The organism is Streptomyces sp. NPDC093261, from assembly GCF_044753645.1.
GTDB lineage: Bacteria > Actinomycetota > Actinomycetes > Streptomycetales > Streptomycetaceae > Streptomyces.
Window position 1 is genome coordinate 135,242 of the sequence record NZ_JBIVNO010000008.1, and the last position, 55,959, is coordinate 191,200.

Sequence of the window (55,959 nt, forward strand, 5' to 3'; positions counted from 1 at the left end):
GCGGCGGGTGCGGACGAGGAACAGCGTCACGGCCAGGAGCAGTGCGCCGGCCGTGACGATGCCCAGTCCGAGGAGCGCGCGCGTTCCGGAGCCGGTGCCTGACGCGGCCGCGTCCGCGAGTGCAGCGGTCGGAGCCGAAGCGGTCGGGCGTGGTCCGGCCCAGAGGTGCGGGAATGTCATGCTCAGCCCTCCCTCCCGGGTGCGGCGCCGGATACGGGCACGGGCCGCGCCGGTGCGCCGGTCCCGGCGGATATGCGGTCGTCACCCGTCGGACATGGTGTCCGGCGGGGCGGGAAGGCGGCGGTGCCGCTGGTGTTCACGTGGTCCTCCGGTCGTTCGATCCCGGCCCCAGCGTGGCGGAGGCATACGAGCGGGAGGTTCGGCGATTGTTCGGGCGGTGTAAGGATCGGCTCCGGTGAGGCTTCGGGCCGGTGGCGCTGGTTAGCATCGAGCGTCCCGCGGCCCCGGGGCGGCCTCCGGGTCCGGGGTGCGAGGAGAGATCGGCCCCGGGTCCGGGGTGCGAGGAGAGATCGACCCCCGTGTCCCGGGTGCGAGGAGAGAGGAACATGCCGCAGAACAGGGGCCTCGTCCTGGTCGTCGAGGACGAGCCGCACATCGCCGACCTCCAGCGGCGCTATCTGGCCCGGGAGGGCTTCGGCGTGCATGTCGAGGCCGACGGCGACGGGGCGCTCACCGCCGTACGCCGGATGCGTCCGGTGGCGATCGTGCTGGACATCGCCCTGCCCGGCATGGACGGCATGGAGGTCTGCAGGCGGCTGCGCGAGGACGGCGACTGGACCCCCGTGGTGTTCGTGACCGCCCGGGACGAGGTCACCGACCGCATCCTCGGGCTGGAACTGGGCGCCGACGACTACCTCACAAAACCGTTCTCCCCGCATGAACTCGTCGCCCGGGTCAAGAGCCTGCTGCGGCGTGCCGCGGGCCCGCAGCGCGACGCCGTGCGCCGGGTGGGCCGTCTCTCGCTGGACACCGGCCGCCGCACCCTGCACGTGGAGGACCGCCCGGTGGAGCTGACGACCACCGAGTTCAATCTGCTCGCCGTCCTGATGCGCCACCCCGGGCAGGTGTTCTCCCGTGACCAGTTGCTCGCGCAGGTATGGGGATACGCCGGCTACCGGGACACCCGTGTGGTCGACGTCTACGTCTCCCAGCTCCGCGCCAAGCTCGGCGACGCCAGCCCGATCCGCACCGTCCGCGGGGTGGGGTACGGCGTCGCGGACACCGGCCGGTGACCCCGGCACGCCGCCGCGCCGCCCTGGCCGGGAGCGTCGTTCTGCTGACCACCGCCGTGGCGGCTCTCGCCGTGCTGGTGACCGCTCTCTTCGCCTGGCGGACGATTCGTACCACCGCCGAGTCCCAGGAACGCGACCAGCTCTCCCGCCAGGCGGAGGTCATGGCCCGCACCCCCGCGCTGGCCTCCCTGATGCTGGACCGGCAGCAGCTCATCGCGGGCTCGAACGGCACCGAACTCGCCCTTGTCGCCACGACCGGCGCCGTGCAGGGCCGGGCGGCGCCCGTGGTCGGCGCCGCCCGGCGCACGGCGCTGCTCGCGGGACGGGACGTCTCCGCTACCGGGTTCCTCGACGGGCGGGAGGTGCTGGTGGAGGGAGTGCCCACGCGCACGGGCGGTGGACTGGTGCTGACCCGGCCGATGAGTTCCGTGGACGACGCCGCCGACCGGATGCGCGGTGCCCTGGTGCTGCCGCTGGGCCTTGGGCTCTCCGGTGCAGCCCTGGCGGGGGCCCTGCTGGCCCGGCGCCTGGCCCGGCCGCTCGTGTCGGCCGCCCGAACCGCCCATCGGCTGTCCGAGGGCGAGCGTGGACTGCAGGTGCCGGCGGAAGGCCCCGCCGAGGTGGCCGAACTGGCCACCGCCCTGAACTCCCTGGACGCGGCGCTCGCCCGCAGCGAGCAACGGCAGCGGGACTTCCTGATGTCCGTCTCGCACGAGATCCGCACCCCGCTGACCACGGTACGGGGCTATGCCGAGGCCTTGGCCGACGAGGTGATCAGCGGTGACGAGGTACCCGAGGCGGGCCGGATCCTGCGGGGCGAGATCGAGCGGCTGGAGCGGTTCGTGGGCGATCTGCTCGCCCTGGCCCGGCTGGAGGCGGACGACTTCCGGCTGGACACCGGCGAGGTCGATCTGGACGCCCTCGTGGCACAGGCCGCGACCGTCTGGTCGGCCCGCTGCACCGGACACGGCGTCGCCTTCCGCGCCGAACGTCCCGGGCACCCGGTGCGGGTCACCACGGACGGCTTCCGGGTACGTCAGCTCCTCGACGGCCTCCTGGGGAACGCGCTACGGGTCACCCCGGCCGGCCGGCCCCTGGTGCTGGCCCTGTGTCCGGACGGCACCGGGGCGCGGATGGAGGTCCGCGACGGCGGTCCCGGCCTCACCGACGAGGATGTGGCGGTCGCCTTCGAACGCGGCGCCCTCACGGCGCGCTACCGGGGCGTCCGCGCGGTCGGCAGCGGTCTGGGCCTGGCCCTCGCGCACCGCCTGGCCACGCTCCTCGGCGGCACCATCGGCGCCCGGGGCCGTGGCCCCGAAGGCGGCGCCTGCTTCACCGTGGAACTGCCGGCCCACCCGGCCACGGCCCGGGGTGAATCCGGCTCCGGCGCTCCCCGCGCGCCCCGAACACCGCACTGATGCCGCCTTCGGCTGCGCCTTCCCGCGCCTGACGTCGACCGCCGCGCTCAACCACCGCCCGCGCAAGGCGGGTTGAGTGGTGCCTCGCGGCGCGCGCCGTGCCCCGGCTCAGTCGGCCGGTGGTTGCATGGGCACGAGATCACTCCGAATTCCGCGGGACCGCTGTCAGTACTGGGCGAGGATCCACTCGACGGTGCGCGCCGCCTGGTCGAGGGGAAGGCGGCTGTGCCGCACACGGGCCAGCAGCAGCGCCCCCTCCAGGTGCGCGAGCACGGCACCGGCCGCCGCCTCAGCCGCTGCGGGCGTACGCCCCTCGGCGGCCAGCAGGGCGGCGAGGGCCTGCTGCCACCGCTCGTACGCCTCCGCGCAGACGCGCCGCAGCTCCTCGTGGCCCGCCGCGGTTTCCAGGGCGACCGCGGCCAGCGGACACCCCTTCGCGTAGCCGGAGAGCTCCATCCGGTCGGCCAGGGCGGTAAGCGTCGCCCGCACGGCGGCCAGGGCGTCGGGGTGCTCCTTGCCCGCCGAGGTGATCAGCTCGCCGATCTCCTGGCCCGCCTCGGCCAGGGCCGCCGCGACCAGTTGGTCCTTGCCGGCCGGAAAGTGGAAGTACAGCGAGCCACGCGGAGCGCCGCTCTCGGCCAGCACCTGATTGAGTCCCGTACCGAAGTAGCCCCGCGCCTCGATCGGGACGCGCGTGGCCGCGACCAGCCGGGCCCGGGTTCCCTCCCCTTTGGCTCCCATGGCTCCCATAACAGGCCGATCTCCATATTTCCGCCCCGGCGATTCTTCTGATCGGCCCGGCGAGGCACCTCACCCGTCCCGGTGCATCGCCCGCGCGTCGTTGCTCCCGCGTGCCGTCCGTGCGCGACCGTGGGCGGATGCGCCGCACGCTCCTCTCCTTGGCCGTCGCGCTGCTCGCCGCCGGGTGCGTGACCGTTCGGCCCGATTCCGGGGGCCGGCAGGCCGCGCTCGCCGATGCCCATGCGCCCGCGCCGCACGCCCCGCGTGCCTCGGCGCCACGGCCTCCCCGCGGCATGGCGGGGCTCGTACGCACCGGTTCCGTGTCGCGTCAGTGGCCGGGCCACCCCGCGCCCGCCGGGCTCCACTCCTCCTCCCAGGCACGCCGTCCCGTCCCCGCAGTGCGCCCGGCCGTGGCCACTCCTCACCGTCCCGGCGCGCCCGAGGGGCGGCGGCCGTCGGACGGGCGGGCCGGACGGCGTCCCGCCGCGCCGGCGGCGCGGCCGGTGTCCCGGAGCGCGCCGGGGCACGGCGGGTCCGCCCGGCCCGCCGCCCACGGGCTCACCGTCCCCGCCCAGCAGGACCCCGACACGTTCGCCGTCTGCGGCCTGGTCCAGGACATGGGCCTGGACCAGGCTGTGACCGCCGTCTGCTGAGACCCGTTCGGCCGCCTGCCGGCGACCGCCGAGGCGTCCGGCCGCCACCACGTTCCGCATGGGCTGCCCACCCGCCGTGTTCCGGGTTGGGCAGGGCACACGGCTGAGAGGCAGCATGGAAGTACGGGAGGTCGGTCCTGGGCATGGAGCGACGCCGGGCCGTGACCCCCGGGCACGCCGGCAGGCGGAGGGAGATGTGGGATGACAGCCGAATCCTTCCAGGCCGGCGACGACCGAACGGACCCCGACCAGCCCCGGGCCGTCAGCCTGCTGGATGTCCTCAGCGTCGCCGCGGTGGTGCTGGACACCAGCGGGCGGATCGTGTTCTGGAGCCCCCAGGCCGAAGATCTGTTCGGCTACTCGGCACGGGAGGCCCTCGGCGAGTTCGCGGGGCGGCTGCTGGTCCGCCCCGAGCACCTGCAGACCGTTCTCGGTCTGTTCACCGAGGTGATGGAGACGGGCCGCAGCTGGTCCGGCGCCTTCCCCATCCTGCACAGGGACGGCAGCACCCGCCTGATGGAGTTCCGCAACATGCGGCTCCTCAACGATGTCGGCGACGTCTACGCGCTGGGCATAGCGGCCGACCACGGCACGCTGCAGCGCGTCGAGACCGATCTGGCCCTGTGCGAACAGCTGATCGACCAGTCCCCCATCGGGCTGGCCCTGATGGACCCCGACCTGCGCTACCTCCTGGTCAACCGGGCGCTGGAGCGCATCGACGGCATACCCGCCGCGGAGCACATCGGCCGCCATCTGCGGGAGACCGCGCTGCCGTTCCCCGACATCGACACCATCGAGTCCGCCCTGCACCAGGTGCTGACCACCGGGGCCCCGATCCTCGACCAGTACGCCGTCGGCCGCACCCCGGCCGATCCCGACAACGACCACGCCTGGTCCCTGTCCTTCTACCGGCTGGAGGACACCGGCGGCCGGACCCTCGGCGCGGCCACCTCGGTCGTCGACGTCACCGAGCGGCACCGCGCGGCCACCGCGGCCGACCGTGCCCGGCGTCGTCTGGCCCTCATCGCGGACGCCTCCGCCCGCGTCGGCACCACCCTGGAGGTGGAGCAGACCGCCCGCGAACTGGCCGAGGTCGCGACCCCGGATCTCGCCGACGTGGTCGCCGTGGACGTCCTGGACTCCGCCCTGGCCTGCCGCCGTGCGGGGCGGTCGGAAGGCGGCCCCGAACTCTTCCGCGCCCTGGCTCTCAAGGCGTCCCATCCCACCGTGGCCCTCCATGCGGCCGACCCGCCCGGTGATCTCGCCGCCTACGACGGGGACCGGCTGGTCACCCTGTGCGTGCACACCGGCCGGCCGGTCCTGGTGCGTCACGTCGCCGCCCAGGATCTGCGCCGCATCGCCCGCGATCCCGAGGCCACCTCGCTCCTCGCCCGCGCGGGCGTGCACTCCTATCTGGCGGTGCCCCTGATCGCCCGCGGCGAGGTGCTCGGGGCCCTCGACCTCAAACGCACCCGCAATCCGCTCCCCTTCGACCAGGACGACGTCGTCCTCGCCTCCGAGCTGGCCGGTCGCGCCGCCGTGGCCATGGACAACGCCCGCTGGTACCAGAGCGTCCGCAACACCGCCCTCACCCTCCAGCGCAGCCTGCTGCCCGAGCACCCGCCCTACCACCCCGGCCTGGAACTCGCCTACCGCTACCAGCCCGCCCAGGCCACCAGCGAAGTGGGCGGGGACTGGTACGACGTCATCCCCCTGCAGGACGACAAGACCGCGCTCGTCGTCGGCGACGTCATGGGAAACGGCATCGACGCCGCCGCGACCATGGGCCGGCTGCGCACCGCCACCTGCGCCTACGCGGACCTCGACCTGGCCCCCGGCACCGTTCTCCAGCATCTCGACAAGATCACCTGCGATCTGGAGCACTACATCGTCACCTGTGTCTACGCGGTGTACGACCCCCACACCAAGCAGTGCCATCTGGCCAACGCGGGCCATATGCCGCCCGCGCTGGCCCGCCCGGGCCGGGAACCCGCGCTGCTGGAGCTGCCCTCCGGCGCACCGCTCGGCGTGGGCGGCGTGCCGTTCGACACCACGACCGTCGAGCTGCTCCCGGGCGACCTGCTGATCCTGTACACGGACGGTCTCGTGGAGACCCGCCACCACGCCATCGACGACCGGCTCAAGGCGCTTCTGGCCCTCCTCGACAGGCCGGACCGGCCCCTGGAGGAGACCTGCGACCTCCTGCTGCACGGGCTGCGCCACCCCGACGACCACGACGACGTCGCCCTGCTCGCGGTCCGCACCGGGTAGGACCGTTCTCGTACGTCAGCGGCAAAGGGCGGCGAGATCGGTACCGGGCAGATGGATCCAGCCCTCCCGAAGGGCCGCCTCGCGTTCCTCCGTGGAACGCGGCCACCGGGTGTCTCCTCTGCCGACGGCGCGCGCGACAAGGGCGCAGACGAAGGCGTCGAGATGGTCGTGGCTGTCGGCACAGAGCGCGCGAACCGGCTCGGGCAGGGGCGCTCCCAGGCCCGACTCGAGCGAGCGGACGATGTGCTCGCGGGCGGAACGCGCCTCGGGTGCGCCGCTCTTGTAGCTCCGGGCCGGGCGGATCCCCCACCGCCGAAGCGCCGCGGCGGGATAGACCTCGGCGACCGGTCCCGAGCCGTCCCGGGGGATGGCGGCGCCGTCGGCCGCGAGGCGGGCCAGCAGATGGGCCGCCCGGAGCGCCACGACGCCGAGAAGATCGGTGGACACCGGCAGCGGAGGCCGCATCGCGGTCGCCTTCCAGCTCAGGTCGTCCGTCAGCCGGAACCGCAGCGCGTCCAGACCCGGTCTGCCGTCCGTCCGCACCGCGAACCACGTCGGCGCGGGCAGCCGCTCGCCGCGGTGATGGGCCACCACGGTGGCCACGAACTGCGACGGCCGGCCCAGCGGGCAGTCCAGGCCCGTCTTGTCCGCCGTCCGGACCAGCTCCAGCAGGTCCTCGTCGCCGTGCGGCACGACGAACTCCGCCGCCGGGCCGCCCTCGTCCTGCCAGACCACCCTGCACACCGCGGTCCGCCGTGCCCTGGCGGCCAGGTCGATGCCGACCGTCACCACACGCCCTCGCGTCATGCGCACATCCTTCTGCACCGGCACTTGTCGGGCACCCGGGCGAGCCGAGCCGGACGGGGACCGTTCACATCGGCTGCACTTCGGGGGCGAGCGGGAGTTCGGCCCAGATGGTCTTGCCGGAGCGGTGGTGGCGGCTGCCCCAGCGCCGGGAGAGCTGGGCGACGATGAGCAGACCCCGGCCGCCCTCGTCGGACAGGCGGGCGCGCCGCAGATGGGGCGCCGTGCTGCTGGCGTCGCCGACCTCGCAGATCAGGGCCGTGTCACGGATGAGCCGTAGATGCACCGGTGGGGAGCCGTAGCGGATCGCGTTGGTGACCAGCTCGCTGACCACGAGTTCGGCGACGAAGGCCGCGTGCTCGAGCTGCCAGGTGGCCAGGCGCTCGCAGGCGAGTTCGCGGGCCAGTGCGACGACGGAGGGCTCGGACGGCAGTTCCCAGGTGGCCACGCGGTCGGCGCTCAGGGCCCTGGTCCGGGTCAGCAGGAGCACGACGTCGTCGGTGCGGGCCTCGGGCAGCAGGCTGCCCAGCGCCCGGTCGCAGATCTCCTCCAGCGGCCGACCGGGGTCCGTGAGGGCCGCGCACAGCAGATCACAGGCCTCGTCCACGTCGCGTGCCGGGGACTCGATCAGCCCGTCGGTGTAGAAGCCGAGGACGCTGCCTTCCGGGACGGCGAACTCCGCGGCCTCGAACGGCAGGCCGCCGAGGCCCAGCAGCGGCCCGGCCGGCAGGTCCAGGAAGCGGACATCGCCGTCCGGGGTCGCGAGGACGGGCAGCGGATGGCCGGCTCTGGCCATGGAACAGCGCCGGGAGACGGGGTCGTACACCGCGTACAGGCAGGAGGCGCCGACCTCGCCCGAGCTCGGGACGGCCCGGTCGGCCGAGTCGGCGGCCTCGTTGCGGTCCATGAGCAGCACGAGGTCGTCGAGGTGGGTGAGCAGTTCGTCGGGAGCCAGGTCCACATCGGCCAGTGTGCGGACCGCCGTGCACAGCCGGCCCATGGTCGCCGAGGCCGTGATGCCGTGGCCGACCACGTCCCCCACCACGAGGGCCACCCTGGCGCCGGACAGGGGGATGACATCGAACCAGTCGCCGCCGATGCCCGCTCCGGCGTGGGCGGGCAGATACCGGGAGGCGGTCTCGACGGCGGGGTGGTGCAGCGCGGGGTGCGGAAGGATTGTCTGTTGCAGGGCGAGCGCGGTGGCGCGTTCCTGGCTGTAGCGGCGGGCGTTGTCGACGTGGACGGCCGCACGGGCGCTCAGCTCTTCGGCGAGCCGCAGATCGTCCTCCTCGAAGGGTGCGGGGGTGCGGTGGCGGAAGAACAGCGCCAGCCCGAGCGTGATCCCGCGGGCCCGCAACGGTACGGCCATGAAGGAGTGGATCCCGTACTCGCGGATCTTGCGGGCGCGCGCGGGTGAGCTCTCCGCCCACCATTGCGTGATGTCCTCGGCGCGGTGCAGGGCGCCCCGGCCCGTGGCGAGTGCGCGTCCGGGCGGGGAGTCCTCGGGATAGGTGTAGGTGCCTCCGATCGGGACCACCGACTCCGGGCAGCGCGGGAGGACCGAGCGCTGGGCGGTTCTGCGGAAGACCAGGAGGCTGTGCGGTCCGGTGACCGTCTCCTCGCCTTTGAGGACGCTGTCGAGCAGATCCACGAGCACGAAGTCGGCGAAGTGGTCCGTGCCGACCGCCGCCAACTCGTCGGCGGTGCGGCTGAGGTCGAGGGTGGTGCCGATCCGCAGCGCCGCCTCGTTGAGTACGGCCAGTCGCTTACGGCCGCGGTACTGCTCGGTGGTGTCCACGGCCGCCGCGGACATGCCGCAGACCTGGCCGCCCGGCCCGCGCACGGGATACAGCGACAGCAGCCAGACCCGCGAACCGGTGGTGTCGGAGCCGGGCGAGTGCGCCTCGCATGTCACTGTCTTCCCTGTGCGCAGGACCTCCGTCATGGCCTCGCCGATGCCCTGCAGCCCCAGCAGTGTGTTGCCGCACCGGGACTCCCCGATGGGCCAGCCGAGCAGTTCGTGGTCCTGCCTGCCCGACTCCTGCCGCATGGCGGTGTTGATCTCCAGCCGCACTCCCCTGCGGTCGTACAGGGCCATGGGCAGTGGCAGCTGGTCCAGCGCCCACTGCTTGAGCAGCGCGGTGTCCGGTTCGCCGGCGCTCCCGGGTGGGAATCCGGACGGCTCGACACCCTCGGCGGTGAGGAACCAGTACGTCTTCCCGGCCGCGTCCCGCAGCGGGTGGGCGCGGAGCGTCCACGCCAGCGGGTGGCCGTCCCGGTGCCGGAGAGTGAGGCGCGCGTTCCAGGACTCCCGCCGGGCGTGGCTGCGCCGGACGGCCGCCGGCGGGGGCTCGGCGAGCAGCTCCGCCGCGGCTCGGCCGACCAGTTCCTCCGGCTCGTAGCCGAGGAGCCGGCAGATACCCGGGCTCAGCGCGGTCACGATGCCCCGCGGATCGACCATGACCCCAGCGGCCGGAGTGGGCTCCCGCCCCGTGGAACGGTGCCTGTCCGGTATCGCGGAGCCCATCTCCATGTCGTCGCCCTCGTTCTGTCGTCCGGGCGCCACCGGCAGTCGTCGATGAGCCCATACGCAGCACTGCGTCCAGGCTGCTCCCGTGGTGGGCCTTTCTCAAGCGCTGATCACGCCGGGGCGGGGCGCGGGGCCGCGCGGCCCGGCGTGCTGGGGGCTGTGAGGGCATGGCGTCCGTCTCCCGGGCCCGTGACACGGCCGCTCACCTCGTCGAGCAGCGCCTGGGGTGCGGGGTGGGCCTGGAGGCCGGGGAGAAGCAGCAGCCAGAGGTCGGTCAGGCGGTCCTCGATCAGGACCCGGTCGTCGAGGGCGTCGGAGAGGGTGTGCAGTCCGAAGAAGGCGGCGACCAGGGTGGGGGCGTCGCGGCTGGGCTCCACGCGCCGGGCGAGATCCCCTTCCGTTCGAGCCTGCGCCAGCATGCGCTCGACCGTGGCGATCCAGTCCACGAAGGGCGGGGGCATCTCGACGGCGATGGATCTGCGCTCGGCCCAGAGCCGGGCGCCCGCGCGGACGAGGACATCGTCACGGAAGGCGCGGGCGACCGCGAAGCTCAGGCGTACCAGCTTCCGGAGGGTGGGTTCGGGGGCGGCCTCATGGTGGGCCACCAGGGCCGGCCAGGTGGCGAAATGTGCTTCCACCACGGCCAGGGCGAGCTGTTCCTTGTTGGTGTAGTGGAAATAGATCGCCCCGCTGGTGCGGCCGGACCGTTCGCTGATGTCATTGATACTGGTCGCCGCGTATCCCCGTTCGAAGAACAGGTGAGCCGCCGCCTGCAAGACGGCTCGGCGGGTTTCTTCTGCCCGATCCTGCACGTGTGTTCCCTGTCTGTCGGTGGAGCGCGAGAGGAATGTAGCCCTCCCGTCGCCCGGATACGAGGTCGCGCATGCGGAACCCACAATTGTCTTATTAGCTGTATTACATGGACTCTCGGCGGCCGATAGGGGGCGCGTGGACATCGGTGGACGGGTGCACCCGGGGTGCCTCGGGGGCCTGTTGCCCCTCGTTGAGTTGGTCCAGAACCGTGGAACGGGAATTCGTGCACCGGATCTCGGTGGCCGAGGTCCTGCTCACGGATGTCCGACGCTGTGGACCTCTCGGCTTCTGCGCGGCGGCCGCCTGGACGCGCTCGCATCCCACATTCCCCCGTGGGCGCGACGAGCGGTACAGCCCCTGGATGGTCGTGGAGACGCTGCGCCAACTCGGCATCTACATTCCGCTGCGCCACTTCGATGTGCCGCCCACGGCCCGCTTCCTGATCCACGACGTGGCCTACGAACTCGACCCGGCGGCGGAGCCCCGGGCGCCCCACGGCGCCAGCGAGATCACCTGCCTGGCATCCGTCGGTGATGTGCGGACCGACCGCAGCGGGACGACGGTGACCGGCCTGAGGATGCGGGTCGCCTTCCTCGCCGGGGACCGGGCGTTCGCGCAGGCGGCGGGCGGCGCACGGTTCCTCGACGCCGCACGGTACGCGGCCCTGAGGTCCGGCGCCGCAGGGTCCGGCGTCCCCGGAGCCGAGCCTGCGGACCGGCGGCCCCGGCCCGAACCGGCCCTGCTGGGGCTCGAGTCGGCGTCGGACGTCGTGCTCTCCCTGGAGGGCGACGACATCCTGCTGGATCCCGCCGACCCGCGCCACCCCTTCCTCTTCGACCACGGCACGGACCATGTGCCCGGGATGGCCCTGCTGGAGGCGGCACGGCAGGCTGTCGCACTGCGCAGCGGGGGCCGGCTGGTGCGGCCGGTCTCCTGCCGTATGACGGCGCTGCGGTTCACCGAACACCGGCCGCCGGCCGTCATTCACTGCTCCGAGTACGGCCGTTCGGTTCTCTTCCATTGCCGTCAGGGCGGCGAGCAGACCGTCACGGGAATGCTGCGCTATTGCTGAGATGTCACCCACACGTGCGTATTGCGTCGGCAAATCTCCCCAACGTGTCAAACAGAGCGTAGCGTTCATTATGTTTCTGGTTCCGGAAGCGCCCGGGACCACGGCGGTGTGCGGTGTTCGACCACCGCATGAGGTGAACGGGCCACCGTCGCACTGCACTTCACTCTTCTCCGCAGTGAATCGACACCACAGGCGCACCGGAACCCCCACTGGCGGATCGCGCCGCCCTTCGGCAGTTCCGTCCTGCACCAGAACGGCAAGCACGCACATGACAACCCATCGCATCTTCGACTGGACGCCCCAGGCCGTCGTCTTCGACTGCGACGGCACCCTGGTGGACTCCGAACGCCACTGGCAACAGGCCCGCGACCTCGTGCTGCGCGAGAACGGCGCCAAGCCGGACCCCGAGTTCACGGAACGCAGCAAGGGCCTGCACTACACCGAGTGCGGCACCCTCATGGCACGCCTCATCGGTAAACCGGACGACAGCGAGGAGATGACCCGGCAACTCCTGGCCGCCTTCCGGGCACTTGTGGCGCAGTGCCCCGCGGCCGTGCGCGGAGCACCGGCCCTGGTGACGAGCCTGAGCCGGTTCGCTCCCCTGGCCGTCGCCAGCAACTGCCCCGCCGACGTCGTGGAGTTCTGCCTCCAGTCCGTGGGCCTGAGACAGCACTTCCGGCACATCGTCGTGCCGGGGCCGGGAGTTGTGCCCAAGCCGTCTCCCGACACCTATGTCGAGGCCGTACGGCGCCTGGGTGCGGAGTGCGGCGGCGCCCTGGCCGTCGAGGACTCGCTCAACGGCCTGAAGGCGGCCGCCGGTGCGGGTCTGCGGGTGATCGGGGTCGGCCGGGACCCCCGCCCCGAGGCCCTCGCCCTGGCCGATCTGTGGGTGGACACACTGGAGGACCCGAGGCTGGTGGCCTGGGCGAAGAGCCGGCCCACGGCCCGTCTGGAGGAGACCGGCACCCCGGGGGCCGCCCCGGGGCGGCCCAGGATTCCCCGGCAGGGCGGCCGGGCCTCGTCCGAGACCAGGACCACCCTCTGAGGGCGCCGGGCCCCGCCACCGGCCCTCCGGGGCGACCGATGCGGGCGGCGCTCCGGCGCCCGGCCCGGCAGGAACGGCCGCCGCGCTGGGCTGCCGCGCGCGGACCGGTGTGCGCTATCGGCGGTGTGCGGCCCTGACCGGCGGGCGGTCCGGCTCAGTTTGGTGCCGGGCCGGACGCGCCGGCGGTCAGCGGCTCGTGCACCGGCAGGTGGTAGACGCGAAAGGCCCGCCCGATGACCGGCTGGGCCACGTTCCGGACCTTGACGCCACCGCTGGTCATGCCGTGTTCCGTACCGGCATGGGCATGCCCGTGCACCGCGAGGTCCGCGCCGGCCGTGTCGATCGCCTCGGCCAGCAGATAGCTGCCCAGGAAGGGGTAGATCTCCAGCGGCTCCCCGGCCAGCGTCTCCGGCACGGGGGAATAGTGGGTGAGGGCGATGCGTACATCACAGCCCTGCTCGTCCAGCTCCTCCAGGGCCAGCCGCAGGGCGTCGGCACACCGCCGTGAGCAGCGTACGAACTCCTTCATCAGGGGCTCACCGAACTCGCCCGCGCTACGGCCGACGAAACCGCCCCCGAACCCCTTGGTCCCGGCCACGCCGACCCGGGTGTCCCCGACGCTCAGAACGGTTCCGCTCCCTTCGAGGACCCGGGCGCCCGAGTCCTCCAGGATGGCCGTGACCTCGCCCGGCCGCTCGTCGTGGTGATCATGGTTGCCCAGCACCGCCACGACCGGGACCGCCAGACCCCGGACCTCCCCTGCCACCACCCGGGCCTCCTCCGCGGTGCCGTGGCGGGTGAGGTCCCCGGCCAGCAGCAGCACGTCGGCGCGCCCGGCGAGGGACTCGAAGGCCGGACGGAGCGCGCCCCTGGTCTCCGGCGCCATATGGATGTCTCCGACCGCCGCCACCCGGATCATGCGAGCTCCTCCGCCTGGCCCGGCGCGGAACTCTCCGCCACCACGAGGTCGCAGTGGACCGGGATTCCCACCAGTTCCTCCCGCACCATGACCAGGATCTCCTCGCGGCACTGCGCGGAGGCGACCGTGCCGGTCACCTGTACCGCCTCACCGCGCACTTCGGCCCGTACGCCCAGCTCACCGGGGTGACCGGCGGCGAGACGCTCGAGAAGATGAGCGAGGCGGTACTCCGTGCCGGTCGCCGGAGCACCGGAGTGCGCCCGCCCTGCGTCGTGGTTGCTCATGGCGCCTCCTTCTGCGGGGCGATGACGTTCAGGCGTTCGAGGAGAAAGAAGAAGGCGGCGGGCATGGGCTCGTCCCCGCAGTGCCGCCGCACCTGCTGCCAGTCGACCTTCTCGCGCAGCGCGCGGGCGACGGGAAGGACCGCACCGAAGTCGCAGTGGTGCTCGGAGAAGGCTGCGATCAGGCTCCACAGCAGATCCGTGGCCGACAGCACGGGCATCCGCACCGAGGCGACGGGGAGTTCCCGCGCCCGGCCGAGCATGTCCGTGGAGACCGGGCGGTGCGCCAGCTCGAAGATGACGTCGATGTCCTGGTTGAAGCACTTGGCCTTCAGCAGCCAGTCCTCCGGCGGCCTGTACACAGCCAGTCCGGCGCCGCGCAGCGTGGCCGCCACCGCCTCGGCGTCCTCCGGTCGCACACAGAAGTCCGCGTCGTGCTGAAGGTGCTCGCTGCCCCCGTGGGCGTAGACGGCCACGCTCCCGGCCAGCGCGAACATGTGCCCCTCCCGTTTCAGCAGGGCACCCACGCGCTTGGTCGCCTCCAGGATCGCCTGGCTGTGATCGGGGGGCAGGCTCTGCTCCGGGTTCTGCGGGTGACTCCCCGGCTGCCGCTCGGCCGGTCTCCCCGCCAGACGGAGTTCGGGCTTCCCGGACGGCCGGGCCGGCGTCACCTCGTCCCCGTTCTGCGTCATGGCCACTCCATGTGCCGCACCGGACAGCCCCCTGACCTGGGCTGTCCGGTCCCGGACGATTTCGGTCCCCCCTGAGTACCCGATACGTCCTCTTCGACACGACACATTCCGACCGGGGCACACGCCGGCGACCGGTGCTCGACCGGTGCGGTCAGACGGTGGCGAAAGAACCGGTCAGGCCAGACGGTGGCAAAGGAACCGATGACGCCGAGCGGTGGCGAAAGAACCGGTCGGGTCAGACGGTGGCGAAAGGCCCGATGACGCCGAGCGGTGGCGAAAGAACCGGTGACGCCCGGCGGTGGCGAAAGAACCGCTGGTGTCGCACGGCGGCGGAGGACTCGTCCGTCTCACCCGCCTGGGGACCGCCCCTGCCGGGCGCCCCGGCGCAGAGGAGTCGGGGCCCGAAGGTGACCGGCAGGTCAGCGAACGGAGGCGTGCCCGGTGGCGGGGGCGGTGAACTGCGCGAGCTGGTCCATGATCCAGGTGTCGTACGTCGTCATCCCGCGCGCGACCGAGTGGTCGTACATGTCCAGCTGGTCCGCGATCCAGGGGTCGACGCGGCCGTTCACCGTGACCGTCACATGCTCGGCGGCGTCAGTGTGGCCGTCCTGGACGACGGCGACCCGGGCGGGGATGTGCCCGGCCGCCTGGGGCGCGGCCGCTGCGGCGGGACCGCCGGCGGCGAAGAGAACGCCGCCGACGAACGCGGCGGAGGCCGCCACGATGGAGACGCGCCGCACGAGCTTGTTCATGGTCTTCCTCCTTGCACCAACCGGTGTTTCACGACTGCGAACTCCGGTGCGTTCGCCGTTGTTCCGGCGTGGTTCACGCTACGCCGCCAAGATTAGTTGAACAATGAACTATTCGAGTGAGGCGCATCACCCGTCCGGCGTCACCGGGCAGCGATCCCCCGCCGCCGAGCGTGCGGCACGGGCGCCTGTCAGGCTGGGAGACATACCGGTCGTCCGGCATGCGTCGGCCGACGCGGCAACGGGCGGACGGCACGGGCCACCGGGCGAATGGAGGGTTGCGATGACCACTCCAGAGAAGGCGCCGGGCAACGGTGATGTACAGGCGACACCGCGGGCGAGGGTCCTCCTGGACACCGATGGTGTGATCATCGAGTGGAGCGAGGAGGCCGAGGCCCTGCTGGGTTACGGCCCCGAGGAGATGGTGGGCCAACCGCTGTGGGGGCTCCTCGCGCGTCCCGGCCCGGCCGCCGAACCGAACGCGCCGGCGGACGTCGACGGCCCGGTGCTTCTGCGTGACCGCTTGGGCCGCACGGTCGCGACCGAGTGGCGGATGTACCCGCGCCTGACCGCGGAGGGGCCGGCGACCTGGGCCGTCTTCCTCTCGCGGGCGGAGGGGACAAGCTGTGGCGACTTCGACCGGGCAGTGCTCGACGCGTTGATGACCGAGTCGCCGGTCGGACTGCACCTTCTCGACACCGACTTGAGGGTGGTGCGCTTCAACACCGCGTCACCCGGCATGCGCGGCGTCCGCGCAGAGGAGGTCATCGGGCTGCCCGGCACCGCCGTCGCGCCCGGAGTGGTGACCGACACCGTCGAGTACGTCCTGAGGCGGGTGCTGCACACCGGACAGCCGGCCATCGACTTCGTCCAGCCTGGATATCCCCCGGGCGACCGCTCCCGCGAGCACATGTTCTCCCTGTCGGCCTTCCGGCTGCATGACCGCGCCGGAAAGGCCCTCGGACTGGCCACGCTGATCATCGACGTCACGGAACGCCACCGGTCCCGAGCGCGCCTCGAACTGCTGAACGACGCCAGCATGCGCATCGGCACCACGCTGGACATCTGCCGTACCGCGGACGAGCTGGCCCAGGTCACCGTCGGCCGGGTGGCCGACGGCGTCGCCGTGGACGTGCTCGACTGCGTCTTCCGGGGCGAGGCGCCCGAACCGGGCCCCATCGCAGGGGAGATCACCTTCCGGCGCGCGGGGTTCCGGTCGTCCGAGGCGGCCGCCCTCCAGCCCGCCTACGAGGTCGGCGAGACAGCCTCGTACGGCTTCCCCACACCGCTCACGCAGACCCTGGCCGATCTTCGCCCCCGCCTGATACCGCGGATCGACGAAGACGGCGAGTGGCTCGCGCATGATCCGGTCAGGCGGGACCGCATCCGCGCCGGCCGCGTGCGCTCGCTGATCGTGGTACCGCTCGCCGCGCGCGGGGTCGTGCTGGGCGTGGCGAGCCTCTACCGGTCCGAGACCTCCGACCCCTTCGACCAGGATGACCTGACCGTCGCCGCCGAACTCGCCGCGCAGACGGCCCTGTGCGTGGACAATGCCCGCCGCTACACGCGCGAGCGCAACGCGGCCCTCACCCTCCAGAACAGCCTGCTCCCCAGGCAACTGCCCGCCCAGAGCGCCGTCGACGTGGCGTTCAGCTATCTGCCGGGACACGCCGGCGGAACCTGGTACGACGTCATCCCGCTGTCCGGTGCGCGGGTGGCGCTGGTGGTCGGGGCCGTGGCGGGGGAGGGCCTGCGCGCCGTCGCCACCATGGGCCGGCTGCGCGCCGCGACCCAGAGTCTGGCGGCCCTGGACCTGACACCCGATGAGATACTGGCCCACCTCGACGATCTGATGCTCCGTCTGGCCGAGGAGGGCCGGCCCGAGGCCGCCAACGATCCCGGCGACGAGCGGTACGACACCGCCGGCTGCGCCTGCGTGATCTACGACCCCGCCAGCCGCCGGGTCGACGTGGCCTGCGCCGGGCATCCGCCTCCGGTTCTCGTCCATCCCGACGGACATGTGCCACCGGTCGACGCGCCCCCCGGGCCCCCGCTCGGCACCGGCAGCCCCGCGTTCGACACCTGGGAGTCGCAGCTCCCCGAAGGGACGTTGATCGCGCTCTACAGCAATGGGCTCGTCGGCGGGCCGTCGGCCGACGGAGTCACGCGGTTGAAGGGTCTCCTCGGCCAGTCGCACGCGAGCGTGCAGGAGGCATGTGACGCGGTGATCTACTCGGAGCTGGCCGGCCGGCCCGGCGAGGACGTCGTGCTGGTCCTCGCGCGCACCCGTGTCCTCAGCGAGGACCGGATCGCCTCCTGGACCTTCCCCAGCGATCCCGCGATCGTGGCGACCGCCCGCACCCTGGTCGACCGCCAGCTCGCCTCCTGGGGGCTGGGCTCCCTCTCGTTCACGACCGAACTGGTGATCAGTGAGCTGGTCACCAACGCCATCCGGTACGCGCGGGGCACCATCCAGGTACGGCTGATCCGGGACCGCACGCTGATCTGCGAGGTCACCGACGGCAGCAGCGCCGCCCCGCATCTGCGACATTCGCGCGCCACCGACGAGGGCGGTCGTGGACTCCTGCTCGTCGCCCAGCTCGCGCACCGCTGGGGCACCCGCCGTACCGACCGGGGCAAGACCATCTGGGCCGAGCAGACGCTGGAATCCGAACCGGACGACCGGCCGCCCACCGCCTCGGCCCCCTGACCCCGGGTGCGCCTACGCCTCGTCCCGGGAGCCCGGCGCCTGGGACGTGTCCTCATCACCGAACTCCTCGTCGTCGAACGCCAGGTCGCCGAGGGCCCCGGCGGGGACTGCACCGTGCCCGCCGGCGGACGGCAGTGCCTGCTCGGCCCAGATCACCTTGCCCTGCGGCGTGTACCGGGTGCCCCAGCGCTCGGTCATCTGCGAGACCAGGAACAGGCCCCGGCCTCCCTCGTCGGTGGTCGCGGCATACCGCAGATGCGGTGAGGTGCTGCTGCCGTCGGCCACCTCGCAGATCAGCGTGCGGTCGTAGATCAGTCGTACGTGGATCGGCTCGGAGCCGTGACGGATCGCGTTGGTGATCAACTCGCTCAGGACGAGTTCCATGATGAAGGCGAGCTCCGACAGGCCCCACTCGTCGAGCTTGCGGGACACGGCCTCGCGCATCCGCGCGACGGCGGCCGGGTCGAGCGGCACGTCCCAGTCGGCGACCCGGTCGGGCGGCAGCGGCTGGGTGCGGGCGATGAGCAGCGCCACGTCGTCCTTGGGCCGATCGGGCAGCAGTTCGTCCAGGACGGCCTGGCAGCTTTCCTCCGGCGGCCGGCCGGGGTGGCCGGCCAGTGCCTCGCGCAGCAGTTCCATGCCCACGTCCAGGTCCCGGGTGCGGTCCTCGATGAGACCGTCGGTGTAGAGGACGAGCTGGGTGCCCTCCGCCACATCCAGCTCGGCCGTCTGGAACGGCATGCCACCGAGGCCGAGCGGCGGGCCGGCCGGCAGTTCGGCGAAGGTGACGCTGCCGTCGGGGTGGACCAGCGCGGGCGCCAGATGGCCCGCGCGCGCCATCACACAGCGGCGCGTCACGGGATCGTAGATCGCGTACAGGCAGGTGGCGCCCACCACGCCCGCGGCGCTCTCCGTGCCCGCCTCGTCCTGGTCGATGCGCCCGACCAGATCGTCGAGGTGACTGAGCAGTTCGTCGGGCGGCAGGTCGAGGGTGGAGAAGTTGTGCACCGCGGTGCGCAGCCGGCCCATCGTGGCGGCCGCATGCAGGCCATGGCCGACCACATCGCCCACGGCCAGTGCCACCCGGCTGCCCGACAGGGGGATCACGTCGAACCAGTCGCCGCTCACCCCGGACTGGGCGGGAAGGTAGCGGTAACCGACGTCGAGGGCGGTCTGCTCGGGCAGGGCCCGTGGCAGCAGGCTGCGCTGGAGCGTGACCGCGAGGGCGTGCTCGCGGGTGTAGCGGCGGGCGTTGTCGATGGTGACCGCGGCACGGGCCACCAGCTCCTCCGCCAGCGACAGCTCCTCGTCGTCGAACGCGTCGTGCTGCTTGGAACGCCAGAAGTTGGCCATGCCGAGCACGACGCCGCGGGCGGCGATCGGGGCGGCGATGAGGGAGTGTATGCCGTAGTCCAGGATGTCCTTGGTCCGTTTGGGGTCCTGCGCATGCCAGCCGCGGGCGGTGGCCAGATCCGTCACCAGCACCGAGCGGCCGGTGCCATAGCCCCGTGCCTGGGGTGTGGAGGGCAGGAAGTCGATCAGCCGGCCCTTCTCGTACAGCGGATGGTCGTCGCGTATGCCGGCCACGGCGACCCGCCGCATGTCCGTCGCCGTGCCGGCCGGCTCCTCGCCGTGCAGGACGGCGTCGGCGAGATCCACGGTGACGAAGTCGGCGAAGCGGGGAACGGCGACCCGGGCCAGCTCGTCGGCGGTGCGGACCACGTCCAGGGTGGTGCCGACACGCAGCCCGGCGTCGTACAGCAGCTTCAGCCGCTCACGTGCTACCTCCGCCCTGCCGGACAGCGCCTGGAGCTCGGTCGTGTCGCGCAGCGTGACCACGGTCCCCTTGGGGCCTCCGCCCCGGTCCGTGGGCCGCTGGTTGACCGCCAGGAGCCGCTCGCCGGCGAAGTGGACCTCATCGGTGGCCTCCCGGCCGGAGGCGAGCAGCGCCACCGTCTCCTGGTCGAGGCCCGACAGGTCCGACACATACCGTCCCTCGGCGTCCGGGGGCAGCTCCAGCAGCCGCCGGGCCTCATCGTTCGCCAGCAGCAGCCGTCCGTCGTCACCGAGGATGAGGACTCCCTCGCGTACGGAGTGCAGCACCGCGTCATGGTGTTCGTACATCCGGGTCATCTCGTCCGGGGCCAGACGGTGGGTCTGGCGTTGCAGCCGTCTGCCCATCAGTGCCGTCCCGCCGGTGGCCAGCGCGAGTGCCCCGGCCCCGGCACCGAAGATGATCGGCAGCTGGCGGTCCACCTCGCTGACCACGTTCTTGACCTTCAGGCCCGCGGAGACCAGGGCCACCACCCTTCCGGCGGGGTTCTCCACGGGAACGATGGCCTGGACCTCGTGCCCGAGTGGGCCGTGCACGCTCTCGGTGTAGACCTTGCCCGCCAGCGAGGGCCCGATCGTGCCCACGAACCGCTTGCCGATCTTGCTCGGCAGGGGGTGGGTATAGCGGATGCCCTTCGTGTCCATGACCACGATGAAGTCGACGCCGGCGTCCTTGCGCGCGGCCTCGGTCAGCGGCTGGAGCACCTTGGACGGATCGGGTGTCTGCAGCGCGGCGAGCAGGCCCGGGGAATGGGCGAACGCCTCGGCCACGGCCACCGAACGGCGCTTGGCCTCGGCGCTGGTGTCCCGCTCCGACTGCAGCACAAGGGCGAACACGGCGCAGGCCACGAGCAGCACGACCAGCGCCACCTGCAGAACGAAGACCTGCCCGGCGACGCTTCGCGGGCTCTTGCCTATCAGTGACCGCGGCGACACGCGTCGAAACCGGGCGAAACGGTCCGCCATGGACCCTTTGTAGCACTGGTGATCCCGGGTGGCCATGGCCGCGACCGCCGGAGAGGCCCTCCGTGCGCGGCTCGGCCCGGGGCTCGCCGCGTCACGGTCCCCGGGCGCGCCTCCCGGCGGTCGGCCCGTCCGTCTCGCAGCGTGGGGGGAAGACGGCCGCGACCGCGTACCTGCGAGAGGCGGGACGGCGAGGGAGGCGATTCCCGCCATCGCGCGTGTCGTCGTGGGGGTCGGCGGATCGTCCTCCTCCTTCGAGGCACCGCGCTGGGCCGTTCGGTACGCGGCGCTGATCGGCGGCTCGGTGGTCCTGGTCCAGGTCTCGGACAGGGCGGAGGCCCTGATGGCGGGCACCGCGGCTTCGCCCGCGCCCTGCCGGGCCCCGTCGGCCACCAGGTCGCCCGGCACGCGCCGTGTCCCGTTGTCATCGTCCGTCCCCGGAGTCGTGGCGCGGGCGGTCAGGGCGCGGCCTCGTCCAGGAGACGAGGGCCGTCGTTGTGCACATCGTTGACCGCCGTAGAGACAGGGCGGGCATCGAGGTGGCCGTCCGCGGGCGGGACGAGCAGGGCGCGCAGGCCGTCGGGGTCCTGGTGGTGGGGGTCGAGCCAGGCGTCGTAGTGGTCCGGGGCGATGGCCAGTGGCATGCGGGGGTGGATCCGGCCGGCCGCGTCGGTGGCCTCGGTGGTGATGATGGTGCAGGTCGTCAGCCATGCGGCGGGGTCGTCGTCGTGCTCGACGGCCGGGTCGCGCCAGTAGGCGTAGAGCCCGGCGAGCGCCATGACCCGGTCGTCCTCGGGGTGGACGAAGTACGGCTGCTTGCGGGTCCTGCCCGTGTCCATGGCCCGTGTCTCCTGCCACTCGTAGAACCCGTCGGCCGGAAGCAGGCAGCGGTGTCTGACGAAGGCACGGCGGAAGGCGGGTTTCTCGTGCACGGTCTCCATCCGTGCGTTGATCATCCGGGCGCCGGTCCTCAGATCCTTGGCCCAGGGCGGCACCAGTCCCCAGCGCAGCGGGCGCAGTTGCCGCCGCACCGGCGCCGCGTCGTCCGCGGTGCGCGGGGCCCGCTCCAGAACGGCCCAGACCTCGTCGGTCGGGGCGATGTTCCAGCTCGGTGCCACGGCCTCCTCGGGGCGCCAGTCGGTGACGTGGAAGAGCCGGGCCAGTTCCTGGGGACCGCGGCTGGAGACATAACGGCCGCACATACCGCCACTGTGCCACGCGGTGCCGTCGGGGGACGCCGGTCACGTGGGCGCCGCGTCTCCCGCGGGCGTGGCCCACGGTGCCGCGAGGCGACGCCGCTGCCGCGCGGGCGCCGTGTGCCACGCGGGGCCGGCCGGCCGGCGGCGAGAGCGCGCGTGCGGGCCGCGGTGGCGGTCAGTACGGTGGCGTCCTGATGCGCGGCACGCCCGGCTCGGACCGCGGCCGGGCGGGGAGGGACGCACGTCATCGACCTCGGGAGGCGCCATGGCCGGCAACGGGACGGCGACACTGCCGCGCAAGACCTATGAGAAGGAACTGCTGCGGCTCCAGACGGAGCTGGTGAAGCTCCAGGAGTGGGTGCGGGCCGCGGGCGCCCGGCTGGTCGTGGTCTTCGAGGGACGTGACGCGGCCGGCAAGGGCGGCACCATCAAACGGGTCACCGAACACCTCAACCCCCGGGTGGCGCGGATCGCGGCTCTGCCCAAGCCGACCGAGCGCGAGCGCACCCAGTGGTACTTCCAGCGGTATGTCGGGCATCTGCCGGCAGCCGGGGAGATCGTGCTGTTCGACCGCAGCTGGTACAACCGGGCCGGCGTCGAGCACGTCATGGGGTTCTGCACGAAGGAGGAGCACCAGCTCTTCCTTCGCCAGTGCCCGATCTTCGAGCGGATGCTGGTGGAGGACGGGATCCTGTTGCGCAAGTACTGGTTCTCGGTGAGCGACACGGTCCAGCAGGAGCGCTTCCGCCGCCGGCTGGAGGATCCCGTACGGCGCTGGAAGCTCTCACCGATGGACCTGGAGTCGATCACCCACTGGGAGGCGTACTCGCGGGCCAAGGACGAGATGATGGTGCACACGGACATCTCCGAGGCCCCGTGGTACGTCGTCGAGAGCGACGACAAGCGCCGGGCCCGGCTCAATATGATCGCCCATCTGCTGGCCTCCGTGCCGTACCACGAGGTCTCGCCGCAGGTGCTCGAACTGCCGGAGCGGCCGGCGTCGACCGGCTACGAGCGTCCGCCGCGCGATCTCCAGACCTATGTGCCCGACCACGCGGCGACTCTGTGACGGACGGCTTCGGCCCGGCCCGGGTTCCTCGCACCTCGCCCGGGGCCAACCGGGTCCCTCACTCCAGGCGGCGTCGGTCCTCCTCGTCCCACGCGCGGGTGTCGCGCGGCTCGGTGTACGGCTCCTGGTCGGGCGGAAGGCCGCCGGCGATCGCCCGCTGCCGCGCCGTCTCGGCGTCGAACTCCAGGCCCAGCAGGATCGCCAGATTGCCGATCCACAGCCAGACCAGGAAGACGATGACGCCGGCCATGGTGCCGTAGGCCTTGTTGTAGGCGGCGAAGTTGGTGACGTAGACCGCGAACCCACCGGACGCGGCCAGCCAGATCACGAGCGCCAGAACACTGCCCGGGCTGACCCAGCGGAAGCCGGGGATCCTGGCGTTCGGCGCGGCCCAGTACAGGATCGCGATCATGATCGTCACCAGTACGGCGAGAACGGGCCACTTGGCGATGGACCACACCGTGAGCGCCGTGTGCCCGATGCCCAGCGCCCTGCCGGCCTGGCGGGCCAGACCGCCGGTGAAGACCACGATCAGCGCGCTGATCACGGCCAGCACCAGGAGCACCACGGTGACGGCGACGCGGATGGGGAGCACCTTCCACAACGGCCGGCCCTCGGGTATGTCATAGACGGCGTTGGCGGCGCGGATGAACGCGGCGATATAGCCGGACGCCGACCACACCGCGAGGGCGAGGCCGACGATCGCCATCACGGACCCGGTGGCGCTGTGGCCCTGGAGGTGGTGCACGGCCCGCGTGATGATGTCCCGGGCCGAGCCGGGGGCGAACTGCCTGAGGTTGCTCAGCACCGTGTCGGTCGTGGATCTGCCCGCGGTGCCCAGCAGGGACACGAGGACCAGCAGGGCCGGGAAGAGCGACAGCACTCCGTAATAGGTGAGGGCCGCGGCCCGGTCGGTCAGCTCGTCGTTGCGGAACTCGCGCAGCGTGCCCTTGAGCACCGCCCGCCACGACCGTCCGGACAGCTCGGTGGGCGTGTCCGGCGCCCTGCGTTCGACCTCCGGGGCGGGGCCGGGCCGCGCGGCCGTGGACTCCGGGCCCGGCTCCCTCGCCCGGTCCGTCCCGGCCGGTTCGCGGTCGTGAGCCGCCTCGTGTTCCTGGTATCCCCGCTTCGGCTGCCGTGTCATGCCCCGACGGGTATCCCCGCCCTGACGTTCTCATGCGGCGCCGCAGGGCCCTGCTCGTGCGCGGGCTCGCCGAACCGGCCCGGAGGCCGGGTCAACCAGCCCAGAGGCCGGGCCCGGCGCACCGGGGCATGCTGGAGAGGTGATCGTCCTCGCAGCGCTGTTCGCGGTCACCGGAGCAGCCAGCAACGCGATGGGCACCGCCTTTCAGCGCAAGGCGGCGTCCACGGTCTCCCGTGGCGGCGGCCTGCGGCTGATGCTCGAGCTCGCCCACCGGCCCGCCTGGCTGCTCGGCATCGGCGGAGTCGTCGGCGCAGCGCTGTTCCAGGCGCTCGCCCTGGTGAACGGCCCGATGGCGCTGGTACAGCCGCTGTTCGTGCTGGAACTGCCGTTCGCCCTGCTGATCGCCGCCCGCCTCATGCGCCGGCGCCTGCCGAACCCGGGCTGGTGGGCGATCGCCTGCGTGGTGACCGGCCTCGCGCTGGTGCTCGGCGCCGCCGCCCCCTCCGGCGTCCAGGACCAGGCACCCATGGTCCGCTGGTTCCCGGCCCTGGCGGTCTGCCTGGGCAGCATGGCGGCGGCGGTCGCCCTGGCCCGCCCCGGGCGCCCGCCGCTGTTCCGTGCCGCCGTACTGGCCGCGGCCTCGGCCATCGGCAACGCCCTGACCGCCGCGTTGCTCAAGTCGGCGACCGGAACGTTCGACACGGCCGGTCTGCCCGCGTTCCTCGCCGCCTGGCAGACCTACGGCTTCGCGGTGACCGGTGTCTGCGCCATCCTGCTGCTGGAGAACGCGCTCCAGGCGGGCTGGCTCGCGGCCTCCCAGCCGGCCCTGACCATCGGGGACGCCACGGTGAGCCTGCTGCTCGGCATCACGCTCTTCGACGAGCGGATCCGCACCGGCTGGTGGGTTCTGCCGGAGGCCCTGGGGGTCGGGCTCATCGTGTGGGGTGTGGTGCGGTTGAGCCATGTGGTGCCGAGCATCCGGGGAGGGTCGCAGGACGCCGGTGACAGGCTGAGCCATACGCCGCCCGTGACGTCGTAGGGGCGCCGGACGGGGCGCGACGGGCGCCCGAGACGGGCAGGAACGAGTCGGCCGGCGTGAAACTCCGTCCCCATGTCTTGGCGGATCCGGCCCCTGAGGGCATCCCGGCCGGTACGGCCTCGCGCGAGCACACGGTCACCCTGCGTGAATCACCCGGATGCCGTACATCACCGAGCCTCCGTCGCCCGGGCGACGGACGCTGATCGGGGTACTCGACAGCCTTCCCGGACACCAGCGATCCGGCGCCGGCAGCAGCAGGGGTCCGACGCACGGTCGCCGCAGAGCGAGGAGATGTGCATGGTCACCGCTTCGGCACGGAACTGGGAACACGCCGTCGTCACCGGCGGGGCGGGATTCGTCGGTTCGCACCTGTGCGCCGCGCTGCTGGACTCGGGCGCGGCCGTGACATGTGTGGACGACTTCAGCACCGGGCGAAGGGAGAACGTGTCCCCTTTGCTCGACCGCCCGGGCTTCACCCTGGTGCAGGCAAATGTGGCGGAGGGGCTGGCCATCGATCGGCCACCCGACCTCGTCCTGCACTTCGCCTCCCCGGCGTCCCCCGCCGACTATCTGCGGCTGCCTCTGCACACCATGGAGACCGGGAGCCTCGGGACGCGCCACGCGCTGGAACTCGCCCGGCGCAGCGGAGCCCGTTTCCTCCTCGCCTCGACGTCCGAGGTCTACGGCGACCCCCAGCAGAATCCCCAGGACGAGCGCTATTGGGGCCATGTGAACCCGGTCGGCCCGCGGAGCGTCTACGACGAGGCCAAGCGGTTCGGTGAGGCCCTGACCACCGCCCACGCCGAGGCCAAGGGCACCGATACCGGCATCGTGCGGCTGTTCAACACCTACGGCCCGCGGATGCGCGGCCACGACGGCCGGGCCGTCCCGACCTTCGTGCGGCAGGCCCTCGACGGCGATCCCCTCACCGTCACCGGCGACGGACGGCAGACCCGGTCGCTGTGCTACGTCGACGACACCGTGCGCGGCATCCTCGCGGCGGCGGCGCACGGCATGCGCGGCCCGGTCAACATCGGCAACCCCACCGAGATCACCATGCTCGACCTCGCCCGCCTCGTCATCGAGCTGACCGGCTCGCGGTCGGAGATCCGCTTCGTCGAACGGCCGACGGACGACCCGGCCGTCCGCTGCCCGGACATCACGCTGGCCCGCGACAAGCTCGGCTGGGAACCCGAGGTACCGGCCGAGGAGGGCCTGCGTCGCACGATCGGCTGGTTCCGTGCCGGCGCCGGTCGCTGACCCGGGCGAGCGTCCGCCCGCGGGCTCTCCATGGGACTCCCCCGGCTCAGCCCGGGGCTCCGCACCGCCGCCGCGACGCGCCGACACCCGCGACATCCGATTCCCGCACCGGCTCACCGTATCGCCGAAAGACCTGGGATTCCCCTATGCGCATCCTCGGAGTCAACGCCCTCTTCCACGACCCCGCCGCCGCCCTGGTGATCGACGGCCGGACCGTCGCCGCCGCCGAGGAGGAGCGGTTCTCGCGGCGCAAGCACGGAAAGCGGCCGGTGCCCTTCTCCGCCTGGGAGCTCCCGGAGCGGGCCGCCGCGTGGTGCCTGCGACGGGCCGGACTGCGCCCCCAGGACCTCGACGCCGTGGCCTACTCCTACGACCCGCGCCTGGCCCGGAGCGCCGAGGCGATGGGACTCGACGACCCCTGGGACCCTCTCCGGCAGACCTACGCCCGCGAGGCGCCCCGCTTCCTCGCGGCGGCGCTTACGGGCCTCGATCCCGCCGTCGTCCGCTTCGTACCGCACCACATGGCCCATGCCGCGTCCGGTGCGTTCGCCGCGCCGGGCGCCGAGGACTCCTCCGTGCTGGTCCTGGACGGCCGCGGGGAGCGCGCGTCCCATCTCGCCGCCCGCCGCGTCGGTGACCGGCTCGAGCCCCTGTACGCGCAGGAGCTGCCCCATTCGCTGGGGCTGGTCTACGAGGAGCTCACCGACCACCTGGGGTTCCTGCGCTCCTCCGACGAGTTCAAGGTGATGGCCCTCGCCTCGCATGGCAGGCGGCGCCTGCTGCCGGAGCTGCGCCGTCATGTGTACCCCACGGGCGACGGAGGGTTCCGGGCCACCGCGGTGCCCTGGCACGAACTGTGCCCGCCGCGCGGCCCCGAGGAGCCGTGGACCCAGGACCACGCGGATGTGGCCGCCGGCGCCCAGGCGGTGCTGGAGGAGACGCTGCTGGACCTGGTGCGCTGGCTGCACGGGAAGACCCACCACAGTGTGCTCACGCTCGCCGGGGGCGTGGCCCTGAACTGCGTCGCCAACTCGAGGATCGCCCGTGAGGGGCCCTTCAGCCGGGTGTGGGTGCAGCCGGCCGCCGGTGACGCCGGGACCGCCCTGGGCGGCGCGCTGCTGCTGGCGGCCGGCCAGGGCGACGCACCGGAGCCCATGACAGGCGCCGATCTGGGCCGGGACTGGTCGGACGCGGAGCTGGGGGCATGGCTGAAGACGGCCGCCGTACCGTTCGAACGCCCGCCGGACATCGCCGCCACCGTGGCCCGGGCCCTCGCGGACAACGGGATCGTCGCCTGGTTCCAGGGCCGGTCCGAGTACGGTCCCCGGGCGCTCGGACACCGCTCGCTGCTGGCCCACCCGGGCCACGCGGGCAATCTCGAACGGCTCAACGACGTCAAGGGCCGGGAGCAGTTCCGGCCGGTCGCGCCCATGGTGAGGGCCGCCCGCGCCGCCGAGATCTTCGACGGACCGCTGCCCAGCCCCTACATGCTGTTCGTCCACGACGTGGCCGAGGCATGGCGGGACCGCATCCCGGCCGTGGTGCACGTCGACGGGACGGCCCGCATCCAGACCGTGGACCCGGCCGCAGAGCCCCTGCTGGCCCGGATGCTCGCCGAGTTCGAGCGGCTGACGGGGCTGCCGGTGGTGGTCAACACGAGCCTGAACACGGCGGGTCGCCCCATGGTGGACGATCCACGCGACGCGCTGGAGTGCTTCGGCTCCTCCCCCGTCGACCTCCTCGCCATCGGCCCCTACGCGGTCCGGCGGGGCGACCTTTTCCGCGGCAACGGCGAGGGGGACGTGTGATGAGCGAGCCTGCGAGCGGGGCGGTGCGCCCCGACCACACCGACGACACGTACGCGGTGGTGATACCGACGCTCGGCCGGCCGAGCCTGGGCGCCTGTCTGCGGGCGCTGGCGGAGTCCGGGGGCCCGAAGCCGCTGCGGGTGGTCCTCGTCGACGACCGCCCCGAGACCGGCGGCGCACCGCTCACCGTCGACGTGCCCGCGCCTCTGCGCGGGGTCACCACCGTCGTGCGGGGGCGTGCCCGGGGACCGGCGGCGGCCCGCAACGACGGGTGGCGGGCCGCCGGTGACGTGCCCTGGATCGTCTTCCTCGACGACGACGTGGTTCCCGGCCCCACCTGGGCCGACGACCTCGCCCTGGATCTGGCCGAGGCGACGGTGGACACGGCCGCGATCACCGCGCGTATCGACGTGCCGCTTCCACCGGACCGGCGGCCGACCGACTGGGAGCGCAACACCGCCGGGCTCGCGGACGCCCGCTGGATCACCGCCGACATGGCCTACCGGCGCGGGGCGCTGGAGGCCGTGGGCGGCTTCGACGAGCGGTTCCGGCGCGCCTTCCGGGAGGACGCGGACCTGGCCCTGCGGGTCATCGGCGCCGGCTGGACGGTGAGCGCGGGGGCGCGCGGCACGACGCATCCTGTGCGCCCCGCCGACCGCTGGGTCTCGGTACGCCTCCAGGCGGGCAACGCGGACGACGTGCTCATGACGCGGCTGCACGGCGCCCGCTGGTGGAGGCGGGCCGGCGCACCGCGCGGGCGTCTGCCCGGGCACCTCGCCGTGACCGCGGCGGCCGCCGCGACGCTCTGCTGCGCCGTCCTCGGCCGGCCGCGGGCCGCCACGATGTGTGCGGCGGCATGGCTGGCCGGCACCGCCGAGTTCGCCCTGTCGCGGATCGCTGCTGGACCGCGCACTCGCAACGAGGTCACCACCATGACGCTGACCAGCGTGGCGATCCCGCCGGCCGCCGTCTGGCACTGGCTGCGCGGGCACATCGTGCACCGGCACACCTCCCCGCTCGCCGTCTACGAGGCGGGTGCGCCGCCGCGGGATCCGCGCCGACCGGCCCGGGAGCGGGTGCGCCCATGACCGGACCCTGGTTCCCGGCCCGGCACTCGACGGCGCTCCCGCGTCCGGCTTCCGTGCCCTGGCTGTACGGCGGGCCGCGGCCCGCTCCCGCCCCTGCGGGCGACCGCCCGGCGGCGGTGCTCTTCGACCGCGACGGCACGCTCGTCCGTGATGTGCCCTACAACGGCGACCCGGCGCGGGTCGAGCCCATGCCCAGGGCGCGGCAGGCCGTGGACGCCGTACGGGCGCGCGGCATCCCGGTCGGGGTCGTGAGCAACCAGTCGGGCGTGGCCCGGGGGCTGCTCACCCGCCACGAGGTGGAGGCGGTGCGCCTGCGGGTGGAGCACCTGCTCGGCCCCTTCGACGTCTGGGCCGTCTGCCCGCACGGGCCCGACGACGGCTGCGCCTGCCGCAAGCCCGCTCCCGGCCTGGTGACGGCCGCGTGTGCACGCCTCGGTGTCGCGGTGGAGGACACCGTCGTCATCGGGGACATCGGCGCCGATATGGCGGCCGCACGCTCGGCGGGCGCCCGTGGGGTGCTGGTCCCGACCCCCGTGACCCTCCCCGGGGAGGTCGAGGCCGCCGACGAGACGGCCGGCGATCTGCTCGCGGCGGTGCGGCTCGTCCTGGCTTCGGGTCCGGGACCCGTTCGGGGGGCGGCGCTCAGGGCGGGTGCCTCGCCGGGCGGGGCCACGGGCCTGAGCACGACCACAGGCCTGAGCGGAGCCATGGGCCCGAGCGAAACCACAGGCCCGAACGGGACCACAGGCCCGAACGGGACCACAGGACCGACGGGGACCACAGGACCGACGGGGACCACAGGACCGAGCACGACCCCAGGCCCGAGCGGAACTGCGGGTTTCGGCGGGACCGGAGGCCGCGGCGAGGCCGGAGGCAGCGGCGCCGCCGGGAGCGGCCTCGACCGCTTCCGCCCGGCCGGAGGGGAGACACGATGACGCGCCGCCGTGTGCTCCCCCGCACCCTGGTGGTCCGCCTGGACAGCGCCGGGGACGTGCTGCTGGCCGGGCCCGCGGTACGCGCCGTCGCGGCCGGTTCCGCCTACACCGCGCTGCTGTGCGGGCCGCGCGGAGCCCAGGCGGGGACGCTGCTCCCGGGCGTGGACGAGGTGCTGGTCTACGACGCCCCGTGGGTGGGCCTCGAACCACCGCCGGTTACCCCCGCGGCGACACGCCGGGTTCTCCAGACACTGACGGCCGGCCGCTTCGACCGGGCGCTGGTGCTGGTCTCCTACCACCAGAGCCCGCTGCCGATCGCGCTGCTGCTCAAGCTGGCCGGAGTCGGCTGGACAGGTGCCGACAGCGAGGACTACCCGGGCGCCCTGCTGGATCTGCGGCACCGCCGGCCGGCGCACCGGCACGAGGCGCTGGCCGCGCTGGACCTGGCCCAGGACGCCGGGTTCGCGCTGCCGCCGGGCGACGACGGGGCGCTGCGCGTGAAGACTCCGCCGGACACCAGGCATCTGACGGGTTCCGGGCCCTATGTGGTGATGCACCCCGGGGCCGCGGTACCGGCCCGGGCGTGGAGCGCCGAGCGCGCGGCCCGGGTCACGGCCGCCCTCGCCGCCGAGGGCCACCGGGTCGTGGTCACGGGCGGCCCCGGGGAGCGGGACCTGACCGCCAAGGTGGCGGGAGACCACGGCCTGGACCTCGGTGGCGCCACCGACCTGCGGCACCTCGCGGGAGTCCTGGCCGGGGCACGGGTCGTGGTGGTCGGCAACACCGGCCCCGCGCATCTGGCCGCCGCGGTCGGGACACCGGTGGTCTCGGCGTTCGCACCGGTCGTACCCGCCGAGCGGTGGGGCCCGTACGGAGTGCCGTATGTGCTGCTCGGGGACCAGACGGCGGAGTGCGCGGGCACCAGGGCACGTCGGTGTCCCGTGCCGGGTCACCCCTGTCTCGACGGGGTGAGCGACGCCGAGGTGCTGGCCGCCGTGGCCGCGCTGGGGGAGGACCAGCCGAGCGGAACAGCCCCCGGGGACCGGACACCGAGGAAGAAGAACGGGGCGAATCCCGACACGGAGACGCCGCGGGAGCCGGGGGACGTGCCCGGCCCCGGCGGCGGCTCCGAAACGGAACGAGGAGCGACCGTATGAACATCCTGCTGTGGCATGTGCACGGTTCCTGGACGACGGCGTTCGTCCAGGGCCCCCACACCTACCTCGTTCCCGTGACACCAGGCCGCGATCCGGACGGGCGCGGGCGGGCCCGCACGTTCTCCTGGCCCGCCTCGGCGCGGGAGGTGACGCCGGAGGAACTGCGGGACACGGAGGTGGATCTGGTCCTGCTGCAACGGCCGCACGAGCAGGAACTCGCCGAGCGCTGGCTCGGCGGCCGCCGTCCGGGCCGTGACGTACCCGCCGTCTACCTCGAGCACAACGCCCCGGGGGGAGACGTCCCCGACACCAGGCACCCCTTCGCGGACCGGTCGGACCTGACCCTTGTTCACGTCACCCATTTCAACCGGCTGTTCTGGGACTCCGGTGGCACGCGCACCGAGGTGATCGAACACGGCATCGTCGACCCGGGCCACCAGTACACCGGCCGGCTGGCCCGCGGGGCCGTCGTCGTCAACGAGCCGGTGCGACGCGGCCGTCACACCGGCACGGACCTGCTGCCCGCGCTGGCCGAGGCGGCCGCGCTGGACGTCTTCGGCATGGGCACCGAAGGCCTGGCCACCTTTCTCGGCCTGCCCGAGGAGCGGTGCCGAAGTGCCGACCTGCCCCAGGCGGAGCTGCACCGGGCCATGGCGGAGCGCCGGTTCTATCTCCACCCGGTGCGCTGGACGTCCCTCGGTCTGTCGCTCCTGGAGGCCATGCAGCTCGGCATGCCCGTGGTGGCGCTCGCCACCACGGAGGTGGTCGAGGCGGTCCCACACGGTGCCGGCACGCTGTCCACCCGCCCCGACGTCCTGGCCCGCGCCGCCCGGCACTATCTGCACGAACCGGAAGCCGCGGCGGCCGACGGCGCCCGCGCGCGCCAGGCGGCCCTGGGACGGTACGGGCTCAAGCGTTTCCTCGCCGACTGGGAGCGCGTGATGGCGGAGGTCCGCTCATGACCTCCTCCATCCGCTCCCTCGGCACCGGCGCCTTCGCCCCGGAGGGTCCCGGCTGCCTTTCCGTCGCACTCGTCTCGGAACACGCCAGTCCGCTCGCCATGCTGGGCGGGGTGGACGCCGGCGGGCAGAACGTCCACGTCGCCCATCTCGCCGGCGCCCTCGCCGAGCGGGGCCACCGGGTGACCGTCTACACCCGCCGCGACGACCCGGATCTGCCGGACCGGGTGGCGTTGTGCGAGGGGGTCGAGGTGCACCATGTCCCGGCGGGTCCGCCCGAGCCGCTGCCGAAGGACGAACTCCTTCCCCACATGGAGGAGTTCGGGCACCACCTCGCCAGGACGTGGCGGGTGCGGCCCCCCGACGTGGTGCATTCCCACTTCTGGATGTCCGGGCTCGCCTCCCTGCGGGCCGTGCGCGGACTGGGACTTCCCCTGCTGCACACCTACCACGCGCTCGGAACCGTGAAGCGACGCCATCAGCAGCTCGCGGACACCAGTCCCCCGCAGCGCATCGCCCACGAGACGACGGTGGGCCTGGGCTGCGACCGTGTCATCGCCACCTGCCGGGACGAGGTCGTCGAACTGGGCCGCATGGGCATCCCCAGCGGCAAGGTCGACGTGGTGCCGTGCGGGGTCGACACCACACGGTTCACCCCGCGCGGTCCGGCCCTTGCGCCCGGGACCGCCCGGCATCGGCTACTCCAGCTGGGCCGCCTCGTTCCCCGCAAGGGCACGGCGGTCTCCATCGCCGCTCTGGCCCTGCTCCCCGACACCGAGCTCCTCGTCGTCGGCGGGCCTCCGGCGGACCGGCTCGACGAGGATCCGGAGGTAGGCCGGCTGCGTCATATCGCCGCGGAGGCCCAGGTCGCCGGCCGGGTCCGCTTCATCGGCGGGGTGCCGAGCCACGAGGTGCCCGCACTGCTGCGCGGCGCCGATGTGGTGGTGTGCCCCGGGGACTACGAACCGTTCGGCATCGTGCCGCTGGAGGCGATGGCGTGCGGCAGGCCGGTCGTGGCCAGCGCGGTGGGCGGCCAGCTGGACACGGTCGCGGACCCGAGCACCGGGCGGCTGGTGCCGCCCCGCGACCCGGACGCCCTCGCCCGGGCCGTCGGCGAGCTGCTCGCCGACCCCGACGCACGGAAGGCGTGCGGCGCGGCGGGGCGCCGTCGCGTGCTCCGCAGGTACGGCTGGGGGCGGGTCGCCGCGGCCACCGAGACGGCGTACTGCGCCGTCCTGGACGCCCAGCGCGCCATCACGGGGGTGATCTGAGGCGGCCGCCGCCCGGCCCGCGACAGCGTTCCCGACCGACCGCGGAGCACCGACGTCCGAAGGAGGTGCGGGTCCGGCCGCCGTCGTCCGCGACGCGGTACGCCCGATCGACATGACGCCATCAACGCAATCCTCTGCACTCGATGCCGCACAGCTGCACTGCCGGTCACTGGAGCGGGCGCTCGTGCGCTTGCGCCGCGACGGCCTGCACCGGATCGCGGACTGGGGCCTCCGGCTCGCGGCCGTGCTCCCCGCCGGCGGTCGGCTGCTTGCCGCCGGAAACGGGGGCAGCGCCGCGCAGGCCCAGCACCTGACCGCCGAGCTCGTGGGGCGCTATCACAGGGAGCGGCCGGCCTTCTCGGCGATCTCGCTGCACGCGGAGACCTCCAGCGTGACCGCCATCGGCAACGACTACGGCTTCGACCACGTCTACGCACGCCAGGTGACGGCGCACGGCCGCCCCGGGGACGTGCTCATGCTCCTGTCCACCTCCGGCCGCAGCACCAACCTGATCACCGCGGCCGCGGCGGGCCGGGCGGGCGGACTGCGGGTCTGGGCGCTGACCGGGCCGGGCCCCAATCCGCTGGCGGAGGCGGCCGACGAGGCGCTGTGCATCGACGCCGACGCCACGGCGACCGTGCAGGAGGCCCACCTCGTCGCCGTTCACCTGTTGTGCGAGGGCTTCGACACGGCACTCGCCGGGTCGGCCGGGAGCGCGGGGCAGCGTGCGGTGGGATCCCACCGGAGGGCGTCGTGAGGGGGTCGGGCCGGCTCGTGGTCGTGGGGGACGTGCTGCTCGACGAGGACATCGAGGGCGTCGCCACCCGTCTGTCCCCGGACGCCCCCGCCCCGGTGGTCGACGTCACCGAGGACCGGCGCCATCCCGGTGGAGCGGGGCTGGCCGCCACGCTGGCGGCGCGCGGCGGCCGGGAGGTGGTCCTGGTCACCGCGCTCGGCGACGACTGCGCCAGCGAGGCCGTACGCCGGGCTCTGCGCGGCCGGGTCCGGCTGGTGGAGATACCCCTGAAGGGCAGCCTGCCGGTCAAGACCCGGGTGCTGGCGGGCGGCCGGCCCCTGGTCCGGATCGACCGGGGCGGCGGCACACCCGGCGAACCGGACGGCGCGGTACGGGACGCCCTGGCACAGGCCCACTCCGTGCTCGTCGCCGACTACGGGCGGCGCACCGCGAGCGCGGTACGGGAGCATCTGGCGGCCGTGGCCTCGCGTACCCCGCTGGTGTGGGATCCCCATCCCCGGGGCGACGTTCCCGTGCCGGGAGCGCGGCTGGTCACCCCCAACGCCGCAGAGGCGCGCGCCCTGTGTCCGGGCGAAGGTGAATCGCTGCGCGCGTACGCCGAGCGCGGGGCGGAACTCGCGCAGCGCTGGCAGACGGCCGGCGTCGCCGTGACCCTGGGGGAAAGGGGCGCCCTGCTGGCCCGGCCCGGTGCCGGCACGCCGATGCTGGTCCCCGCGCCCTACCTGGCCCACGGGGATCCGTGCGGCGCGGGTGACTGCTTCGCCGCGACCACGGCCGCCGCGCTGGCGGACGGGGCGCTGCCGGAGGAGGCGGTGCAGCGCGGAGTCGCCGAGGCCGCCGCGTTCGTGGCGGCGGGCGGTGCCGGGAATCCGGCGCTGTGGCGGACGGCGCTCGAGCCGCGGGTGGACACACCGCGGACCGACGCCTGCGCCCTCGCGGAGCGGGTGCGCGCCCGGGGCGGCACGGTGGTGGCCACCGGCGGCTGCTTCGACCTGCTGCACGCGGGGCACGTGGGCCTGCTGGAGAGCGCACGGCGCATCGGCGACTGCCTGATCGTCTGTCTCAACTCCGACGCGTCCCTCACCCGGCTCAAGGGGCCGGGGCGCCCGATCAACCCGGTGGCGGACCGGGTCCGGGTTCTGGAGGCGCTCGGCAGCGTCGACGCCGTCGCCGTCTTCGAGGAGGACACGCCGGAGTCGCTGCTGCGGCGGCTGCGGCCCGATGTCTGGGTGAAGGGCGGCGACTACTCCGTACAGGAACTCCCCGAGGCCGAGGCCCTGCGCGCCTGGGGCGGCCAGGCGGTCGTCCTGCCCTACCTCGACGGCCGCTCGACCACCCGCCTGGCCCTGCGGGCGGCACAGGCCGCCGCGCCCCCGGGACCGCCGTAGGCCCGCGTGTGCCCCGCGGTCCCGGTTCCCCCAGAGCAGAGCAGTCCCGGTTCCCCCGGAGCGGAGAGGCAGCTGTGAACGCAACGGTTCGGCAGGGGACACCGACGCGGCCCGGCCGGCCCCGGGTGCTGGTGCTGCGGGCGCTCGGGCTCGGGGATCTGCTGACCGCGGTGCCCGCCCTGCGGGCGCTGCGCCGGCATCTGCCCCGGCACGAGATCGTGCTCGCCGCACCCGAGCGGCTGTCCGGAACGGTCGCCACGACCGGCCTGGTGGACCGGCTGCTGCCGGCGTCGGCGGCCGGGCGGGCGGTACCTGCCGACCTGGCCTGGACCGGGCCTCCCCCCGATCTCGCCGTGGACCTGCACGGCAACGGGCCGCCGAGCCATCTGCTGCTCCAGCGGCTGCGGCCCGGGCGTCTCCTGGCGTACGCGCACCCGGCGACGCCCGACATCGCCGGTCCCGTATGGCGGGAGGACGAACACGAACGGGAGCGATGGTGCCGGCTGCTGGGCTGGTACGGCATCGGGGCCGACCCGGACGAGCTCGGGATCCCGGCACCCGCGGCCCCCTCCCCCGCGCCGGGAGCCGTCGTGGTGCACCCGGGCGCCGACGCCGCCGCCCGGTGCTGGCCGAAGGAGCGCTTCGCGGCCGTGGCGAGGGAAGTGCGCCGGTGGGGTCACGAGGTCGTCGTGACCGCGGGCGCCGGGGAGGGCCCGCTCGCCCGGTTCGTGGCCGCGGAGGCCGGGCTGCCGGCGTCCGCGGTGCTGGGGGGCGCGGGGGACATTCCGTTCGACCGGCTGGCCGCCCTCGTGGCGGGGGCCCGCTGTGTGGTGGTCGGGGACACCGGGCTCGCGCATCTGGCCACGGCGCTCGGGACCGCGTCGGTGGTGCTGTTCGGCCCGATAGCCCCCCGGTTGTGGGGACCGCCCGCCGGCGCCCGGCACCGGGTGCTGTGGAGCCCGGGGGACGACGCCTCGGCCCGGCCGGGGGACGCGCATGGACGGGTCCCGGACGAACGGCTGCTGAGGATCACCGTGGGCGAGGTCGTGGAGGCGGTCCGCGAGCTGCTGGACACTCGGCAGGGCCCGGTCACCGGCAGCCGACGCGGGACCGGCGCCGCTGTGCAGCGCTCGGGGTCCGCGTCGGGGTAGAGGACGTGCGCGGTGCCGTAGGAGAGCGACCATGCGGCGTGGCGGCCCCGGCTGACGGCCGGAGGCAGGCTGCCCCGCCCGCTGGACTCAGGCGGCCGTGCTCAGTTCCGGCCGCGCCGGGACCTCGCCGGCCTCGGTGCGCAGCAGCACCGTCGGTGCGGTGCGCCGGCCGCGCAGGGCGAAGCCCGCCGCGGTGGCCCCGGCGATGACCAGGCCGCCGCCCACCAGGGCGCCCCGCGCTCCCGCGAGCTCCATCAGCAGGCCGAGCGCGGGCGGACCGCCCAGCCCCCAGGCGGTGCTGATGGTGCCCCACACGCCGAGGACACGTCCGCGCAGATGGGCGGGCGGGTCCGTCTGGAGCACGGTCGTCCCCGCGGTGTCGGAGATGGTCTCCACCACGGCCATGGGAAGCACCAGCACCAGCAGTACGGCCAGCGATGGCGACAGCCCGGCCACGACTTGCAGCAGGCCTCCGGCGGCGGCCAGGGTGCCCACGAGCCGCACCGACGGGCGGCGCAGCCGGGCGCCGAGGACCGCGCCGAGGATGCCGCCCACGGCGAGGACGGTGGACACCGTGCCGAATGCTCCGGCACCGCCCGCGAGCGGCCCGGTCACGAGCACGGCGAGGGTCAGGCCGTAGTTCCGCCCGAAGATCGCGCTGAGCCCGGTGATGCCGGCGAGGGCGACCAGCCGGGGGCGGCGCATGAAGAAGGCCAGGCCCTCGCGCACGGTCATGTCCTGGGCGGGGGCCCGGTTGCCGCGCTGCTCGGGGATCGCGGGCGCGCGGCACTCCGCCTGCCTGCCCGAGCCGGCGACCGGTCGGAGGAACGGGATGACCGACGCCACGAACAGGAAGGACACCCCGTTGGCGGCATAGGCGGCGGCCGTGCCGAAGAACGCGACCGCCACACCGGCGAGCGCGGTACCGGCGAGCCGGCCCGCGCTGTGCACCAGGGACCCCACTCCGATGGCGGAGGGGACGTCCTCGGTGCGCACGAGGTCGTTGCCCAGCAGGGCGCACGCGGGAGCGTCGACGGTGGCGATGAGACCGGTGACGGCAGCCAGCGCGAGCAGCTCCGGCAGGTCGAGCCGGCCGAGAGCCACCAGGGCGGCCGTCGCGAAGGCGACGGTGCCGAGGAGCACCTGGCTGACAGTGGCGGTGAGCTTTCGGTGCCAGCGGTCGACGGCGGCACCGCCCAGCAGGCTGACCAGCAGTGCGGGGGCGGCCTGCACGGAGATCGACAGCCCGGTGGCGGCGGCGGACCCGGTGATCTTCAGGACCAGCAGGTTCTGCACGGTGAGCTGCATCCAGGTGCCGGCGTTCGACACGAAGTTCGCCAGGGACCACCAGCGCATGCTGCGGTACCGCAGGGACCGCCATGGCGAGGCGGACGCGGTGGGCGGCGGGGCGGAAGAGGACGGAACGGAGGCAGGGCGGGCCGAAGCGGCGGAGGAGGAAGGGAAAGGCACAGTGATGACTCGGAAACGCTCCCGTAGACGAATCGGCGGGAGCTCGGGTAACCGGGCTGCGCTGCGCGGTGGCTCCACCGGATCTTGCGGCGTGCGTACTCGCCCGGGACCCGTCGGGGGCCCCGCGAGGACGACTACTTCATCGTGGGGAACGGACCGCCGGGTCGTCCACTGTGGGGCCTCGGCCAGGGCGGCGGGACAGCGGCAAGTCCCCGACGGAATCAGGGACTTGCCGCTGCTTGTGCACTTGCTCACAAGGCCCGGCCGACTTGCCGCGCCTTGTGTTCCTGCCGTTCCTCCCGGACCGGCGTGTGGGGTGCCTCACACAGATGCCGCGCGCCCCTCAGTCCCGGACGTCGCCCCCGGAGGAAGCGACGTCCTCGTCGGCCTCGTCGTCCTCGCCCTCGGCCTGCGAGGGGGTGGTGCGCGGCGGCTGGTCGGGGTCGCCGATCTCGTCCGGGAACCGCTCGCCTTCCGCCTGCGAAGGTGTGCTCTCGCTCATCCGTGCCTCCTCCGGTACGTGTCAGGTGGCCAGGAACGTTTCCTCTGCCTGCCGCAGACGCAGGTCCTCCAGCGTTCGTAGCTGCCCCTGTGCCCGTTCGATCAGGTGGTCCAGTTGCTCCGGGTTCAGACGCCGGTCACTCTCCGCGACCCGGCACAGCGTCCGCCACGCGGCGGCCTTCCCCTCGACCCCGAGGCGGAGCAGCTCCAGTTCGACCAGTGTGGTGAGCGGGGAGCGGCCGACGAGACGCCCGTTGCTCTTCAGGCGGCCCGCCAGCTCGAACGCACCCCCCGCCAGGATTTTGTAGCTGCGCGCCGGAATCCCGAGCCTGCTCATCAGCGCGAGCAGGACCTCGCGGTCCTCCTCGATCTCGGCCGCGATCGCCTCGAGCGTCACCCCGTAGGGAGAGCCGCGCAGCGACCGGGCCAGGCGCGCCGCACGGCGGGTCCCTATGGTCGAGCCCGCCAGATGGTCGTTGAGGTAGATGCCGAGCAGGCGCGACCTGATCCGGCCCGCCTGGCGCGCGGCACTCCGTATGTCGCTCATCCCGTCTCACCCCTTTCCGGCGCCGTGTCCACAAGTGGCTACGGGCCCGACGAGTACCCGCGCCCCCTGCGCCCCACCCACCCGGCGCGCTTTCGCCGGCCCCGCGCCGTGCCGGTACGCGGCAGATCGGCCATACGGACGCCTTGCCCGCGAGAACCCGTTAGACGGAGGCCGGCCGGGGCACCCGGCGTGCCGGGACGGCCCGCTCTCGGGGGCCATCGTCGTATCGCAGTGGAGGTGCGCATCGTGGGACACGGAGGAAACGTCATCGACGAGCTGGTGACCGACCACCGGGAGGTGGAGGAGCTGTTCGGCCGTATCGAGGCTCTGTCGCCCGGGGACAAGGACCGGAAGGTCTACGCGGACCAGGCCACCATGGAACTCGTCCGCCACTCGGTGGCCGAGGAGGCCTACCTCTACCCCGCCGTACGCGAGTACGTGGCCGACGGGGACGCCATCGCCGACAAGGAGATCGAGGACCACTCCAAGGCCGAGCGGATCATGAAGGACTTGGAGAGCCACGAGGCCGACGATCCCGAATTCGACCGGCTCATCGGCATGCTCATGGCCGAGATCCGCTCGCATGTGGCCGACGAGGAGGAGAACCTCTTCCCCCGGCTGCGGGCGGCGGCGTCCGCGGAGGCACTGGACGATCTGGGCGAGAAGGTCAGGCGGGCCAAGAAGACGGCGCCGACCCGTCCGCATCCGTCCGCCCCCGACACCCCGCCGGCCAACAAGCTGCTCGCGCCCGGGGCCGGACTCGTCGACCGGATCCGCGACGCGCTCACGGGCCGCGGACACAAGGACTGACCCCTTCCGCATCGTCCCGGCGGGGCGCGGGTACTCGGCGTGTCCCGGCGCTCCTGCGGGCGCCGGTCGAACCGTAGGACAACCATCTCACCGCCAGGGAGGAGCCATGGCGGCTGTCAGCCCCACCGAACTGCAGAAGGCACTGTCGGGCGCGGACTACCCGGCCGACACCCAGCAGCTCACCAAGGTCGCCCAGAACAACCATGCACCCAAGGAGATCACCGAGCGCATCTCCCACCTCGGCAAGAAGAAATTCCAGAATCCCGCCGAGGTGAGCAAGGCCATCTTCGAGAACGAGTGACCCGGGGCACGGGGAGCGGCGGCCGGGACCGGGTTCCGGCCGCCGCGCCGTGAGCGCATCCCCGCCCGCCCTCACGTACGGCCGTGACCGCATCCACGCCCGCCCTCACGTACGGCCCTGACCGCATCCCCGCCCACGCTCCCTGGGACGGACTGCGTCCACGCACCGCTCCCCCGGACGCACGGCGTCCACCCACCGCTCCCCCGGACGGACCGCCGACGCGCTCAGCCGATGTACCGGCGGGCCGGGGAGTGGCGTCGCGCCCGCTCCAGGGCCGCCAGCCGGGCCTCGAGGCCGGGCGGTACCGGGTCACGCTGCCGGAGCACCCACGGCAGCCCCGCCAGCGCCCGCCGGAACGCGCGTACCGACGCCCGGTCCCGGGGCACGGTGCGCGCCAGGTACCAGGTACGGCGCGCCGCCGACGGCCAGGGCCGGCGCAGCCAGGTGAACCAGAGCGTGTTGCGCAGGCCGAGGACGCGTCGTTCGGTGCTGTCCCGGACCGGGGACGCCGCATGATGGATCGTCAGTTCTGGTACGTAGCTCAGCCAGTGGCCTCGGCGCAGGAGATCCGTCGCGAGGAGTTCCTCCTCGCCGCCCAGCCACAACCCGGGATGGAAGCCGGCCACGGACCGGAAGGCACTGGTGCGCATCACCGTGGCGGCGGCGAGGAACGAGCCCAGGGCGGGGCCGGGAAGCCAGTCGGGACCGGCGAGGGGTGAGTCCCGGAGTTCCGCGACGACGGGGTCCTCCTCCCCCGACGGCTCGACCACGATGCGAGCCGTCACGGCGGCGAGCGTCGGGTGGGCGTCGAGGAGGTCCGCCGCCCGCCGCAGCGAGCCCGGCTCCCACCAGGTGTCGTCGTCGCAGAACGCCACATAGGGCGTCCGCACCCACCGCACCGCGAGGTTGCGGCCGACCGCCCCCAGATTCCGCCCGGGCCGCAGCAGCCGCACCTCGGGAAACTGGCGGGCGACGGCCTCCGGGGTGCCGTCGCCCGACCCGTTGTCCGTCACGACGACCTCGGGACGCTCCGGGAGCTCCCGCAACGTGCGCAGCGTACGGAGGAGTTCGGGGCGGCGGTCGCGGGTGATCACCACGACGGTCGTCCGGGGGTCGGCGCGGCCGTCACCGTCTCCGGCCACGGATCCCCGCGCGCGGCCGGCGGGGCCGCCGCCGCGGACGGAGGCCGTGTGCCGGTGAGGGACGTCTTCGCTCATGTCCGCTCCGCCTGTCTCCGTTCCTCGGCGGTCAGGGGTCCGGCCGGTCCAGCAGACGGGCCGCGTGCTCGATGTCTGCGGGCAACGGTTCGCGGTCCTCGAGGGCCGCGGGAAGCCGGGCGAGGGCTCCGCACAGGGCCGCCCCGGCGCCGCGCTCGCCGCGGACCGCCGCCGCGGCCAGGCCGGCGGTGTGGCGGAGAGCCACTGCCATGGGTCGCCGCAGCCAGGCGGTGAGCACCGCGTTGCGCCGCTGGACGGCCGAGCGGCCGGGCCGCCCGCCGCGCGCGGGGTGGTGATGGGCCGTCACCGTGGGCACATGGGTGACACCCCAGCCACGGGCCGCCAGATCGTAGGCGAGCAGCGTCTCCTCGCCGCCGAAGAACAGCACGCGATGATAGCCGCCGGCTTCGAGGAAGGCCCCGCGGCGGACCACCGCCGCGCAGGCGAGAAAGCCCAGCACGGGGCGGCCGGGCAGGTCGGCGGCGAGCGCCAGCGGAGAGTTCGCGAGGACGGAGTTCAGCGGGTCCTCGACGCCGCCCGGGCCGACCAGGGTGCGGGCCGCCAGCAGACCCAGTCTCGGATACGTGTCGAAGAGGTCCGCGGCGGTCTCCAGCGCGCCCGGGGCCCACCAGGAGTCGTCGTCGCTGAAGGCCACGTACGGGGTGGTGGCGCACCGCACCGCGAGATTGCGGCCGAGGGCGCCCATGTTGCGCCCGGTGGCCAGGACGCGTGCCCCCACAGGGTGGTCGCGCACCGCCGCCACGGTCGCGTCGTGGGAACCGTTGTCCACGACGATGACCGCGGGCCGCTCGGGCAGCGCTGCCAGCCGGTCCAGGGTGCGCAGGACGCTCTGGCGGCGATTGCGGGTGATGATCGCGACGGTGACGCGGCCAGAGCCGCCACGTGCGGGAACGCCTCGGGCGCCGGGCCCGGACAGGGGCTCCTGCGGCAGGGATGGTGCTGTGGGCATGGCCGGCGTCATCGGCGTCATGAGCGCGATGTTCCTTCCGCACGGAGGATTCCTGCATACGGCGCCGGCGCAGGGGACCCGCGCCCAGCCCTGCCCCGAGGGGCACCGAGAGCCCCTGCGGGACTTCCGGCCGCCGCTCCCCTTGCGACAGCGGGCCGAGTGCCCCGCCGGGTCCCTTTCATGCTCTGACGACCGCCCCGCGGGTGCCAGGCGGGCCGATGGTCCGGTCCCGGCCGTCTCGCCATCGGGACGGCCGGCGCCCTTGGCCCACACGGGCCGGACCGGGGCGTACGGTGGCGTCCGGGACCGCTGCCCCATGGCTCTCCAGCGGTGTTCCACTCGGCCGGAAGGACCCGGAAGGAGACATGGCGTGCTGAGCGCGGAGGGTGCCGCCGCGGCCCGCTTCACCGGGCGCCCGGTGACCGGTGAACGCCCGGTGTCCGGGTCGCTCACCGAGGTCACCCTGGACGCAGGGCGGGTCGTGATGGTCAAGCGGGGCGACGACCCCGACGCGCTGCGGGCCGAGGCGGCGGGGCTGCGCTGGCTCGCGGACGCCGGTGCGGTCCGTGTCCCTGCCGTGCACGGCCACGACCGGCACCGGCTGGTGACGGACCGCGTTCAGCCCGGCCGGCCCAGCGCCCGCGCGGCGATTCGCTTCGGCCGCGACCTCGCCGCACTGCACCGCGCCGGGGCGCCCGCGTTCGGCGCGCCGCCGCCCGGCGGCCCCGAGAACGCGACCATCGGTCTGGCGCCGCTGCGCAATGTTCCAGGTGCGGACTGGCCGACCTGGTACGCCGAGCACCGGGTGCTGCCCTACCTGCGGAGTGCCGTCGACGCCGGCACACTGCGCCCGGCCGAGGCGGCGGTGGTCGAGGACGTCTGCGAGCGACTGCCCGCGCTGGCCGGCCCCGCCGAGCCGCCGGCGCGACTGCACGGCGACCTGTGGAACGGCAATGTGCTGTGGGGCGCCGACGGACAGGTCTGGCTGATCGACCCGGCGGCGCACGGCGGCCATCGCGAGACCGACCTGGCGATGCTCCACCTCTTCGGATGCCCTCGTCTCGGCGAGATCCTGGAGGGCTACGAACAGGCGGCACCGCCGGCCGACGGCTGGGCGGACCGCATCGCGCTGCACCAGCTGTTCCCGCTGCTGGTGCACACGGTCCTGTTCGGCCGGGGCTACGGCGAACAGGCACTCACGGCGGCACGGGCGGCGCTGAGCCGGTGACCGGGCCGTGCCCTCAGCGGTCCTCGGCCCGGGTGGCCCGCCCGCCGGTCGCCGGCCCGTCGGCGGGCACGTATGTGACGCCGGAGTTCTACGGCACCCGGCCCGAGGTGCCCGCCCTGATGCCGGGGATCCGCCGCGACCCCTCTATGGCGGAGCCCGGAGGGGCCGCGGCAGCGGGGCTCACCCGCCTCGCGCCGGCCGCCCTGGTCGACGTCGTGTCCTGACGCGTCAGGGTCCACCCCGGGGACGGTGCACGAGCCCCGCGGCCGAACCGCCTACTGCTGCTGTTTGAGTGGATGCCGCCACCGTCCGCGCGTCGGCGGTGCGGACCAGGGCACGCTCTTGCCTACGCTCCGGCTGACGGGCCGTCGACGCCCGACGGCACTTCGGGCCGGGCGTCACCCGCGCGGCCACACGGCTCTTCTGGGGAGAGATGTGTTCGGGCCCATTACTCGTTCTCCGCTGATCCGGTCGGTGGTCGGCCTGGCCCTCGCCTCGGTCTGGCTCGCCGGCTGCACGGGCGGGTCCCCGACCGGGCCGATCGACGGACCGCACGAGCCCGCGGGGCAGGACGGCCCCGCGGCCGCCGGCCTGGGCCCACGGCTGCAGGACCCTCCGGAACTGGTCAGCCACGACGGTCTTCTGAAGGTCAACCTCGTCGTGGAACGGCGCAGGGTCCAGGTCGGTGACCGCCGGCTGTACGCCACCACCTACAACGGCGCGTATATGCCACCCACGCTGCGCGTGCGGCCCGGCGACCGCATCGACCTCACCCTGACGAACAACATCGACGAGGACACCAATCTGCACACGCACGGCCTTCATGTCTCACCGCGGGCCCCCTCGGACGACATCTTTCTCGCCATCAAGTACCGGCAGGCGTACCACTACTCGTACCAGATCCCGCACAACCAGCCGGTCGGCACCTACTGGTACCACTCCCACACCGACACGCTGTCCGCCCCGCAGGTCGCCGGCGGTGAGTCGGGCATCCTCATCGTCGACAGCCTTCAGGAGTACCTGCCGGCGTCACTGCGCGGCATCACCGAGCACACGATCGCGCTCAAGGACTTCCAGGTCCAGGGCGACTCGATCAAGACCCGCCCCCTGAGCATCGGCGCGCCCACCCAGCGCACCGTCAACGGCCAGCAGACTCCGGTGATCACCCTCCGGCCGGGCGAGACACAGCTGTGGCGACTGGCCAACATCGGCGCCAACATCTACTACCGGCTCCATCTCCCGGGCACCCGCTTCCATGTGATCGCCCAGGACGGCATTCCCGTGCGCAAGGTCTACGCCCAGGACACGCTGCTCATCTCGGCGGGCGCCCGCTTCGACGTCCTCGTCCAGGCCGGCGGTTCCGGCACCGCCCGGCTTGAGACCCTCCCCTACGACAGCGGGCCCGCCGGGAACAGGTTCCCCCGGGCCGACCTCGCGACCGTCGTCACCAGCGGCACGCCCATGACACCGGCCACCCTCCCGACCGACTTCGTCCCGCACGAGGACCTGACCCGCGCGCAGATCGCGGCCCGCAAGACCATCGTCTACACGGAGAACAAGGCGGGCACGAAGTTCTTCATCAACGGCCGGGCGTTCGATCCCCGCCGGACCGACTTCACCTCCACCCTGGGCACGGTCGAGGAGTGGACGGTCCGGAACGACGCGGACGAGGCCCACAGCTTCCATCTCCACACCAACGACTTCCAGCTGATGAGCGTCAACGGTAAGGCCCAGCCGCCCTCCCGGGCCTGGTACGACACCGTGAACGTGCCCCCGCGCGGGGTCGCCGTCCTGCGCGTCCACTTCACCGACTTCATCGGCAGGACAGTGCTGCACTGCCACATCCTCAACCACGAGGACAAGGGAATGATGTCCGTGCTAGACATCGTCCGGCCCCGCGCCCCGAGCCCCAAGCCCAGTGCCCGGTGAACCTCGCCGGACCCGCGCCGGTGCGTCAGGGCAGCAGCGGCCGCTTCCCCACGATCCGGTTGACGCGGTTGCGCGGTCCGACGATACTCACGGCGCAGGAGCGGAGGTCGTCGCCCGCATGCCCAGCCCGCCCGGTAGTCGGCGTACACCAGCGTCTCCCCGGCGTGGAGCGGCATGTCGGCGACGAAGGTGTCGGCGTGCGAGGCCGCCTTGGTGCGGATGGCGCGTAGCGTCTCGGCGTCCGCGGCCGGCACCGAGCACCCCGCACAGGGCGGCTCGGCGGCCCGTGCGGACGGCCCGGGGAACGCCGAACCGTAGTCGAGGGACGCGGCCTCTCCGGTCACTGGCCGCATACCATTCCTGACTTTCCGTCTGTCATGGCCGGGGTGCCGGGATCCGTCGCCGCCCGTGGCACGCCCCTCGGGATGCGCGCGGCGTCATCTCGATGAAAGGTGAGGGAAGAGGTGGTGTCCTGCCCTCGGGACGACCGCGGGTGCCACCACTGCGGATCGACTCGCATAGGAGACACCATGCCGACGTCAGAGCCTGACGCGTCACGTCGTCCGTCCGATGACCGTGCCACGCCGGACGAGCTGCTGCACGCAGTTCCGGCGGAGACCTCACCGGAGGATCTGGTCCTCGCCTCGGGCAGGGACATCACCCCCAGCACGCTCGCGTGGGCGGAGCGGAAGCTCGCGTCCGAGGGGCAGGCCGCGTTCGACAAGCTGCTGCCCTGATGATCCCGGTCCAAAGTCACCGCACCGAAGACACGGGCGCTCACATGCGGTGACTCCGGACCGGCCACGGCCACGGGCGCGAGCCGAGGCCCGGGCCGAGCCGCGGCACACCCGGCGAGGCGGTCAGACGGCCACCGGCAGACCACTCTCCCCGTCCGCCTGCCTCGGGGTCTCGTGCCCGGCGCCCGCGACGAGCAGCGCGTCCGCGACCTCCACTGCCTCCTGCACCGTGCGTGTGCCCATCATGACGCACAGCGTGTAGCTGACGTCCTCCAGTTCTCGTGTCCCTTCGGGCGTGTCCCTCTCGGCGAGCGCGATCCGCAGGGACGCGTACCGGGTCAGCAGTCCTCTGACCACCTTCGGATCCGGAACGAGCACAGCGAGGCCCTCTCTCTCGATTTTCCAGCCGTGTGCCCCGCTACGCGCAGAACATGCACAACTCCCCTCACGCGGGAGTTTTTTGGCACGTTCGCCACGCCCCGATGCGAGTGGGGCCGGGAGAAACCGCGAGAGATCCTCTATCCCACGTTCCACAGGAAGCGGTGGGTGTGGATGCCGAAGTAGGGGAAGGCCTGCACGCGTTCGACGCCGTCCGCCACCCGGACCACATCGCCCACGAAGTCGAGCAGTTCACGCGGTCCGGCGCAGACGACCTCCACGAACAGATCGAAGCCGCCCGACGTCAGAACCGAGTAGACCACCTCCGGGTGGGCGGCCAACTCGTCGGCGACGGCCCGCGGGTCGCCGTCCACCGTGACGCCGAGCAGGGCCATCGCCTGGCCGCCCATCCGCATCGGATCGGTGACCCCGACGACCTGGACGACCCTGGTGTCCAGGAGCCGTTGCAACCGCTGGCGGGCCGCCGAGGCGGAGAGGCCGACCCGGGGGCCGAGGTCGGCGTACGCGATACGGCCGTCGGTCTGCAGCTCACGCAGAATGGCCCGGTCGATCTCGTCCACGCTCTTCCTTCCAGGCGGTCGCAGCCGCGGCCCAGCCTACCGATGCCGGTCAGCCGACCAGCTCGGCCAGGGCGGTGTCGAACAGCCCGGTGTGGGTGTCGACGTCCTCCTCGGTCGTCGCGGGGCACATCAGCGCCATGTTGTGGAACGGGGTGAGCAACACGCCCCGGTTGGCCAGATAGAGATGGAGGTAGTCCTCCAGCTCGGGGTCGGAGACGGCCGCCGAGTCGGTGCCGGTGCGCGGAGCGGGGTCGGCGAAGCGGTACTCGGTACGGGCGCCGAGCCGGCTGGCCGACCACGGCAGCTCCCACCGTTCGATGCAGGACCGCACGCCGTCCTCGAACCGCTGGGACAGCTTCGCCATCCCGGCGAACGCCTCGTCGGTGAGGACGTGTTCGAGGGTCGCCCGGGTCGCGGCCACCGAGAGCGCGTTGCCCGCGAGGGTGCCGCCGACCCCGCCCATGTCGACGAGGTCCAGGTCCTCCCGGCCCAGCAGGCGCTCCGCCAGCTCGGCCGAGAGTCCGTAGGCACCTGCCGGGATGCCGCCGCCGATCGCCTTGCCGATGGTGAGCAGATCCGGCTCCAGGCCCCAGGCCGCGGTGCAGCCGCCAGGACCCGCGGAGAAGGTGTGCGTCTCGTCGTTGATCAGCAGGGTGCCCGTGCGACGGGTCAGCTCCCGCACGCCCGCGAGATATCCGGGCGCGGGCAGGACGATGCCGATGTTGGTGAGGGCGGGCTCCATGAGGACCGCCGCCACGTCGCCGTGTGCGAGTTCGCCCTCGAGCTGGTCGAGATCGTTGAACTCGGCGACCCGGCTGGTCAGGGTGACGTCGCAGGGCGCGCCCACGTTGCCGGGCCGGGCCATGCCGCGCCCGTCCGGTCCCACGACGATCAGCGACTCGTCGACGCTGCCGTGATAGCTGTAGCTGTTCACGAGGATCTTCGGGCGGCCCGTGACCGCCCGCGCGAGCCGGATCGCCCAGCGGTTGGCGTCGGTCGCGGTCAGCGAGAAGCTCCATCGGGCGAGCCCGAAGCGCCGGGTGAGTTCCGCGCCGACCCACTCGGCGTCCTCCGTGGGCAGCATCGCCGTGGCACCGCCGAGTTCGGCGAACCGCCGGTGCACGGCCGTCGCGACCGCGTCCGGGGAGTGACCGGCCATCGCGCCGGTGTCGCCGAGGCAGAAGTCGATGTAGTCGTGGCCGTCGATGTCCGTGACCCGGGCGCCGCGTGCGGTGGCGAGATAGCGCGGGAAGGCGCCCGCGGTCTTGTTCATCCAGGTCATCGGGACCCGGCCGAAGAGATGGTCGGCGCGTTCATGTGCGGCCCGCGAACGCGGGTTGCGCCGTTCGGCCTCGCCGCTCTCGCGGGCGAGGAGCTGACGCAGACGGGCGCGGTCCATGGCGTACCCCTACGGTCGGCGACACGTGATGGCCAGGACTCTACGACTGAAAAGAGCGTTCATTCAAGGTTTCACCGCTGATTCCACTGCCGCGACAATCGATTCATGCGTCCCAGGGCGCCGGCAGAAACGATGCGGCGATGCGGTGCGGCACCGTCCCCGAAGGGGGCATACGGTGGAAGAAGCGATCATGCCCCCGACTCCCCCTCCGTCCCCGGCCCAGCGACGGGCGCGACCACCCTGGGAACCGCGCCCGTCCCGATTCCTCACAGAGTGACCTCATGGCAAAGTCCCCCTCCGCCCCCGCCACGGCTCCCGACACCGTGTGGCCGGCGCGCGGGCGCCACCTCGGCCCGGACGCCGAGGACACCGTCCGGCACCGGCTGCGGGAACTGAAGGACAGGGCCGTCATCCAGGACCACCTCGAATTCGAGGGCTCCCGTGACGGCGTGCCCCATCGCGCCTTCGAGGCCCGTTGGCTCGTGGCCGACGACGTCGTCGTGCGGGCCCGCCTGGACATCGGGGCGCCTCACGAGAATGACGGCACGCAGGAGTGGACGCTGATCGCGGAGGCCGACCGAAGCTGGGACCTCGACTGGCCTTCACCCGCCACCATGTTCTGGCCGGAGGACGCCGACGCCCCCTGGGACCACGACGCGGTCGGGGGCCGGCGCTTCCGGGAGATCAACCCGCTGCCCGCGGAGGACCGGGCGCTGCGGCGCCTGCTGAGGGACTGCGCACGCCACTCCTGGGGCATCCATGTGATCGTCCACGAGGCGATGACACCGGACGAGCGCGGGCTGCGTCCCCTCGCGCCGCTGCTGCCGCCCGGCCTGCGGCACCGGATCGTGGAGCACCGGGCCGCGCCCGAGCAGTTCCAGGTGGTCAACTGGGCACTGTACGACCTCGGGGCGCGGGTGCCTCGCGGAGGCGCCGTGGTGCTGCCCTCGGCGCCGGCCGCCCCCGGCGTCGGCGACGACGGCTTCGCCGTGCGCACCGTGTTCCTGGACGGTTCCGAACCGGTGGAGCTCATCGAGACGGTGTGCCGCTACGCCCGGGAGCCCCGGCCGCTGCCCGAGGGTGCCGAGGAGGCTCTGTCCGATCTGCGCGCCCAGTGGCATCTGACGACCCTCGAAGAGGAACTGGCCGCCGCGCGGCTTCAACTCGCCGCCTACGCCGAGGCCCTGGACGCCATGACCAAGTCGCGCGACCTGTACCGGGAGGCGGCCGAACTGGCCCATGAGGCGCTGGCGGCCTACCGGGACTCGGGCGCCGCGCTGCCCGCACCGCGACAGGAGACGCCCAAGCGGGAGGGTTTCTCCCTGCGCACCCTGACGAAGTCCCTGGAACGGGTCCGGGACGGCGCCAAGCTGCTCCGGCCGCCGGGCGCCGGGGGACCTCACCCCGCGGACCCGGACGGGGAGGAGAGCACCGCGCCCGGGCCCGCGACCCCGGACGGGGACGCCTCCGAGCCCGGCGACGAGGGGACCCTGAGCCCTTCACCCGCACAGCCGTCCGACGGACGGACACGAAAGTAGCCGCAGCGGCGGTCGCGCCCAAGGGGCGCGTCCCTTGCTCTCCGGTGCGCCGCACCCTCGTGGAGGCACATCCGCAATCCGCTGGTGTGGAGACTTGTCTGCGGGGTACGCGGTGCCGGACTCGCCGCCGGTGCACCGCTCCGGCGGCGAGATGTTGATCACTTCCGGAGCGCGGTCCGCGGTGCATCCGCTGTCCGCCTCCCGGGTAGGCGAATCCCCGCACGCCGTACGTATGGGAGGACACACAGTGTCGGCAGAACAGACCCCCCTGTCCATCGAAGTGACGATGCCCCGAGAGGATGTCGCGCTGGTCACCGTGCAGGGATTCCTGGACGTCGACACCGCGACGGAGTTGCATCACCACCTCGCCAACCAGACCCACCACGGTCGTCACCATCTGCTGCTCGACCTCTCCTCGGTGCCGTTCATGGACTCGTCCGGCATCAACATCATTCTCAAGGCCTACAAGGAGACCCGGCAGATCGGCGGCTCGGTCGGCCTCATCAATCCGGCCCCGGCCGTTCAGCGGATCCTCGATCTGACGGGGGTGAGTCTGACGGTCCCCTCCTACGGGAGTGCGGACGAGGCGCTCGACGAGATGGGCGACACCTTGAGCCGTCCGTAGCGAAGGTCGCCGCGGCGGGGCGCGGAGGCGTCCCGGGCCGGGCCCCCACGGCGGGCGCCCCGGCTCCAGTGAGCCCCCGCAGGGGTGAACGCCCATGCAGGGGGCCTTGCCGGGCCCAATACTTGCCGTTTGACAACTGTAGCCATCAGGCAACAAAGTTGGGGCATCAAAAGCATGGAAGGAACAGGGATGTTGCGGTGGGCGGAGTCGGCTGCGCGCGCCGACCGACCGCGGCACGCACCCGGCATATGCGCGGAGCGCGTCTGCCCGCCCGCGGCTCAGGCCGTACGGGCGTCGGTTCCCTCGTCCTCGTGGAGCCGCGCCGCCGCAGCAGCGCAGAAAGCATCCAGGCCCTGCAGGAGCGCCGTCCGCTTGGCCACCGGCATCTGGGACAGGACGGACTCCAGCGCGCGCTCACGGCGCTCGCGCAACTCGGCCAGGAACGACCTGCCCCGAGGGCTCAGGTACAGGCGCAGCTCGCGCCGGCTGGTCGAGCTGGCGGCGCGCTCCACGTATCCGACGGCCTGGAGGCGGTCGCACAACCGGCTCGTCGACGGCGGGGTCGACCCGAGCGCGTCGGCGAGTGTGCGCAGATTGATGCCCTCGTTGTGCTCGAGTATGAAGAGCACCCGCAGCTGGGAGGCCGAGACGGGGGCCGTCGAGGCGCGTCCCCACAGGACTTCCAGCAACTCCGCCGCCTCTGAGGTCACACGCGCCACTTCGCTGGGCTCGGGACGCGGGCTGGAGGAGGTCACTGTCTCATTCTCCCAGGCTTCTCGAATCCTGTCGGCCTGTCGGGGCGACAGCTCACGCATAACGATAGATACGGGCACGGACGCGGAGCCCGTCAGGGCATGGGTCCGGAATCGTACTAGTGGAAGAATGGCGTATCCGACATCGTGAACAGATTCGTCGCAGCCGAGAGGGCGCTCCGGAACGCGGCTCCCCACCGGTTGGTGGAGGCGCTCCGGGAAGTATTGCGCAGCCAGTACGCGGCCGAGTCCGTCGAACTCCTGATGGCCGACTACGGGCTCACCGTTCTGCAGCCCGTCTCCGCACTGCTCCCCGTCGCCGACTCCGTGGCGATGCACGGCACCACGGCGGGCCGGTCCTTCGGTGCCCAGGACCCCATCGTCGAGGAGACCGGCGCCCTGTCCCGCCTTCATCTGCCGGTGACGGTACGCGGTGACCGGCTCGGCGTCCTGACGGTCGCGCTGCCGTCCGAGACGGCCGCCGAGGTCCTTCCCGAACTCGTGGACATCGCCGGGGTCCTCGGCCACGAGATGATCGTGGCCGATCGGGACACGGATGTGTATGTGCGGGCCAGACGCCGCGACCGGCTGACGCTCGCCGCCGAGATGCAGTGGCAGCTCCTGCCGGGCCGCTCGTGCACCCGGCCGGAGTACGCGCTCGGGGCCCAGCTGGAGCCCGCCTACGCGATCTTCGGCGACAACTTCGACTGGTCCGCCGGGCCGGACCGGCTGATGCTCTACATCACCAACGGCATGGGGGAGGGCATCGAGGCGTCGCTGCTGACCAACCTCGGCATCAACGCGCTGCGCAACGCCCGGCGCGCCGGGATCCCCATCGAGGACCAGGCCGCCCTCGCCGACCAGGCCGTCTACGCCCACTACCGGGGCGCCTGCCATCTGGCGGTGCTCCTGCTCGACTTCGAGCTGTCGACCGGCCGGGTGAAGGTCGTGGACGCCGGCTCCCCGCAGATGCTGCGGATGCGGGGGCGGACCGTGGAAGCGATCGGCTTCGAGGCGCAGCTGCCCCTCGGCATGTTCGAGGAGACCGACTACGTCGCGCAGGAGATCGACGTGGAACCGGGTGACCGGCTCGTCTTCGTCAGCGACGGCGTCTACGGCGTCGTCGGGGCGGCGGGCGAGACCTACGGAGACAAGGCGCTGGCGAAGGCGATCGCGGCGACGCGGCTGCTCCCGGCCGCCGAGGTGCCCGGCGCCGTCCTGAGAGAGCTGTCGGACCACCGCGGCGAGCCCACCGCGGAGGACGACGCGCTCGTGGTGTGCCTCGACTGGTTCGGGCGGCAGCAGGACTCCTGAGGGGGCGGCCGGCCATGGCGGTCGCGCGCCCCGTGGGAAGCGTCACACACCGCCTCGGTGCCCCGCCTCCGCCGGCGCCTCCGCCCGGGCGCCGAAGCCCCGGATACGGACAGCAGTTGGCCGGGTCCCCCCTTCGTTGGACGATCTTCCGGGAGGCCACGGGTGCCGGGTGCGATCTCCCATGATTACAGTTGTCGCGCGACAATGAACCGCGCTCTTCGAGGAGGCTCCCTGGCAGCCGGGGGAGCAGACGCACAAAGGAGACAGGGACGTGACGGACCAGGAGTGGGCAACGGATCGAGAAGCGTCGGCACGAGTCGTCGGGGACTTCCTGCAGCGCCGCAGGGAGCAGATCTCCCAGCGCTGGGCCGACGAGACTCTCTTCCGGACGGTCTTCACGGTCTCCCGCGACGAGGCCGTGGAAGCCGCCGGCGCCCTCGTGGAGGCGCTCGCCGTGGTGGCCGCCACCGGGCGGATAGAAGACGTCCGGGCTCCGGGCTTCTCCGGGGTGCGCGAACAGCTCGCCCGCATGGCTGCCTCGCGCGCGAGGGCCGGCTCCGCCCCCGACCACATCGCCGAGGAGGTGGCCGCGCTGCGCCCCTCGGTCAGCGAGCTGCTGGCCGCCGATCTGGCCGAGGCGGACGGGGAGGCGACCGGTTCGCACCTGGTGACGCTCACCGTCCTGCTCGGCACGCTGCGCCTGGTCGTCATGGAGACGGCCCTCAGTGCCGGCGAGGACATCATCGAGCGGCAGCGCCTGCAACTGCTCGAAGTGGCCACCCCCGTGATCAAGCTGTGGGACGGCATCGTCGCCGTCCCACTGATCGGCACTCTGGACAGCGCCCGCAGCCAGGTCGTCATGGAGAGCCTGCTGGATGCCGTCGTCGCCCAGCAGGCGCGGTTCGCCATCCTGGACATCACCGGGGTGCCGACCGTCGACTCCCTGGTGGCTCAGCACCTGATGAAGACGGTCGCCGCGGCTCGTCTCATGGGGGCGGAGTGCATCGTCTCCGGCATCCGGCCGGCGATCGCCCAGACCATCGTGCACCTGGGCATCGACCTCGGTTCGGTCGTCACTCGCGCGACCCTCGCCGACGCCCTGGCGTACGCCCTCCACCAGCTGGGTGCCGTGATCGTCGACCGGTCGTCCACCGGCGGGGGCGCGCGGTGACCGGTGATTTCGGGCCCCTGGACGGCACGCAGATCCCCGTACTCAGGCTCGGTCACGTCCTGCTCGTCTCACTTCAGGGCGAACTGCACGACAAGGCGGCCGAACAGCTTCAGCAGGACATCGCGGCGGCCATCACCCGCAGCCCGGTGAACGGGGTCGTCCTCGACATCTCCGGGGTTGAGATCGTCGACTCCTTCCTGGGCCGTGTGTTCGCCGAGATCGCCGCGAGCGCCCGCCTGCTCGCCGCGGAGACCGTCGTCGCGGGCATGCGCCCCGCGGTCGCCATCACCCTGGTGGAACTCGGCCTCACCCTTCCGGGCCTGCGCACCGCGCTCGACACCGACGAGGCCCTGCGGATGCTGACCCGGGCGTCCGCCCCCCTGTCCCCCGTCCCAGGCCGCCGGGAGAACGCGTGACGGAGACATCGGGCCGCCTCGCCGCATGCCTGCCCATCCGCTCGGACATGGATCTGGCGTGGGTACGACAGCATGTGCGGCAGACGGCTGCCGAGATCGGATTCGGTCTGGTGGAACAGACCAAACTGATCACCGCGGCCAGCGAGCTCGCGCGCAACACACTCATCCACGGCGGCGGCGGACAGGTGGAGTCCGTCGTCCTGGACCATGGCCGGGCCCGCGGCCTGCGGCTGACCTTCACCGACGAGGGACCGGGCATCGCCGACGTGGAGCAGGCGCTCACCGACGGCTACACCTCGGGCGGCGGGCTGGGCCTGGGGCTCGGCGGAGCCCGGCGGCTGGTCCACGAGTTCTCGATCGACACACGGCCCGGCGGCGGCACCACCGTCACCGTGGTGTGCTGGACGGCCGGACCGCCACGCCCGCGCGAGGAGGCGCGATGACCCGCGTCTGGGATGTGCCCGTGCACGACACGACCCGGCTCCGGGACGTCCGGGTGGCGGCCGAGGAGGCCTGCGGCCACGCCGGGCTCGGTGCGGACCGGGAGGCGGCCGCCGTGCTCGTCGCCACGGAACTCGCCACCAACCTGCTCAAGCACGCGGGCGGCGGCCAGATACTGCTGGAGACGACGGCCGCGCCCGACGGTGCCGACGCGGGCGGCGACCGGGCCGCGCTCCAGATCGTGACGATCGACCACGGCCCCGGCATCCCGGACCTGTCGGCCGCCCTGCGCGACGGCTTCTCGACCACGCGCTCGCTCGGTGCCGGACTCGGCACCTGCCGGCGGCTGGCCGACGACTTCGACCTGCACAGCTCGCCCGGGCGCGGCACCGTGGCCCTGGTCCGGATTCGCCCCTCGACCGGGCGCCGCGGCAGTGAGCGCAGCCGGCCCGCACCGGCGCCGGTGCGGGCCGGCGGGATCAACATCCCCCTCGTCGAGGGTCATTCGGGTGATGCCTGGGCCTGCGTACGGTCCGGTGAGCGCCTCACGCTGCTGCTCGCCGACGGGCTGGGGCACGGCCCGCACGCGGCCGAGGCCTCCGACGCCGCCGTCCGGCAACTGCGGCTGAACCCCCGGCTGACGCCTCCGGAGCTGCTCGCGG

General features: G+C 73.1%; 54 protein-coding genes and 1 pseudogene (1 of these 55 running past the window's edge). 34 read left to right on the forward strand and 21 right to left on the reverse strand.

Annotated elements, in window-relative coordinates; translation table 11 throughout:
- The coding region (locus ACIP94_RS19050) for a hypothetical protein (protein WP_402426485.1) at window positions 1-180 on the reverse strand (180 nt) is incomplete at its 3' end.
- A 386-nt stretch (window positions 181-566) separates the two neighbouring features.
- On the opposite strand from ACIP94_RS19050, the gene ACIP94_RS19055 reads away from it, so the two are divergent.
- Complete coding sequence (locus tag ACIP94_RS19055; RefSeq protein ID WP_402426487.1) at window positions 567-1,253, forward strand: response regulator transcription factor; 687 nt, start codon at window positions 567-569, stop codon at window positions 1,251-1,253.
- A complete protein-coding gene (locus ACIP94_RS19060; protein ID WP_402426489.1) occupies window positions 1,250-2,671 on the forward strand; it encodes a sensor histidine kinase in 1,422 nt (473 codons plus the stop codon). Before ACIP94_RS19055 ends, ACIP94_RS19060 begins: the two co-directional genes overlap by 4 nt.
- A gap of 165 nt (window positions 2,672-2,836) precedes the next feature.
- On the opposite strand, the gene ACIP94_RS19065 is transcribed toward ACIP94_RS19060, so the two are convergent.
- Window positions 2,837-3,412 carry a TetR/AcrR family transcriptional regulator gene (locus ACIP94_RS19065; protein ID WP_402426491.1) on the reverse strand — a complete coding sequence of 192 codons (576 nt, stop codon included), beginning with the start codon at window positions 3,410-3,412 and terminating at the stop codon, window positions 2,837-2,839.
- Between the two features lie 137 nt (window positions 3,413-3,549).
- Here ACIP94_RS19065 and ACIP94_RS19070 point away from each other — a divergent pair, with 137 nt between their 5' ends.
- Together ACIP94_RS19070 and ACIP94_RS19075 are read left to right on the forward strand one after the other, a co-directional pair.
- Window positions 3,550-4,065, forward strand: a complete 516-nt coding sequence (locus tag ACIP94_RS19070) for a hypothetical protein (RefSeq protein ID WP_402426493.1) — start codon at window positions 3,550-3,552, stop codon at window positions 4,063-4,065.
- Window positions 4,066-4,266: 201 nt separating this feature from the next.
- Window positions 4,267-6,336, forward strand: a complete 2,070-nt coding sequence (locus tag ACIP94_RS19075; protein WP_402426495.1) for a SpoIIE family protein phosphatase — start codon at window positions 4,267-4,269, stop codon at window positions 6,334-6,336.
- A gap of 15 nt (window positions 6,337-6,351) precedes the next feature.
- Here ACIP94_RS19075 and ACIP94_RS19080 read toward each other — a convergent pair whose 3' ends face one another.
- From ACIP94_RS19080 to ACIP94_RS19090, 3 genes are all read right to left on the reverse strand, one after another.
- Window positions 6,352-7,143, reverse strand: a complete 792-nt coding sequence (locus ACIP94_RS19080; RefSeq protein WP_402426497.1) for a DUF429 domain-containing protein — start codon at window positions 7,141-7,143, stop codon at window positions 6,352-6,354.
- A gap of 64 nt (window positions 7,144-7,207) precedes the next feature.
- On the reverse strand, window positions 7,208-9,673 hold the full coding sequence (locus ACIP94_RS19085) for a SpoIIE family protein phosphatase (RefSeq protein ID WP_402426869.1): 2,466 nt from the start codon (window positions 9,671-9,673) through the stop codon (window positions 7,208-7,210).
- A gap of 107 nt (window positions 9,674-9,780) precedes the next feature.
- Window positions 9,781-10,482, reverse strand: a complete 702-nt coding sequence (locus ACIP94_RS19090; RefSeq protein ID WP_402426499.1) for a ScbR family autoregulator-binding transcription factor — start codon at window positions 10,480-10,482, stop codon at window positions 9,781-9,783.
- A 209-nt stretch (window positions 10,483-10,691) separates the two neighbouring features.
- Here ACIP94_RS19090 and ACIP94_RS19095 point away from each other — a divergent pair, with 209 nt between their 5' ends.
- Both ACIP94_RS19095 and ACIP94_RS19100 read left to right on the forward strand, forming a co-directional pair.
- Window positions 10,692-11,555 (forward strand): ScbA/BarX family gamma-butyrolactone biosynthesis protein, encoded by an 864-nt coding sequence (locus ACIP94_RS19095; RefSeq protein ID WP_402426501.1) that lies wholly within the window; start codon window positions 10,692-10,694, stop codon window positions 11,553-11,555.
- Between the two features lie 268 nt (window positions 11,556-11,823).
- Window positions 11,824-12,600 (forward strand): HAD family hydrolase, encoded by a 777-nt coding sequence (locus tag ACIP94_RS19100; RefSeq protein WP_402426503.1) that lies wholly within the window; start codon window positions 11,824-11,826, stop codon window positions 12,598-12,600.
- A gap of 154 nt (window positions 12,601-12,754) precedes the next feature.
- Here ACIP94_RS19100 and ACIP94_RS19105 read toward each other — a convergent pair whose 3' ends face one another.
- The 4 genes from ACIP94_RS19105 to ACIP94_RS19120 all read right to left on the reverse strand — a co-directional run bounded on the left by ACIP94_RS19105 (window position 12,755) and on the right by ACIP94_RS19120 (window position 15,244).
- Window positions 12,755-13,519, reverse strand: coding sequence for a metallophosphoesterase (locus ACIP94_RS19105; protein WP_402426505.1), 765 nt, complete (start codon window positions 13,517-13,519; stop codon window positions 12,755-12,757).
- The gene (locus ACIP94_RS19110; RefSeq protein ID WP_402426507.1) at window positions 13,516-13,803 is read right to left on the reverse strand and encodes a hypothetical protein; all 288 of its coding nucleotides are present in this window, start codon (window positions 13,801-13,803) and stop codon (window positions 13,516-13,518) included. The genes ACIP94_RS19105 and ACIP94_RS19110 overlap by 4 nt, the downstream gene beginning before the upstream one ends.
- A complete protein-coding gene (locus tag ACIP94_RS19115) occupies window positions 13,800-14,492 on the reverse strand; it encodes a hypothetical protein (RefSeq protein WP_402426509.1) in 693 nt (230 codons plus the stop codon). Before ACIP94_RS19115 ends, ACIP94_RS19110 begins: the two co-directional genes overlap by 4 nt.
- Before the next feature lie 419 nt (window positions 14,493-14,911).
- On the reverse strand, window positions 14,912-15,244 hold the full coding sequence (locus ACIP94_RS19120) for a hypothetical protein (protein ID WP_402426511.1): 333 nt from the start codon (window positions 15,242-15,244) through the stop codon (window positions 14,912-14,914).
- A gap of 280 nt (window positions 15,245-15,524) precedes the next feature.
- On the opposite strand from ACIP94_RS19120, the gene ACIP94_RS19125 reads away from it, so the two are divergent.
- Window positions 15,525-17,951, forward strand: coding sequence for a SpoIIE family protein phosphatase (locus ACIP94_RS19125; RefSeq protein ID WP_402426513.1), 2,427 nt, complete (start codon window positions 15,525-15,527; stop codon window positions 17,949-17,951).
- Window positions 17,952-17,963: 12 nt separating this feature from the next.
- On the opposite strand, the gene ACIP94_RS19130 is transcribed toward ACIP94_RS19125, so the two are convergent.
- On the reverse strand, window positions 17,964-20,750 hold the full coding sequence (locus ACIP94_RS19130; protein WP_402426515.1) for a SpoIIE family protein phosphatase: 2,787 nt from the start codon (window positions 20,748-20,750) through the stop codon (window positions 17,964-17,966).
- Window positions 20,751-20,784: 34 nt separating this feature from the next.
- Here ACIP94_RS19130 and ACIP94_RS19135 point away from each other — a divergent pair.
- Window positions 20,785-21,035 (forward strand): annotated as a pseudogene (locus ACIP94_RS19135) (hypothetical protein); the annotation flags it as partial.
- Window positions 21,036-21,205: 170 nt separating this feature from the next.
- On the opposite strand, the gene ACIP94_RS19140 reads toward ACIP94_RS19135, so the two are convergent.
- Entirely contained in the window at window positions 21,206-21,949 is a 744-nt protein-coding gene (locus ACIP94_RS19140; protein ID WP_402426517.1) for an SOS response-associated peptidase, read from the reverse strand.
- Window positions 21,950-22,211: 262 nt separating this feature from the next.
- Here ACIP94_RS19140 and ppk2 point away from each other — a divergent pair, with 262 nt between their 5' ends.
- Window positions 22,212-23,015: a polyphosphate kinase 2 gene (gene ppk2 / locus ACIP94_RS19145; RefSeq protein WP_402426519.1), complete on the forward strand. Its 804-nt coding sequence runs from the start codon at window positions 22,212-22,214 to the stop codon at window positions 23,013-23,015.
- A 58-nt stretch (window positions 23,016-23,073) separates the two neighbouring features.
- On the opposite strand, the gene ACIP94_RS19150 is transcribed toward ppk2, so the two are convergent.
- Window positions 23,074-24,159: a YihY/virulence factor BrkB family protein gene (locus tag ACIP94_RS19150; protein ID WP_402426521.1), complete on the reverse strand. Its 1,086-nt coding sequence runs from the start codon at window positions 24,157-24,159 to the stop codon at window positions 23,074-23,076.
- 139 nt (window positions 24,160-24,298) lie between these two features.
- Between ACIP94_RS19150 and ACIP94_RS19155 the strand changes: the two genes are divergently transcribed.
- The 11 genes from ACIP94_RS19155 (at window position 24,299) to ACIP94_RS19205 (ending at window position 36,972) form a co-directional block, all read left to right on the forward strand.
- Window positions 24,299-25,198, forward strand: coding sequence for a DMT family transporter (locus ACIP94_RS19155; protein ID WP_402426523.1), 900 nt, complete (start codon window positions 24,299-24,301; stop codon window positions 25,196-25,198).
- Between the two features lie 297 nt (window positions 25,199-25,495).
- Window positions 25,496-26,458: an NAD-dependent epimerase/dehydratase family protein gene (locus ACIP94_RS19160; protein ID WP_402426525.1), complete on the forward strand. Its 963-nt coding sequence runs from the start codon at window positions 25,496-25,498 to the stop codon at window positions 26,456-26,458.
- A gap of 146 nt (window positions 26,459-26,604) precedes the next feature.
- Window positions 26,605-28,266, forward strand: a complete 1,662-nt coding sequence (locus tag ACIP94_RS19165) for a carbamoyltransferase (protein WP_402426527.1) — start codon at window positions 26,605-26,607, stop codon at window positions 28,264-28,266.
- Complete coding sequence (locus ACIP94_RS19170; protein WP_402426529.1) at window positions 28,266-29,354, forward strand: glycosyltransferase family 2 protein; 1,089 nt, start codon at window positions 28,266-28,268, stop codon at window positions 29,352-29,354. Before ACIP94_RS19165 ends, ACIP94_RS19170 begins: the two co-directional genes overlap by 1 nt.
- Window positions 29,351-30,289, forward strand: a complete 939-nt coding sequence (locus tag ACIP94_RS19175) for a D-glycero-alpha-D-manno-heptose-1,7-bisphosphate 7-phosphatase (RefSeq protein WP_402426531.1) — start codon at window positions 29,351-29,353, stop codon at window positions 30,287-30,289. The genes ACIP94_RS19170 and ACIP94_RS19175 overlap by 4 nt, the downstream gene beginning before the upstream one ends.
- Complete coding sequence (locus tag ACIP94_RS19180; protein WP_402426533.1) at window positions 30,286-31,446, forward strand: glycosyltransferase family 9 protein; 1,161 nt, start codon at window positions 30,286-30,288, stop codon at window positions 31,444-31,446. Before ACIP94_RS19175 ends, ACIP94_RS19180 begins: the two co-directional genes overlap by 4 nt.
- On the forward strand, window positions 31,443-32,408 hold the full coding sequence (locus ACIP94_RS19185; protein ID WP_402426535.1) for a glycosyltransferase: 966 nt from the start codon (window positions 31,443-31,445) through the stop codon (window positions 32,406-32,408). The genes ACIP94_RS19180 and ACIP94_RS19185 overlap by 4 nt, the downstream gene beginning before the upstream one ends.
- Window positions 32,405-33,676, forward strand: coding sequence for a glycosyltransferase (locus ACIP94_RS19190; protein ID WP_402426536.1), 1,272 nt, complete (start codon window positions 32,405-32,407; stop codon window positions 33,674-33,676). The genes ACIP94_RS19185 and ACIP94_RS19190 overlap by 4 nt, the downstream gene beginning before the upstream one ends.
- 112 nt (window positions 33,677-33,788) lie before the next feature.
- Window positions 33,789-34,433: an SIS domain-containing protein gene (locus tag ACIP94_RS19195; protein WP_402426538.1), complete on the forward strand. Its 645-nt coding sequence runs from the start codon at window positions 33,789-33,791 to the stop codon at window positions 34,431-34,433.
- Window positions 34,430-35,821, forward strand: a complete 1,392-nt coding sequence (gene rfaE2 / locus ACIP94_RS19200) for a D-glycero-beta-D-manno-heptose 1-phosphate adenylyltransferase (RefSeq protein ID WP_402426539.1) — start codon at window positions 34,430-34,432, stop codon at window positions 35,819-35,821. Before ACIP94_RS19195 ends, rfaE2 begins: the two co-directional genes overlap by 4 nt.
- A gap of 74 nt (window positions 35,822-35,895) precedes the next feature.
- A complete protein-coding gene (locus ACIP94_RS19205) occupies window positions 35,896-36,972 on the forward strand; it encodes a glycosyltransferase family 9 protein (RefSeq protein ID WP_402426541.1) in 1,077 nt (358 codons plus the stop codon).
- Window positions 36,973-37,059: 87 nt separating this feature from the next.
- On the opposite strand, the gene ACIP94_RS19210 is transcribed toward ACIP94_RS19205, so the two are convergent.
- From ACIP94_RS19210 to ACIP94_RS19220, 3 genes are all read right to left on the reverse strand, one after another.
- Window positions 37,060-38,328, reverse strand: a complete 1,269-nt coding sequence (locus ACIP94_RS19210) for an MFS transporter (RefSeq protein WP_402426542.1) — start codon at window positions 38,326-38,328, stop codon at window positions 37,060-37,062.
- Window positions 38,329-38,785: 457 nt separating this feature from the next.
- Entirely contained in the window at window positions 38,786-38,944 is a 159-nt protein-coding gene (locus tag ACIP94_RS19215; RefSeq protein ID WP_402426544.1) for a hypothetical protein, read from the reverse strand.
- Between the two features lie 21 nt (window positions 38,945-38,965).
- Window positions 38,966-39,490 carry a hypothetical protein gene (locus ACIP94_RS19220; RefSeq protein WP_402426546.1) on the reverse strand — a complete coding sequence of 175 codons (525 nt, stop codon included), beginning with the start codon at window positions 39,488-39,490 and terminating at the stop codon, window positions 38,966-38,968.
- Window positions 39,491-39,736: 246 nt separating this feature from the next.
- Here ACIP94_RS19220 and ACIP94_RS19225 point away from each other — a divergent pair, with 246 nt between their 5' ends.
- Both ACIP94_RS19225 and ACIP94_RS19230 read left to right on the forward strand, forming a co-directional pair.
- Window positions 39,737-40,300: a hemerythrin domain-containing protein gene (locus ACIP94_RS19225; protein WP_402426548.1), complete on the forward strand. Its 564-nt coding sequence runs from the start codon at window positions 39,737-39,739 to the stop codon at window positions 40,298-40,300.
- Window positions 40,301-40,406: 106 nt separating this feature from the next.
- Entirely contained in the window at window positions 40,407-40,601 is a 195-nt protein-coding gene (locus ACIP94_RS19230; RefSeq protein ID WP_402426550.1) for a DUF2795 domain-containing protein, read from the forward strand.
- Window positions 40,602-40,825: 224 nt separating this feature from the next.
- Here ACIP94_RS19230 and ACIP94_RS19235 read toward each other — a convergent pair whose 3' ends face one another.
- Complete coding sequence (locus tag ACIP94_RS19235) at window positions 40,826-41,818, reverse strand: glycosyltransferase family 2 protein (protein ID WP_402426552.1); 993 nt, start codon at window positions 41,816-41,818, stop codon at window positions 40,826-40,828.
- A 31-nt stretch (window positions 41,819-41,849) separates the two neighbouring features.
- The gene (locus ACIP94_RS19240) at window positions 41,850-42,788 is read right to left on the reverse strand and encodes a glycosyltransferase family 2 protein (RefSeq protein ID WP_402426554.1); all 939 of its coding nucleotides are present in this window, start codon (window positions 42,786-42,788) and stop codon (window positions 41,850-41,852) included.
- A gap of 370 nt (window positions 42,789-43,158) precedes the next feature.
- Between ACIP94_RS19240 and ACIP94_RS19245 the strand changes: the two genes are divergently transcribed.
- The 5 genes from ACIP94_RS19245 (at window position 43,159) to ACIP94_RS19265 (ending at window position 46,682) form a co-directional block, all read left to right on the forward strand.
- Complete coding sequence (locus ACIP94_RS19245) at window positions 43,159-44,016, forward strand: fructosamine kinase family protein (RefSeq protein ID WP_402426556.1); 858 nt, start codon at window positions 43,159-43,161, stop codon at window positions 44,014-44,016.
- Window positions 44,013-44,240 (forward strand): hypothetical protein, encoded by a 228-nt coding sequence (locus tag ACIP94_RS19250; protein ID WP_402426558.1) that lies wholly within the window; start codon window positions 44,013-44,015, stop codon window positions 44,238-44,240. The genes ACIP94_RS19245 and ACIP94_RS19250 overlap by 4 nt, the downstream gene beginning before the upstream one ends.
- 211 nt (window positions 44,241-44,451) lie before the next feature.
- Window positions 44,452-45,945 (forward strand): multicopper oxidase family protein, encoded by a 1,494-nt coding sequence (locus ACIP94_RS19255; protein ID WP_402426560.1) that lies wholly within the window; start codon window positions 44,452-44,454, stop codon window positions 45,943-45,945.
- Window positions 45,946-46,119: 174 nt separating this feature from the next.
- Complete coding sequence (locus ACIP94_RS19260) at window positions 46,120-46,263, forward strand: hypothetical protein (protein WP_402426562.1); 144 nt, start codon at window positions 46,120-46,122, stop codon at window positions 46,261-46,263.
- A 212-nt stretch (window positions 46,264-46,475) separates the two neighbouring features.
- On the forward strand, window positions 46,476-46,682 hold the full coding sequence (locus ACIP94_RS19265; RefSeq protein WP_402426564.1) for a hypothetical protein: 207 nt from the start codon (window positions 46,476-46,478) through the stop codon (window positions 46,680-46,682).
- A 123-nt stretch (window positions 46,683-46,805) separates the two neighbouring features.
- On the opposite strand, the gene ACIP94_RS19270 is transcribed toward ACIP94_RS19265, so the two are convergent.
- The 3 genes from ACIP94_RS19270 to ACIP94_RS19280 all read right to left on the reverse strand — a co-directional run bounded on the left by ACIP94_RS19270 (window position 46,806) and on the right by ACIP94_RS19280 (window position 49,040).
- Window positions 46,806-47,060: a DUF5133 domain-containing protein gene (locus ACIP94_RS19270; protein WP_402426566.1), complete on the reverse strand. Its 255-nt coding sequence runs from the start codon at window positions 47,058-47,060 to the stop codon at window positions 46,806-46,808.
- Window positions 47,061-47,200: 140 nt separating this feature from the next.
- Entirely contained in the window at window positions 47,201-47,641 is a 441-nt protein-coding gene (locus ACIP94_RS19275; RefSeq protein ID WP_402426568.1) for an Lrp/AsnC family transcriptional regulator, read from the reverse strand.
- A 49-nt stretch (window positions 47,642-47,690) separates the two neighbouring features.
- Entirely contained in the window at window positions 47,691-49,040 is a 1,350-nt protein-coding gene (locus tag ACIP94_RS19280; protein WP_402426570.1) for a transaminase, read from the reverse strand.
- A 281-nt stretch (window positions 49,041-49,321) separates the two neighbouring features.
- On the opposite strand from ACIP94_RS19280, the gene ACIP94_RS19285 reads away from it, so the two are divergent.
- Window positions 49,322-50,578 (forward strand): hypothetical protein, encoded by a 1,257-nt coding sequence (locus ACIP94_RS19285; RefSeq protein WP_402426572.1) that lies wholly within the window; start codon window positions 49,322-49,324, stop codon window positions 50,576-50,578.
- A gap of 286 nt (window positions 50,579-50,864) precedes the next feature.
- Window positions 50,865-51,203, forward strand: a complete 339-nt coding sequence (locus ACIP94_RS19290) for an anti-sigma factor antagonist (protein WP_402426872.1) — start codon at window positions 50,865-50,867, stop codon at window positions 51,201-51,203.
- A 278-nt stretch (window positions 51,204-51,481) separates the two neighbouring features.
- On the opposite strand, the gene ACIP94_RS19295 is transcribed toward ACIP94_RS19290, so the two are convergent.
- Window positions 51,482-52,018: a MarR family winged helix-turn-helix transcriptional regulator gene (locus tag ACIP94_RS19295; RefSeq protein WP_402426574.1), complete on the reverse strand. Its 537-nt coding sequence runs from the start codon at window positions 52,016-52,018 to the stop codon at window positions 51,482-51,484.
- Between the two features lie 84 nt (window positions 52,019-52,102).
- Between ACIP94_RS19295 and ACIP94_RS19300 the strand changes: the two genes are divergently transcribed.
- The 5 genes from ACIP94_RS19300 to ACIP94_RS19320 form a co-directional block, all read left to right on the forward strand.
- Window positions 52,103-53,269 carry a PP2C family protein-serine/threonine phosphatase gene (locus tag ACIP94_RS19300; RefSeq protein ID WP_402426576.1) on the forward strand — a complete coding sequence of 389 codons (1,167 nt, stop codon included), beginning with the start codon at window positions 52,103-52,105 and terminating at the stop codon, window positions 53,267-53,269.
- Between the two features lie 271 nt (window positions 53,270-53,540).
- Entirely contained in the window at window positions 53,541-54,440 is a 900-nt protein-coding gene (locus tag ACIP94_RS19305; RefSeq protein ID WP_402426578.1) for an STAS domain-containing protein, read from the forward strand.
- The gene (locus ACIP94_RS19310; RefSeq protein WP_402426580.1) at window positions 54,437-54,856 is read left to right on the forward strand and encodes an STAS domain-containing protein; all 420 of its coding nucleotides are present in this window, start codon (window positions 54,437-54,439) and stop codon (window positions 54,854-54,856) included. Before ACIP94_RS19305 ends, ACIP94_RS19310 begins: the two co-directional genes overlap by 4 nt.
- 47 nt (window positions 54,857-54,903) lie before the next feature.
- A complete protein-coding gene (locus ACIP94_RS19315) occupies window positions 54,904-55,299 on the forward strand; it encodes an anti-sigma regulatory factor (protein WP_402426875.1) in 396 nt (131 codons plus the stop codon).
- Window positions 55,296-55,959 carry the 5' portion of a SpoIIE family protein phosphatase gene (locus ACIP94_RS19320; RefSeq protein ID WP_402426582.1) on the forward strand. It continues 401 nt past the right edge of the window, so 664 of the gene's 1,065 nt are visible here — the first part of the coding sequence; the start codon lies at window positions 55,296-55,298; its stop codon lies beyond the right edge, outside the window. The genes ACIP94_RS19315 and ACIP94_RS19320 overlap by 4 nt, the downstream gene beginning before the upstream one ends.

Coding starts and splice junctions, on each gene's coding strand:
- ACIP94_RS19055 (WP_402426487.1), top strand. CDS start 567: ATGCCGCAGAACAGGGGCCTCGTCCTGGTCGTCGAGGACGAGCCGCAC.
- ACIP94_RS19065 (WP_402426491.1), bottom strand. CDS start 3,412: ATGGGAGCCAAAGGGGAGGGAACCCGGGCCCGGCTGGTCGCGGCCACG.
- ACIP94_RS19070 (WP_402426493.1), top strand. CDS start 3,550: ATGCGCCGCACGCTCCTCTCCTTGGCCGTCGCGCTGCTCGCCGCCGGG.
- ACIP94_RS19075 (WP_402426495.1), top strand. CDS start 4,267: ATGACAGCCGAATCCTTCCAGGCCGGCGACGACCGAACGGACCCCGAC.
- ACIP94_RS19080 (WP_402426497.1), bottom strand. CDS start 7,143: ATGACGCGAGGGCGTGTGGTGACGGTCGGCATCGACCTGGCCGCCAGG.
- ACIP94_RS19085 (WP_402426869.1), bottom strand. CDS start 9,673: ATGGAGATGGGCTCCGCGATACCGGACAGGCACCGTTCCACGGGGCGG.
- ACIP94_RS19100 (WP_402426503.1), top strand. CDS start 11,824: ATGACAACCCATCGCATCTTCGACTGGACGCCCCAGGCCGTCGTCTTC.
- ACIP94_RS19105 (WP_402426505.1), bottom strand. CDS start 13,519: ATGATCCGGGTGGCGGCGGTCGGAGACATCCATATGGCGCCGGAGACC.
- ACIP94_RS19110 (WP_402426507.1), bottom strand. CDS start 13,803: ATGAGCAACCACGACGCAGGGCGGGCGCACTCCGGTGCTCCGGCGACC.
- ACIP94_RS19115 (WP_402426509.1), bottom strand. CDS start 14,492: ATGACGCAGAACGGGGACGAGGTGACGCCGGCCCGGCCGTCCGGGAAG.
- ACIP94_RS19120 (WP_402426511.1), bottom strand. CDS start 15,244: ATGAACAAGCTCGTGCGGCGCGTCTCCATCGTGGCGGCCTCCGCCGCG.
- ACIP94_RS19125 (WP_402426513.1), top strand. CDS start 15,525: ATGACCACTCCAGAGAAGGCGCCGGGCAACGGTGATGTACAGGCGACA.
- ACIP94_RS19130 (WP_402426515.1), bottom strand. CDS start 20,750: ATGGCGGACCGTTTCGCCCGGTTTCGACGCGTGTCGCCGCGGTCACTG.
- ACIP94_RS19140 (WP_402426517.1), bottom strand. CDS start 21,949: ATGTGCGGCCGTTATGTCTCCAGCCGCGGTCCCCAGGAACTGGCCCGG.
- ppk2 (WP_402426519.1), top strand. CDS start 22,212: ATGGCCGGCAACGGGACGGCGACACTGCCGCGCAAGACCTATGAGAAG.
- ACIP94_RS19150 (WP_402426521.1), bottom strand. CDS start 24,159: ATGACACGGCAGCCGAAGCGGGGATACCAGGAACACGAGGCGGCTCAC.
- ACIP94_RS19160 (WP_402426525.1), top strand. CDS start 25,496: ATGGTCACCGCTTCGGCACGGAACTGGGAACACGCCGTCGTCACCGGC.
- ACIP94_RS19165 (WP_402426527.1), top strand. CDS start 26,605: ATGCGCATCCTCGGAGTCAACGCCCTCTTCCACGACCCCGCCGCCGCC.
- ACIP94_RS19170 (WP_402426529.1), top strand. CDS start 28,266: ATGAGCGAGCCTGCGAGCGGGGCGGTGCGCCCCGACCACACCGACGAC.
- ACIP94_RS19175 (WP_402426531.1), top strand. CDS start 29,351: ATGACCGGACCCTGGTTCCCGGCCCGGCACTCGACGGCGCTCCCGCGT.
- ACIP94_RS19180 (WP_402426533.1), top strand. CDS start 30,286: ATGACGCGCCGCCGTGTGCTCCCCCGCACCCTGGTGGTCCGCCTGGAC.
- ACIP94_RS19185 (WP_402426535.1), top strand. CDS start 31,443: ATGAACATCCTGCTGTGGCATGTGCACGGTTCCTGGACGACGGCGTTC.
- ACIP94_RS19190 (WP_402426536.1), top strand. CDS start 32,405: ATGACCTCCTCCATCCGCTCCCTCGGCACCGGCGCCTTCGCCCCGGAG.
- ACIP94_RS19195 (WP_402426538.1), top strand. CDS start 33,789: ATGACGCCATCAACGCAATCCTCTGCACTCGATGCCGCACAGCTGCAC.
- ACIP94_RS19210 (WP_402426542.1), bottom strand. CDS start 38,328: ATGCGCTGGTGGTCCCTGGCGAACTTCGTGTCGAACGCCGGCACCTGG.
- ACIP94_RS19215 (WP_402426544.1), bottom strand. CDS start 38,944: ATGAGCGAGAGCACACCTTCGCAGGCGGAAGGCGAGCGGTTCCCGGAC.
- ACIP94_RS19220 (WP_402426546.1), bottom strand. CDS start 39,490: ATGAGCGACATACGGAGTGCCGCGCGCCAGGCGGGCCGGATCAGGTCG.
- ACIP94_RS19230 (WP_402426550.1), top strand. CDS start 40,407: ATGGCGGCTGTCAGCCCCACCGAACTGCAGAAGGCACTGTCGGGCGCG.
- ACIP94_RS19235 (WP_402426552.1), bottom strand. CDS start 41,818: ATGAGCGAAGACGTCCCTCACCGGCACACGGCCTCCGTCCGCGGCGGC.
- ACIP94_RS19240 (WP_402426554.1), bottom strand. CDS start 42,788: ATGCCCACAGCACCATCCCTGCCGCAGGAGCCCCTGTCCGGGCCCGGC.
- ACIP94_RS19260 (WP_402426562.1), top strand. CDS start 46,120: ATGTCGGCGACGAAGGTGTCGGCGTGCGAGGCCGCCTTGGTGCGGATG.
- ACIP94_RS19265 (WP_402426564.1), top strand. CDS start 46,476: ATGCCGACGTCAGAGCCTGACGCGTCACGTCGTCCGTCCGATGACCGT.
- ACIP94_RS19280 (WP_402426570.1), bottom strand. CDS start 49,040: ATGGACCGCGCCCGTCTGCGTCAGCTCCTCGCCCGCGAGAGCGGCGAG.
- ACIP94_RS19285 (WP_402426572.1), top strand. CDS start 49,322: ATGGCAAAGTCCCCCTCCGCCCCCGCCACGGCTCCCGACACCGTGTGG.
- ACIP94_RS19290 (WP_402426872.1), top strand. CDS start 50,865: ATGCCCCGAGAGGATGTCGCGCTGGTCACCGTGCAGGGATTCCTGGAC.
- ACIP94_RS19295 (WP_402426574.1), bottom strand. CDS start 52,018: ATGCGTGAGCTGTCGCCCCGACAGGCCGACAGGATTCGAGAAGCCTGG.
- ACIP94_RS19315 (WP_402426875.1), top strand. CDS start 54,904: ATGGATCTGGCGTGGGTACGACAGCATGTGCGGCAGACGGCTGCCGAG.